The organism is Natrinema halophilum (assembly GCF_013402815.2).
Lineage (GTDB): Archaea > Halobacteriota > Halobacteria > Halobacteriales > Natrialbaceae > Natrinema > Natrinema halophilum.
Genome location: NZ_CP058601.1, coordinates 3,369,840 through 3,424,108, shown reverse-complemented (window position 1 = coordinate 3,424,108; position 54,269 = coordinate 3,369,840). Strand labels below are relative to the sequence as shown.

At 59.5% G+C, this 54,269-nt stretch carries 62 protein-coding genes and 4 pseudogenes (1 of these 66 only partly in view); 25 read left to right on the top strand and 41 right to left on the bottom strand.

The features are described 5' to 3' along the window. The 9 genes and pseudogenes from HYG82_RS37205 to dapA all read right to left on the bottom strand — a co-directional run. Window positions 1-302 carry the beginning of a M20 family metallopeptidase gene (locus HYG82_RS37205; RefSeq protein WP_179262641.1) on the bottom strand. 838 nt of this gene lie to the left of the window's left edge, so only the first 302 of its 1,140 coding nucleotides appear in the window; its start codon is at window positions 300-302; its stop codon lies off the left edge, out of view. After that, complete coding sequence (dapF, locus tag HYG82_RS37200; RefSeq protein WP_179262639.1) at window positions 299-1,132, bottom strand: diaminopimelate epimerase; 834 nt, start codon at window positions 1,130-1,132, stop codon at window positions 299-301. Before dapF ends, HYG82_RS37205 begins: the two co-directional genes overlap by 4 nt. Before the next feature lie 7 nt (window positions 1,133-1,139). Continuing rightward, entirely contained in the window at window positions 1,140-1,268 is a 129-nt protein-coding gene (locus HYG82_RS44355) for a hypothetical protein (RefSeq protein ID WP_284145004.1), read from the bottom strand. A gap of 258 nt (window positions 1,269-1,526) precedes the next feature. Further along, window positions 1,527-2,858, bottom strand: coding sequence for a diaminopimelate decarboxylase (lysA, locus tag HYG82_RS37195; RefSeq protein WP_179262637.1), 1,332 nt, complete (start codon window positions 2,856-2,858; stop codon window positions 1,527-1,529). Window positions 2,859-2,908: 50 nt separating this feature from the next. Further along, on the bottom strand, window positions 2,909-3,289 hold the full coding sequence (locus HYG82_RS37190; RefSeq protein ID WP_179262636.1) for a type II toxin-antitoxin system VapC family toxin: 381 nt from the start codon (window positions 3,287-3,289) through the stop codon (window positions 2,909-2,911). 6 nt (window positions 3,290-3,295) lie between these two features. Beyond that, a pseudogene (locus tag HYG82_RS37185) lies at window positions 3,296-3,552 on the bottom strand (AbrB/MazE/SpoVT family DNA-binding domain-containing protein). 104 nt (window positions 3,553-3,656) lie between these two features. After that, window positions 3,657-4,493 (bottom strand): 2,3,4,5-tetrahydropyridine-2,6-dicarboxylate N-succinyltransferase, encoded by an 837-nt coding sequence (locus HYG82_RS37180; RefSeq protein ID WP_179262634.1) that lies wholly within the window; start codon window positions 4,491-4,493, stop codon window positions 3,657-3,659. After that, window positions 4,490-5,257 (bottom strand): 4-hydroxy-tetrahydrodipicolinate reductase, encoded by a 768-nt coding sequence (gene dapB / locus HYG82_RS37175; protein WP_179262632.1) that lies wholly within the window; start codon window positions 5,255-5,257, stop codon window positions 4,490-4,492. Before dapB ends, HYG82_RS37180 begins: the two co-directional genes overlap by 4 nt. Further along, a complete protein-coding gene (gene dapA / locus HYG82_RS37170) occupies window positions 5,254-6,177 on the bottom strand; it encodes a 4-hydroxy-tetrahydrodipicolinate synthase (RefSeq protein ID WP_179262630.1) in 924 nt (307 codons plus the stop codon). The genes dapB and dapA overlap by 4 nt, the downstream gene beginning before the upstream one ends. 411 nt (window positions 6,178-6,588) lie before the next feature. On the opposite strand from dapA, the gene HYG82_RS37165 reads away from it, so the two are divergent. Both HYG82_RS37165 and HYG82_RS37160 read left to right on the top strand, forming a co-directional pair. Beyond that, entirely contained in the window at window positions 6,589-7,422 is an 834-nt protein-coding gene (locus HYG82_RS37165) for a M48 family metallopeptidase (protein WP_179262628.1), read from the top strand. An 86-nt stretch (window positions 7,423-7,508) separates the two neighbouring features. Further along, complete coding sequence (locus tag HYG82_RS37160) at window positions 7,509-8,006, top strand: LabA-like NYN domain-containing protein (RefSeq protein ID WP_179262626.1); 498 nt, start codon at window positions 7,509-7,511, stop codon at window positions 8,004-8,006. Between the two features lie 73 nt (window positions 8,007-8,079). Here the strand turns inward: HYG82_RS37160 and HYG82_RS37155 are convergent, their stop codons facing one another. Next, the gene (locus HYG82_RS37155; protein ID WP_179262624.1) at window positions 8,080-8,256 is read right to left on the bottom strand and encodes a hypothetical protein; all 177 of its coding nucleotides are present in this window, start codon (window positions 8,254-8,256) and stop codon (window positions 8,080-8,082) included. A gap of 192 nt (window positions 8,257-8,448) precedes the next feature. Here HYG82_RS37155 and HYG82_RS37150 point away from each other — a divergent pair, with 192 nt between their 5' ends. After that, a complete protein-coding gene (locus HYG82_RS37150; RefSeq protein ID WP_179262622.1) occupies window positions 8,449-8,937 on the top strand; it encodes a PUA domain-containing protein in 489 nt (162 codons plus the stop codon). Window positions 8,938-8,981: 44 nt separating this feature from the next. Here the strand turns inward: HYG82_RS37150 and HYG82_RS37145 are convergent, their stop codons facing one another. Further along, complete coding sequence (locus HYG82_RS37145) at window positions 8,982-9,602, bottom strand: HD domain-containing protein (protein ID WP_179264600.1); 621 nt, start codon at window positions 9,600-9,602, stop codon at window positions 8,982-8,984. A gap of 132 nt (window positions 9,603-9,734) precedes the next feature. On the opposite strand from HYG82_RS37145, the gene HYG82_RS37140 reads away from it, so the two are divergent. Continuing rightward, window positions 9,735-10,112 (top strand): nascent polypeptide-associated complex protein, encoded by a 378-nt coding sequence (locus tag HYG82_RS37140; protein WP_179262620.1) that lies wholly within the window; start codon window positions 9,735-9,737, stop codon window positions 10,110-10,112. Continuing rightward, window positions 10,109-10,900 (top strand): methyltransferase domain-containing protein, encoded by a 792-nt coding sequence (locus tag HYG82_RS37135; RefSeq protein WP_179262618.1) that lies wholly within the window; start codon window positions 10,109-10,111, stop codon window positions 10,898-10,900. The genes HYG82_RS37140 and HYG82_RS37135 overlap by 4 nt, the downstream gene beginning before the upstream one ends. A gap of 13 nt (window positions 10,901-10,913) precedes the next feature. Here the strand turns inward: HYG82_RS37135 and HYG82_RS37130 are convergent, their stop codons facing one another. The 4 genes from HYG82_RS37130 to HYG82_RS37115 all read right to left on the bottom strand — a co-directional run bounded on the left by HYG82_RS37130 (window position 10,914) and on the right by HYG82_RS37115 (window position 12,777). After that, window positions 10,914-11,129, bottom strand: coding sequence for a hypothetical protein (locus HYG82_RS37130; protein ID WP_179262616.1), 216 nt, complete (start codon window positions 11,127-11,129; stop codon window positions 10,914-10,916). A gap of 53 nt (window positions 11,130-11,182) precedes the next feature. Then, window positions 11,183-11,926 (bottom strand): hypothetical protein, encoded by a 744-nt coding sequence (locus HYG82_RS37125; protein ID WP_179262614.1) that lies wholly within the window; start codon window positions 11,924-11,926, stop codon window positions 11,183-11,185. Window positions 11,927-12,138: 212 nt separating this feature from the next. Further along, on the bottom strand, window positions 12,139-12,447 hold the full coding sequence (locus HYG82_RS37120) for a transcription factor S (protein WP_179262612.1): 309 nt from the start codon (window positions 12,445-12,447) through the stop codon (window positions 12,139-12,141). A 75-nt stretch (window positions 12,448-12,522) separates the two neighbouring features. Then, window positions 12,523-12,777 carry a DUF5789 family protein gene (locus tag HYG82_RS37115; RefSeq protein WP_179262610.1) on the bottom strand — a complete coding sequence of 85 codons (255 nt, stop codon included), beginning with the start codon at window positions 12,775-12,777 and terminating at the stop codon, window positions 12,523-12,525. A gap of 114 nt (window positions 12,778-12,891) precedes the next feature. Between HYG82_RS37115 and HYG82_RS37110 the strand changes: the two genes are divergently transcribed. From HYG82_RS37110 to HYG82_RS37100, 3 genes are all read left to right on the top strand, one after another. Next, complete coding sequence (locus tag HYG82_RS37110) at window positions 12,892-14,181, top strand: MFS transporter (RefSeq protein WP_179262609.1); 1,290 nt, start codon at window positions 12,892-12,894, stop codon at window positions 14,179-14,181. 164 nt (window positions 14,182-14,345) lie between these two features. Further along, complete coding sequence (locus HYG82_RS37105) at window positions 14,346-15,509, top strand: epoxide hydrolase family protein (protein ID WP_179262607.1); 1,164 nt, start codon at window positions 14,346-14,348, stop codon at window positions 15,507-15,509. 96 nt (window positions 15,510-15,605) lie between these two features. Further along, window positions 15,606-16,106 (top strand): DUF5797 family protein, encoded by a 501-nt coding sequence (locus HYG82_RS37100; RefSeq protein WP_179264598.1) that lies wholly within the window; start codon window positions 15,606-15,608, stop codon window positions 16,104-16,106. Between the two features lie 39 nt (window positions 16,107-16,145). Here HYG82_RS37100 and HYG82_RS37095 read toward each other — a convergent pair whose 3' ends face one another. Further along, window positions 16,146-17,186 carry a DUF5787 family protein gene (locus tag HYG82_RS37095; RefSeq protein ID WP_179264596.1) on the bottom strand — a complete coding sequence of 347 codons (1,041 nt, stop codon included), beginning with the start codon at window positions 17,184-17,186 and terminating at the stop codon, window positions 16,146-16,148. A 252-nt stretch (window positions 17,187-17,438) separates the two neighbouring features. Between HYG82_RS37095 and HYG82_RS37090 the strand changes: the two are divergent. The 3 genes and pseudogenes from HYG82_RS37090 to HYG82_RS37085 form a co-directional block, all read left to right on the top strand. Then, window positions 17,439-17,558 (top strand): annotated as a pseudogene (locus HYG82_RS37090) (DUF7972 family membrane protein); the annotation flags it as partial. 99 nt (window positions 17,559-17,657) lie between these two features. Next, window positions 17,658-17,780, top strand: a complete 123-nt coding sequence (locus HYG82_RS44695) for a DUF7577 domain-containing protein (protein ID WP_425495360.1) — start codon at window positions 17,658-17,660, stop codon at window positions 17,778-17,780. 89 nt (window positions 17,781-17,869) lie between these two features. Then, window positions 17,870-18,307 carry an ATP-binding protein gene (locus HYG82_RS37085; RefSeq protein WP_179262605.1) on the top strand — a complete coding sequence of 146 codons (438 nt, stop codon included), beginning with the start codon at window positions 17,870-17,872 and terminating at the stop codon, window positions 18,305-18,307. Between the two features lie 1,079 nt (window positions 18,308-19,386). Here HYG82_RS37085 and HYG82_RS37080 read toward each other — a convergent pair. The 3 genes from HYG82_RS37080 to pyrG are packed head-to-tail and all read right to left on the bottom strand — an operon-like array spanning window position 19,387 to window position 22,312. Then, window positions 19,387-19,719 carry a DUF7126 family protein gene (locus HYG82_RS37080; RefSeq protein ID WP_179262604.1) on the bottom strand — a complete coding sequence of 111 codons (333 nt, stop codon included), beginning with the start codon at window positions 19,717-19,719 and terminating at the stop codon, window positions 19,387-19,389. Beyond that, window positions 19,716-20,633 carry a glutamine-hydrolyzing GMP synthase gene (guaA, locus tag HYG82_RS37075; RefSeq protein ID WP_179262602.1) on the bottom strand — a complete coding sequence of 306 codons (918 nt, stop codon included), beginning with the start codon at window positions 20,631-20,633 and terminating at the stop codon, window positions 19,716-19,718. Before guaA ends, HYG82_RS37080 begins: the two co-directional genes overlap by 4 nt. Continuing rightward, on the bottom strand, window positions 20,633-22,312 hold the full coding sequence (gene pyrG / locus HYG82_RS37070) for a glutamine hydrolyzing CTP synthase (RefSeq protein WP_179262600.1): 1,680 nt from the start codon (window positions 22,310-22,312) through the stop codon (window positions 20,633-20,635). Before pyrG ends, guaA begins: the two co-directional genes overlap by 1 nt. Before the next feature lie 180 nt (window positions 22,313-22,492). On the opposite strand from pyrG, the gene HYG82_RS44350 reads away from it, so the two are divergent. After that, window positions 22,493-22,615 carry a hypothetical protein gene (locus tag HYG82_RS44350; protein ID WP_284145003.1) on the top strand — a complete coding sequence of 41 codons (123 nt, stop codon included), beginning with the start codon at window positions 22,493-22,495 and terminating at the stop codon, window positions 22,613-22,615. Between the two features lie 126 nt (window positions 22,616-22,741). Here the strand turns inward: HYG82_RS44350 and HYG82_RS37065 are convergent, their stop codons facing one another. From HYG82_RS37065 to infB, 3 genes are all read right to left on the bottom strand, one after another. Beyond that, complete coding sequence (locus HYG82_RS37065; protein WP_179262598.1) at window positions 22,742-23,167, bottom strand: hypothetical protein; 426 nt, start codon at window positions 23,165-23,167, stop codon at window positions 22,742-22,744. Between the two features lie 206 nt (window positions 23,168-23,373). Next, window positions 23,374-25,110: a sensor histidine kinase gene (locus HYG82_RS37060; RefSeq protein WP_179262596.1), complete on the bottom strand. Its 1,737-nt coding sequence runs from the start codon at window positions 25,108-25,110 to the stop codon at window positions 23,374-23,376. A 297-nt stretch (window positions 25,111-25,407) separates the two neighbouring features. Beyond that, the gene (gene infB, locus HYG82_RS37055) at window positions 25,408-27,207 is read right to left on the bottom strand and encodes a translation initiation factor IF-2 (RefSeq protein ID WP_179262594.1); all 1,800 of its coding nucleotides are present in this window, start codon (window positions 27,205-27,207) and stop codon (window positions 25,408-25,410) included. 294 nt (window positions 27,208-27,501) lie between these two features. On the opposite strand from infB, the gene HYG82_RS37050 reads away from it, so the two are divergent. Beyond that, on the top strand, window positions 27,502-27,747 hold the full coding sequence (locus HYG82_RS37050; protein WP_179262592.1) for a PRC-barrel domain-containing protein: 246 nt from the start codon (window positions 27,502-27,504) through the stop codon (window positions 27,745-27,747). Between the two features lie 4 nt (window positions 27,748-27,751). Continuing rightward, a complete protein-coding gene (locus HYG82_RS37045) occupies window positions 27,752-28,210 on the top strand; it encodes an NOB1 family endonuclease (RefSeq protein ID WP_179262590.1) in 459 nt (152 codons plus the stop codon). A gap of 21 nt (window positions 28,211-28,231) precedes the next feature. On the opposite strand, the gene HYG82_RS37040 is transcribed toward HYG82_RS37045, so the two are convergent. Next, a complete protein-coding gene (locus tag HYG82_RS37040) occupies window positions 28,232-29,365 on the bottom strand; it encodes a CPBP family intramembrane glutamic endopeptidase (protein ID WP_179262588.1) in 1,134 nt (377 codons plus the stop codon). Between the two features lie 72 nt (window positions 29,366-29,437). Then, window positions 29,438-30,733: a glucose-6-phosphate isomerase gene (locus HYG82_RS37035; RefSeq protein ID WP_179262586.1), complete on the bottom strand. Its 1,296-nt coding sequence runs from the start codon at window positions 30,731-30,733 to the stop codon at window positions 29,438-29,440. Window positions 30,734-30,955: 222 nt separating this feature from the next. Here HYG82_RS37035 and HYG82_RS37030 point away from each other — a divergent pair, with 222 nt between their 5' ends. The 3 genes from HYG82_RS37030 (at window position 30,956) to HYG82_RS37020 (ending at window position 34,064) form a co-directional block, all read left to right on the top strand. Beyond that, window positions 30,956-31,429, top strand: a complete 474-nt coding sequence (locus HYG82_RS37030) for a DUF5812 family protein (protein WP_179262584.1) — start codon at window positions 30,956-30,958, stop codon at window positions 31,427-31,429. A gap of 116 nt (window positions 31,430-31,545) precedes the next feature. Continuing rightward, window positions 31,546-32,418 (top strand): protein translocase subunit SecF, encoded by an 873-nt coding sequence (gene secF / locus HYG82_RS37025; protein ID WP_179262582.1) that lies wholly within the window; start codon window positions 31,546-31,548, stop codon window positions 32,416-32,418. Beyond that, the gene (locus tag HYG82_RS37020) at window positions 32,415-34,064 is read left to right on the top strand and encodes a preprotein translocase subunit SecD (RefSeq protein ID WP_179262580.1); all 1,650 of its coding nucleotides are present in this window, start codon (window positions 32,415-32,417) and stop codon (window positions 34,062-34,064) included. The genes secF and HYG82_RS37020 overlap by 4 nt, the downstream gene beginning before the upstream one ends. Window positions 34,065-34,245: 181 nt before the next feature. Here the strand turns inward: HYG82_RS37020 and HYG82_RS37015 are convergent, their stop codons facing one another. Next, entirely contained in the window at window positions 34,246-34,590 is a 345-nt protein-coding gene (locus HYG82_RS37015; protein WP_179262578.1) for a P-loop NTPase family protein, read from the bottom strand. A 248-nt stretch (window positions 34,591-34,838) separates the two neighbouring features. Between HYG82_RS37015 and HYG82_RS37010 the strand changes: the two genes are divergently transcribed. The 3 genes from HYG82_RS37010 to HYG82_RS37000 all read left to right on the top strand — a co-directional run bounded on the left by HYG82_RS37010 (window position 34,839) and on the right by HYG82_RS37000 (window position 37,440). Beyond that, entirely contained in the window at window positions 34,839-35,078 is a 240-nt protein-coding gene (locus tag HYG82_RS37010) for an ArsR family transcriptional regulator (protein WP_179264594.1), read from the top strand. Between the two features lie 589 nt (window positions 35,079-35,667). Next, window positions 35,668-36,003, top strand: a complete 336-nt coding sequence (locus HYG82_RS37005; RefSeq protein ID WP_235217730.1) for a bacteriophage holin — start codon at window positions 35,668-35,670, stop codon at window positions 36,001-36,003. Between the two features lie 105 nt (window positions 36,004-36,108). Continuing rightward, window positions 36,109-37,440, top strand: a complete 1,332-nt coding sequence (locus HYG82_RS37000) for a TIGR00341 family protein (RefSeq protein WP_179262576.1) — start codon at window positions 36,109-36,111, stop codon at window positions 37,438-37,440. Between the two features lie 67 nt (window positions 37,441-37,507). Here the strand turns inward: HYG82_RS37000 and asnB are convergent, their stop codons facing one another. The 6 genes from asnB to HYG82_RS36970 all read right to left on the bottom strand — a co-directional run bounded on the left by asnB (window position 37,508) and on the right by HYG82_RS36970 (window position 42,200). Beyond that, window positions 37,508-39,418, bottom strand: a complete 1,911-nt coding sequence (gene asnB / locus HYG82_RS36995) for an asparagine synthase (glutamine-hydrolyzing) (protein WP_179262574.1) — start codon at window positions 39,416-39,418, stop codon at window positions 37,508-37,510. Window positions 39,419-40,010: 592 nt separating this feature from the next. After that, window positions 40,011-40,865 carry a DUF8008 family protein gene (locus HYG82_RS36990; protein ID WP_179262572.1) on the bottom strand — a complete coding sequence of 285 codons (855 nt, stop codon included), beginning with the start codon at window positions 40,863-40,865 and terminating at the stop codon, window positions 40,011-40,013. Window positions 40,866-41,060: 195 nt separating this feature from the next. Then, window positions 41,061-41,459, bottom strand: a complete 399-nt coding sequence (locus HYG82_RS36985; protein WP_179262570.1) for a DUF8112 family protein — start codon at window positions 41,457-41,459, stop codon at window positions 41,061-41,063. Beyond that, on the bottom strand, window positions 41,456-41,644 hold the full coding sequence (locus tag HYG82_RS36980) for a hypothetical protein (protein WP_179262568.1): 189 nt from the start codon (window positions 41,642-41,644) through the stop codon (window positions 41,456-41,458). The genes HYG82_RS36985 and HYG82_RS36980 overlap by 4 nt, the downstream gene beginning before the upstream one ends. After that, window positions 41,641-41,817 carry a hypothetical protein gene (locus tag HYG82_RS36975; RefSeq protein ID WP_179262566.1) on the bottom strand — a complete coding sequence of 59 codons (177 nt, stop codon included), beginning with the start codon at window positions 41,815-41,817 and terminating at the stop codon, window positions 41,641-41,643. Before HYG82_RS36975 ends, HYG82_RS36980 begins: the two co-directional genes overlap by 4 nt. A 2-nt stretch (window positions 41,818-41,819) precedes the next feature. Continuing rightward, window positions 41,820-42,200: a hypothetical protein gene (locus HYG82_RS36970; protein ID WP_179262564.1), complete on the bottom strand. Its 381-nt coding sequence runs from the start codon at window positions 42,198-42,200 to the stop codon at window positions 41,820-41,822. A 227-nt stretch (window positions 42,201-42,427) separates the two neighbouring features. Between HYG82_RS36970 and HYG82_RS36965 the strand changes: the two genes are divergently transcribed. Then, complete coding sequence (locus HYG82_RS36965; protein ID WP_179262561.1) at window positions 42,428-42,637, top strand: hypothetical protein; 210 nt, start codon at window positions 42,428-42,430, stop codon at window positions 42,635-42,637. A gap of 3 nt (window positions 42,638-42,640) precedes the next feature. Here the strand turns inward: HYG82_RS36965 and HYG82_RS36960 are convergent, their stop codons facing one another. Further along, entirely contained in the window at window positions 42,641-42,991 is a 351-nt protein-coding gene (locus tag HYG82_RS36960) for an HVO_A0114 family putative DNA-binding protein (protein WP_235217728.1), read from the bottom strand. Between the two features lie 175 nt (window positions 42,992-43,166). Between HYG82_RS36960 and HYG82_RS36955 the strand changes: the two genes are divergently transcribed. Beyond that, on the top strand, window positions 43,167-43,520 hold the full coding sequence (locus HYG82_RS36955) for a DUF7718 family protein (RefSeq protein WP_179262559.1): 354 nt from the start codon (window positions 43,167-43,169) through the stop codon (window positions 43,518-43,520). A 1,001-nt stretch (window positions 43,521-44,521) separates the two neighbouring features. After that, a pseudogene (locus HYG82_RS44690) lies at window positions 44,522-44,733 on the top strand (tyrosine-type recombinase/integrase); the annotation flags it as partial. Between the two features lie 14 nt (window positions 44,734-44,747). Here HYG82_RS44690 and HYG82_RS36950 read toward each other — a convergent pair. The 3 genes and pseudogenes from HYG82_RS36950 to HYG82_RS36940 form a co-directional block, all read right to left on the bottom strand. Then, window positions 44,748-45,035, bottom strand: a complete 288-nt coding sequence (locus HYG82_RS36950; protein ID WP_179262558.1) for an SHOCT domain-containing protein — start codon at window positions 45,033-45,035, stop codon at window positions 44,748-44,750. Window positions 45,036-45,766: 731 nt separating this feature from the next. After that, entirely contained in the window at window positions 45,767-46,276 is a 510-nt protein-coding gene (locus tag HYG82_RS36945) for a hypothetical protein (RefSeq protein WP_179262556.1), read from the bottom strand. 454 nt (window positions 46,277-46,730) lie between these two features. Then, window positions 46,731-46,958, bottom strand: a pseudogene (locus HYG82_RS36940) (IS701 family transposase); the annotation flags it as partial. 585 nt (window positions 46,959-47,543) lie between these two features. On the opposite strand from HYG82_RS36940, the gene HYG82_RS36935 reads away from it, so the two are divergent. Both HYG82_RS36935 and HYG82_RS36930 read left to right on the top strand, forming a co-directional pair. After that, window positions 47,544-48,656 (top strand): glycosyltransferase family 4 protein, encoded by a 1,113-nt coding sequence (locus HYG82_RS36935; protein ID WP_179262552.1) that lies wholly within the window; start codon window positions 47,544-47,546, stop codon window positions 48,654-48,656. Continuing rightward, complete coding sequence (locus HYG82_RS36930; protein ID WP_179262550.1) at window positions 48,649-49,353, top strand: class I SAM-dependent methyltransferase; 705 nt, start codon at window positions 48,649-48,651, stop codon at window positions 49,351-49,353. Before HYG82_RS36935 ends, HYG82_RS36930 begins: the two co-directional genes overlap by 8 nt. A gap of 869 nt (window positions 49,354-50,222) precedes the next feature. On the opposite strand, the gene HYG82_RS36925 is transcribed toward HYG82_RS36930, so the two are convergent. The 6 genes from HYG82_RS36925 to HYG82_RS36900 all read right to left on the bottom strand — a co-directional run bounded on the left by HYG82_RS36925 (window position 50,223) and on the right by HYG82_RS36900 (window position 53,866). Further along, a complete protein-coding gene (locus HYG82_RS36925; RefSeq protein ID WP_235217727.1) occupies window positions 50,223-50,531 on the bottom strand; it encodes a DUF6166 domain-containing protein in 309 nt (102 codons plus the stop codon). Window positions 50,532-50,537: 6 nt separating this feature from the next. Next, window positions 50,538-50,921, bottom strand: coding sequence for a hypothetical protein (locus HYG82_RS36920; RefSeq protein ID WP_179262548.1), 384 nt, complete (start codon window positions 50,919-50,921; stop codon window positions 50,538-50,540). Continuing rightward, window positions 50,918-51,088 carry a hypothetical protein gene (locus HYG82_RS36915; protein WP_179262546.1) on the bottom strand — a complete coding sequence of 57 codons (171 nt, stop codon included), beginning with the start codon at window positions 51,086-51,088 and terminating at the stop codon, window positions 50,918-50,920. Before HYG82_RS36915 ends, HYG82_RS36920 begins: the two co-directional genes overlap by 4 nt. Beyond that, complete coding sequence (locus HYG82_RS36910; RefSeq protein WP_179262544.1) at window positions 51,088-51,471, bottom strand: hypothetical protein; 384 nt, start codon at window positions 51,469-51,471, stop codon at window positions 51,088-51,090. Before HYG82_RS36910 ends, HYG82_RS36915 begins: the two co-directional genes overlap by 1 nt. Window positions 51,472-51,553: 82 nt before the next feature. Further along, the gene (locus tag HYG82_RS36905; protein WP_179262542.1) at window positions 51,554-51,796 is read right to left on the bottom strand and encodes a hypothetical protein; all 243 of its coding nucleotides are present in this window, start codon (window positions 51,794-51,796) and stop codon (window positions 51,554-51,556) included. Window positions 51,797-52,300: 504 nt separating this feature from the next. Further along, on the bottom strand, window positions 52,301-53,866 hold the full coding sequence (locus HYG82_RS36900; protein ID WP_179262540.1) for a hypothetical protein: 1,566 nt from the start codon (window positions 53,864-53,866) through the stop codon (window positions 52,301-52,303). Between the last annotated feature and the right edge of the window lie 403 nt (window positions 53,867-54,269).

Genomic DNA, 54,269 nt, shown 5'->3' with positions numbered 1-54,269 from the left:
GATCCCCGTCCCCGAACGGCGTCAGTACCACTGTCGTCGGTGGTGCGCTCGAACGGAACGTGCGGCGACACCGTATCGATGTGCGTGTTCAACACGACGTGGGTTTCGGCATCAGCTTCCGGCGGGCCACGAGCAGCCAAAACGTTTCCACCATCGTCGATTTGTGCCTCCAATCCCCGGTCTGTGAGTGTTTCGTGCAGAAACTCCCGCATCGGTCCGACGTCCTCGTGAGAGGGGTACTGAACGGCCTCCTCGAGAAATGCGATCGAATCGAACGTGTCGTCCCGTCTCTCCCCTGTCACGGCTCGATCGGTGACTCGACGGCGACTTCGCCGTCGAACTCGTGTTCGACGGGACCGGTAAGCGTCGCGTTTCCGCGTTCGTTGAAGCTCACACGCAAGACGCCACCGGGTGGGGAGACCTCGACCGGGTCGGAATCCGTCCGCCCCAGTCGGCGCGCGACGACGGCGATGGCAACCGCGCCGGTACCACAAGACTCGGTCTCCGCCTCGACGCCGCGTTCGTAGGTTCGCTGATGGAAGCCGCCCGATCCGTTGGGACTCGCGATGGAGACGTTCGTTCCCTTCGGGAAGACGTCAGCGTAACGAATGGGCGGCGCGATCGCCTCGAGATCGACGTCGTCCACATCGTCGACGAACGCGACGGCATGGGGAACACCGGTGTTTACCATCGTCACCTCGAGCCCCTCGATCTCCTCTTCGAACACCTGGTTGTCGGCGTCGACTGGGATCTTTTCCGGGTCGAACGTGGCCGTACCCATCTCGATGGTGATGTCGCCATCGTCGGTCCGATCGGCCCGTAGCGTTCCCGCCTGCGTATCGATCATTACGCTGTCGGTTCCCGTACGGTCCATCGCCCACTCGGCGGCGCAGCGGGCGCCGTTGCCGCACATCGGCGCAACCGAACCGTCGGGTTGGACGAGCGTCATGACGACGCGGGGCGGGTTGAATTTCGGCTCCAAAGCGAGATAGAGGATGCCATCGGCACCGACGCCGGTGTCGCGGTCGCACGCGCGTTCGGCGAGTGCGCCGCGGTCGGGGACGTATTCGTCCGCATGGATGATTAGAAAGTCGTTGCCGGTGCCGTGGTACTTCTGGAATGGAACGGTCATCGTGCGATCACTGGGGTGGTGTCTCGTCGTCGAGGTCGCCGCCAACGGTTTTCACGGCGACCGCGATGTCGTGTACCCCTTTCGGTTCGGTTCCACCTTCAATCCGTCGCTCGCCGACTGGGTTCTCGGTGACCATCGCGCACCGACTGGGTTCTCGGTGACCATCGCGCACCGACTGGGCTCTCGGTGACCATCGCGCACCGACTGGGCTCTCGGTGACCATCGCGCACCGACTGGGCTCTCGGTGACCATCGCGCACCGACTGGGCTCTCGGTGACCATCGCTCGCCGACTGAGTTCTCGGTGACCATCGCTCGCCGACTGAGTTCTCGGTGACCAACGCGCGCCGACTGGGCTCTCGATGACCGTCACTCGTTTTATCGCACCGCACAACCTCACTTCGTCCGGTCCTCGCGCTCCAACCGAGTGATGTCGTCGACGGTCTCCCGACGACGTGAGAGTCGAACCGCGTCGCCGTCGACGACGACCGACGCGGGACGCGGCCGGGAATTGTAGTGGCTCGCCATCTCGTAGCCGTAGGCACCCGCGTTGCCGATAGCGAGGACGTCCCCGCGCTCGCTCGCCGGAAGATCGCGATCCGAACAGAAGAGGTCGCCACTCTCGCAAATCGGCCCGGCGACGGTCTGTGGAATCGTCTCGCGGCCGCTGCCGTCGATCGAGCGGACGTCACTCGAATCCAGATCCGCAGCGCCGTCCCCGTTCGCGACCGTGCCCGCGTCCGCCTGCAGGTTCCGAATTGGGTGATAAGCGTCGTACATCGCCGGGCGAAGCAAGGTCGTCATCCCCGCATCGACGCCGGTGACGGTCGTCTCTCGAGCCTGCTTGACCGTGTTTACCTCGGTGAGGAGGACGCCCGCGTCGGCGACGAAGTAGCGACCCGGCTCGATCGTGAGCCGAGCATCGACCTCGCCGAGGGCCGCCCGCGTCGCATCCGCGACCGACTCGAGGTCTAACGGCTCCTCGTCCTCGCGATATGGCACGCCGAAGCCACCGCCGACATCGACGAACTCGAGTGTTCCGACCGCATCGCTGACGTCCCGTGCCAGGTCGCCCATCCGCGCGACGAACTCACGGTGGGCCTCGAGTTGGTCCCTCGAGACGCCGGAACCGACGTGTGCGTGGATTCCAACGACGTCGAAACCGCGACCTGTGGCGTCTTCGAGGATTTCGATGGCTCGTTCTGCCGGGACGCCGAACTTCGCGGCCGCACCCGTCTGTACCTTTTCGTGATGGCCCGCGCCGATTCCGGGGTTGACCCGGAGACAGAGGCGGCCGTCGTAGCCGCGGTCGGCCAGGCGGGAAATCGTGTCCTCGGAACCGGCCGTGACCGTCAACCCCGGCTGATCCGACCAGGCCTCGACGATCCAGTCGAGGTCTCGTGCGGGCGGGTTGACTGCCGTGTAGTGGACGTGGGTACCCGACGCACCTGCCTCGAGCGCCCGCCTGGCTTCGCCGGCGGAGGCACACTCGAGACCGGCACCCTCGTCGTGAAGCGCCGTGAGAACAGCCCCGAGCGCGTTCGCCTTCACCGCATAGAGGATGTCGGCATCGGGAAAGGCTGCGTCGACCCGCCGGTAGTTCTCCCGGACCCGTTCGAGATCGAGGACGTACAGTGGCGTTCCGTACTCGCTGGCGAGGGACTCGAGTTTGGCCGCGTCCCAGTCTGAAAGACGACGGACGGGGGGCGAAACCGCAGCGTCAGTCATTATCGACTCCAAGTCGCCGCGAGGATTCAAGCGTTTGGGTTCCGTCTCGGCTACTCGACTTCGTTCTCTTCGATTGCGATCCGGTTGTCCGTTGCATCGTCGAACAATTCGTCCGACGAGACGAGGGGATCTTCGTCCGCGTAGGCGACGTGGTACGCGTCGAACGCAGTGAGTTCGTTCTGCTCCATGTAGTCCGCCGCCTGCAACAGGACGTCTTCGTCTTCGGGAACCGCTGCGATCTCGAGCGCGTAGGTAAGCGCTTCCATCCGATCGAATTCGAACCTGTCCGAGATCACGAGCAACTCGAGTAGCGTCGCCCGCGAGGGGTAGATCTCCCCCTCGTTCTCGAGGGCGATCTCGGCCGCCCGATCCCGGAGCCAATCGTCGTCTTTCACAAGTGCGATGAAAAAATCCGTATCGGCGTAGGTCATCGAATACTACTCTTGCCCGTCGTCTATCGCGTCTTCTCGTGCGGCCTCGCGCGCCGCTCGCTTGATTTCGTCGACGATTTGTCGTCGAAGGCGTCACCAACGGCGTCCCGAAGGCCCTCGATCGGGTCGTCTTTCAGCGGGATCAGTTCGACCCGATCGTCGAGTTCCACGACGCGGTATCGATCTCCGTGTTTCTCACGGATCTCGTGCGGGATGACGATTCGTCCTCGATCGTCGGCTTCAGCCCGTTTACTCGTCCAGATCCCACTACGTGGGGAACAGACAAAATCCTCCCGCAGAAATCGTCACCTTCCCCACACCGACTGCGAGCCCCAGTTCGCTCGGGCTCCGACCGCCAGTGGCACGCCTACTCCCGCAGCGCGTCCTCGCGTTCAGTTGCCTCGAGGGTCTCCGTCTCCAGATCCGTCGCGACGACGGCGGGTTTGTACGCGCCGCCGTCGAAGAGGTCGTGGTCGCCGATCGACGATTCGACGAAGCGGGTGAACGCGCGTCGATCGGCGGGCAGTTCGCCGTACAGCACCTCCTCCTCGACGAGGTCGTAAACCGGAATGCGGGGGGTCAGAAGGGTGTTCTCGCCGACCACGCTGTTCTCGCCGACGATGAACCCGCTCGTGACGCGACAGCCGGCACCGAGCGAGACGTTGTCCTCGACGATGACCGGCGCGTTCTCGACGGGCTCTAAGATGCCACCGATGAGAAGGTTCGCGCCGAGTTTGACGTTGTCGCCGATCTGGGCACAGGAGCCGACCGTGTCACAGGAGTCGATGAGGGTGCCGTCGCCGACGCGAGCCCCGATGTTGACGAACGCGGGGCTCATCAGAATGCAGTCCGACCCGACGTTCGCGCCGCGGCGGACGACCGTGCCATCCGGCGTGTTCCGGCTTCCGCGGTCGCCGTAGTCGCTCGAATCCGCGAGCGGGAGCACGTCGTTGTACGTGACGCCGCCGTACTCGCTGGGCTCGATCGACCGCAGGCCGAAATTGAGCAGGATGCCCTTTTTGACCCACTCGTTTGCCTCCCACTCCCCGCCGCGCTTTTCCGCGGCGCGGATCTCGCCGTCCTCGAGGGCGTCGAGGAAGGCATCCAGCGTCGCGTATTCGGCTTCGCCAGCGGTATCGGCACTGACGTCGTCGTTCTGTTTGCGTTCCCACAGCTCGTCGATTTCGGTCTCGAGTGCGCTCATTCTGCGATCACATCCGCAAAGTCGTAGCTGCCTGCCTTCTGTCCAGCGATCCAGATCGCCGCGTCGACCGCGCCCGCTGCGAAGACCCCGCGGTCCTCGGCGCGATGGGTGAGGCGGACTTCCTCGTGGTTGCCCGCAAGAAGGATCTCGTGCTCGCCGGTGATATCGCCGGCACGCAACGCGTGGACTCCGATCTCGCCTTCTTCGCGCGGAGCCTCGCCATCGCGACCGTGCGTTCGCTCGGTGAAGTTTCCGTTCGCTTCGATCTCGGAGAGGAGCCGATTCGCGGTGCCACTCGGCGCGTCTCGCTTCGCGTTGTGGTGAGTCTCGACGAGTTCCACGTCGTAGCCGGGCAGATTCCGTACCGCTTCGCCGACGACGTTCAGTAGCGCCTGTACTCCACGGGCGAAGTTCGGCGCGTGAAGGACGGCCACGTCCTCGCTTGCGGCCTCGAGAGCCTCGCGGCCGTCGTCGTCGAAGCCGGTCGTACCGGTGACGAACGCGACTCCGGCGTCGGCACAGCCCTCGGCGTACTCGACGGCCGATTCAGGGCCGGTAAAGTCGATCACGACGGTCGGCTCGCGGTCGACGAGCAGCGAGTCGAACTCGGACGCGGACTCGATTTCGATGCCGTCGACTGCTTCGTCGGTCGGATTGCGGTTGACGGCGAAGACGACTTCGCAGTCCACGTGGCTCGTCGCGGCCGCGATCACTTCCCGTCCCATCCGGCCAGTCGCGCCGGTGACGCCGAGCCGAACCGTCATCGATCACCCTCCGACGCATCGACGACCGCGGTCGCGTCGCGCTCTACGTCCGCGAGCACTGCCTCGAGTTCGTCGCGGTACTCCTCGGAGAGCCGAGTTAGCGGCGACCGCATTCGAGCGGGTCCGTAGCCGCGGATTTCCATCGCCTCCTTGACCGGAATCGGGTTGGTCTCGACGAAGAGCTCGCGGAACAGCGGGCCGAGCTCGTGGTGGAGTTGCCGGGCGCGCTCGTAGTCGCCGTCCAGCGCCGCGCCGACCATCGCGCACGTCAGTTCGGGTTCGATGTTGGCGGCGACGCTGATCGTTCCGGTCCCGCCGACCGAGATGACGGGCAGGGTGAGCGCGTCGTCGCCCGAGAGGACGGCGAAGTCCTCGTCGGTCGTTCGCTCGGCGATCTCGCCGATCTGGCCCAGATCCCCGCTTGCGGCCTTGAATCCCGCGATGTTCTCGTGGCTCGAGAGTTCGACGGCGGTGTCTGGCTCGATGTTGCGACCCGTCCGCGAGGGGACGTTGTAGACGATCTGCGGGAGGTCAACAGCGTCAGCGATCGTTCGGAAGTGCTCGACCAGTCCGCGCTGTTCGGGCTTGTTATAGTACGGTGAAATGAGCAGGAGGCCGTCCGCGCCCGCTTCGGCGGCGCGCTCGGAGAGCTCGAGTGCTTCGCGGGTGTTGTTCGAACCGGTCCCCGCGATGACGGGCACGTCGTCGACGGCCTCGATGACCGCCTCGACGACGCGAACGTGTTCGTCGTGGGACAGGGTCGCGGACTCGCCGGTCGAGCCGACGGGGACGAGCCCGTCGACGCCCGCGGCCTCGAGCCGCTGAGCGTCGGTCTGAAGCGTTTCGAAGTCGATCCGTTCGTTCTCGTCGAAGGGCGTACACATCGCCGGAAAGACGCCCGAAAGGTCGATTGCTGTCATGGTGAGTGTGATGTCGTTGGGTCGTGTGTTGGCCCCCAATCGGTAGGATGTATCGGTTCCGATCGGTGGGTAGTCGGAGATCGGTCGAACGCAGTCGAGCGCGATCGAACCGCGCCCGAGACGGGTTTGCCAGACCCGCCACGAGCGCTCTCACGCGCGTTTACGTTTCTGAAAACGAGGGCGGCCGCCGCTCACGACGGAATCGACAGTCGAGTGAGCGACGCGGCGCATATGCCGTAGACTCGACTGAACTGACTTATCAGTTGTGACTTCGGTCCAATTCGCACAGAACGCCGAGTACGCGGTCGGAAACGGAGTCCGTGACCCCGTGCGTTCCGTTCCCGATACAGGCCGATTCTACTTACGGTCTATTCCAACGAACTTTAAACGACAGGGGACTTACTGCCGGGTATGAATAAGCTCGGACTACAACTGCGGATGGCAGTCGTCGGAAGCGTCCTCTTCGGCCTGTATCTGGCCACAGCACTGTTCATCTCCGCGGCGTTTAACGTTTCACTGATACCGATACTCCTGTTGAGTATCGTCCTCTTGCCGGCCGGTCAGTACAAACTCGGCAAGTGGCTCGCGGTTCGAAGCGCGGGCGCACAGGACATGCCCGAAGACCCGCAGTTCGACCATGTTCATCGAATGACGGAATCGCTCTGTGAGGATATGGGCATGGAGAAACCGCGGTTGATGGTCGCCGAGATGGGAGTTCCAAATGCCTTCGCGACTGGTCGCAAAGGCGCTGGTATCGTCGTCGTTTCGGTCGAACTCCTCAATCTGCTCGACGACGACGAACTCGAGGGCGTAATCGCCCACGAACTCGCCCACCTGAAGAACCGTGATACGATCACGATGGTGCTCGGCCAGTCGATCGGCACGGTCGTCAGCTACGCCGTGTTCTTCATCGTTGCCTTCCTCGGCGACGATAATCCGGGAGGATTCATCGTCGCGTACGTCGCTTCGATTCTGGCGAACCTCCTCGTCATGCTGTTCGTCATGGCCATCTCGCGGTACCGCGAGTACGTCGCCGACGACGATGCACGCCAGTACATCGGGAGCGGCGATCCGCTCGCCCGCGCACTCGAGAAGATCTCCGCTGGGGCCGAGGGCCGTGAATCCGCCGTCGACGACAGCGGTGTCAACGCACTCTGTATCTTCAATGCCGATCGAAGTCTCATCCAGCGGGTCATGTCGACCCATCCGCCGACCGAAAAGCGAATCGAGAAACTTCGAGAGTAACGCGGATCGAGCGAGAGTTGACGAACGCCGGTGATGGCACGATCAACCGACGCGATTTTTTACGTTCGCGCCTAACGTTCTCGTACGTGACAGAAATCCATCCCGATCAGCGCGTCGCCGTCCTCGTCGACGCCCAGAATCTCTATCATACCGCACAGAGCATCCATAGCCGCAATATCGACTACTCGTCTCTGCTCGAGAAGGCCGTCCAGGATCGACAGCTCACCCGCGCGATCGCGTACGTGATCCGCGCTGAGGCACCGGAAGAGGAGAGTTTCTTCGAGGCCCTGGTCGACATCGGCTTCGAAGCGAAGATCAAGGACATCAAGCGATTTTCGGACGGGACGAAGAAGGCGGACTGGGACGTCGGAATGAGCCTGGATGCAGTGACGCTTGCAAACCACGTCGACACGGTCGTACTCTGTACAGGCGACGGCGATTTTTCGCGGCTGTGTTCCCATCTGCGTCACGAAGGCGTCCGCGTCGAGGTGATGGCGTTCGAATCCTCGACGGCAGAGGAACTGATCGCCGAAGCCGATTCGTTCCTCGACCTCGGCGATCGCCACGAAACGTTCCTCCTCTAGGCGGACTGTCTCTTACGACCGCGCTCGACCGAGCCAGCGACCGAAATGGAACCGCTACCTCCACCGGTCGTCACTACTTCGATCGTCGGTTCTGCCAGAGACCGATCACGAGCGCATATCCTGTAACGAGCAACGTCGCACCCGACAGGAGATAGACGAACGGTCCCGTGACGAAAGTAGCTGGGCCGGCGATCGTTAGGGTGCCAAGAACGAGCAAGGCGGCCCCGAGACCGATTTGCGTGACGTCCATCGCTGACGGTAATTGCGAGTCAACTAGTATAACAGTCACTATCTCTGGATAATCACCACATTAATGCCCGGACGATGTGGCAGTTCCGTCGATCCGGCCGCGGTGGGCCCGTAACGCAGGACCCACGACGAGAGCGACGTCTATCGCGGTCAGGTCGAAGGGCTTTCGACCCACCGGGGCTAATCTCGGCCGATGAGCGATCCAACGGACGGGAGTGCGGGGCTGCCGGAACTTCGGATTATCGCGGATTACCAGTTCGGTACAGGCGCGGGAGAAGCGCTGTTCCCGCCGACGGAATCACTGACGATCAAACGGACGACCTCCGGTCGGCCACAACAGATTCACGCCGAAACGGGCCGGATCGTCTCCTTCGGCACCGATGGGCGATTCACCCTCGGTCTCGAGGGGGGGTGCCGTCTCGAGGCCGGCCTCCCGTCCCCGGCTTATCGCGTCGTCGTTGACGACGAGAGCGAGCCGTTCGTCCGCGACGAAAAGAACGTCTTCGCGAAGTTCGTCCTCGAAGCCGGCGAGGAGATCCGACCGGGTGACGAGGTACTGGTGATCCACGAACGCGGCGAGTTGCTCGCGGTCGGGACGGCACAACTCGCGGCCGATGCGATCCTGGATTTCGAGACGGGAATGGCGGTGAACGTCCGCGAGGGCGCACCGGCGAACTCGTAACGAAACGGGGCCGGAGCAGGGTTGAAACGGCGATGACGAGACGGCTACAACTGACAGTCCCGACCGATCGCCCGCTCGTACCGCGCTTTGATCGTCCCGAACAGGGCGTTTCCGGTGGCCGTCCGGAGGCGGGGAGCGCTCGTGGCGAAAAACTCGTCGAGGTTCTCGAACCGCGAATCCGCATCGCTCGTCTCGGTCTCGTCGTAGCGATGCTCCAGTTCGTATTTCAGCGCCTGGAGGCAGTTATCGAGCAGGTCCATGACTTTGACGAACTGAGCGGTGGCCGTTTCTCCGGCCTCGTACTCCGCCCAGAGCGACTGGGGTGCACACTCGTGACTTTCGAACGGGCTGAGGAGGTCGGTGATCGCGTCCCGCTCGAGGACTGCTTTCTCCTCGGCGGACACCCGCTGTGACGCCTCGTCTGCACGAGTCGCGAAATCTCCCGTACGGGCTTCGGCGAGATCGTGGACGAGCGCCATCGAAACGGCCCGGTCGCGGTCGACGGCCCCCTCGGCCCGATTCGCATAGAAGAGACACAGCGTCGCGGTCCCCCACGTGTGTGCCGCCACCGACTCCGAGTTCTCGATCCCGCGACAGACCCAGCCCGTCCGTCGCTCATCTTTCAGTTCGAGCCACTCGAGTCGCACGTCGAGGTCATCGGCAATGATAGCACGCTACACGAACGCGAAGGTTGTACTCGTCGGTCATCGAATCCGTTCGGCCGTCCCTTCTGTTCAGTAACGGGTCGCGTCGGCCGAACGACAAAGTAAAAGGGTGCCGGTGGCGACGTGGCGAGTATGTTCGGAGGAGGTGGCGGACTCAACCCGCGCAAGATGGAACAGATGATGGAACAGATGGGGATCGACGTCGAGGACATCGACGCCGAAGAGGTCATCATTCGCACCGAAGAGTACGACCTCGTGTTCAACAACGCAGAAGTCACCAAAATGGACGCCCGCGGTCAGGAAACCTACCAGGTCATCGGCTCGCCGGAAGAAGTCGAGGCCGGTTCGGTCGGCGGGAGTGACGCTGCTGGCAGCGACGCCGAATCGTCGATCCCCGACGACGACGTCGAAATCGTCGCCATGCGAGCCGACGTCAGCGAGGAGGAGGCCCGCACGGCCCTGGAAGACAACGACGGCGACCTCGCCGCTGCCGTCGAATCCCTCGAGTGAGCGACCCCGACGACGCCGACGACGAAGTCACCGCGGAAACCGCCGGCGAGGGCGACCGCAGTCCAGTTCTGCTCGTCCGCGGCGACCGCGAGTACCTCGTCGAACCCGGCGACGAAATGGGAACGGACCTCGGGGTCCTCGACGTCCCCGAGGATGTCCGGCCGGGCGATGCTCTCGAGACGCATCTCGGCGACGAGTTTCGCGTCCGCCGCCTGCGAGGACCGGACCTCTTCCATCACTTCGAGCGAACGGGGGCGCCGATGGTCCCCCGCGACATCGGACTGGTGATCGGCGAAACGGGAATCGCTCGCGGCGACCGCGTACTCGACGCCGGGACCGGGACGGGCGTCCTCGCCGCGTCGATGGCCCGCGCGGGTGCATCGGTGGTGACCTACGAGCGCGACCCCGAGTTCGCCGACGTCGCCCGCGAGAACATGGCCCTCGGCGGCGTCGCCGACGCCGTCGACGTTCGAACCGGCGACGTACTCGAGGACCTCGACGGCCTCGAGCCCTCGTCGTTCGACGTGTGCACGCTCGACACCGGCGACGCGCCGTCGATCGTCGACTACGCACCGACGTTGCTCGTCGACGGTGGCTTCGTCGCTGTCTACAGTCCATTCATCGAGTCGACCCGCGAAGTCGTGACAGCGGCCCGGGAGGCCGGCCTCTCGAACGTCACCACTCGCGAAACGATCCAGCGCGAGATGCAATTCGACGACCGGGGCTCGAGGCCCTCGACGGCCCCTGTGGGGCACACGGGGTATCTGACGATCGCCCGCAACGAGTAAGCGTGATTCGGGTTTAGGCGCTGTTTTTCCCGCGAATCGTCTTCACTACGGACGGTATGATCTCATGAAGTGAAACAGAGATAATAACTGCCAAGACGACCATCTGGATCACGGATAGGTTTACGACAGTAGAATTTATGTAAACAAGTACCACCGCTATAAAAGGGGCACCCATAAGTGGTTTTAATCGGTCCCAGAAATCTTTTCCGTTGTCATCTACCTTGCTCATGAAATTAGTTTCATTTTTAGTATTTTATTTCTCTATCGTAGTCACCTTATTCATCAACAGCCAGCATGTGAGGGGTAGGCAAAATATGTTGTTAATGCAGCGGCATTCCGAGATGGCTTCCACGAAGTCATGCCAAATTTCTGTGACGTCATCTTTTGATCACGGACAAACGGTACTTTTTGATCCCATCGGAGTATACCAAACGTGACAACATTACCCGCAGCAGCGCTGATCACTGCACCTAGTGCATCTGCCACAGAATCATCTTTCAGCATTTTCGATATTGATTTGGGAGCTTTTTTTAACATTGCCTTTATCACTTGTCCAACAAGGACTGCTTTTGAGACTGTGGATGCAAACTTGTTCAATTCGACGCATAAAACACTCCATGTATGTCGCATGCAACCTAATGCACAGGAGCCAAGATATGTTTTTTCGAAACCAACTCTTTCTATTACGGTAGGTGCATTCGCTGCTATAGTGACTCGTTTTGGATATTTTTTAGATTGGTGTAATTCTCCTCTGTTTGGATTATAGCCGAATACCTCATCACCAGTTGATTGGTCTATGACTCGTACCTTTCCTGTTTCCCTATCTACTATATTTAATTTCGTTCCGCGGCTTTGGTTTAAGCGGAAGTACAACTCTTTCTGAGTGAGCCCAAGGAATTCCACATCATGATCACCAGCAGCATCACCATTGTGGTAGTCTTCCTTTGATTGCGCCGCACTGTTGGAAGAAAAACTTCCAATCCCCGTGAGTGCAATCCCGTTTGAGATTAATTTTCTTCTTTTCATATGTGACCTACTGTTCGACAATAACTAATCGCTATTTGAATAGGTAATATTTGATGTGGGGCGAACTGTTATATTATTTTATCTCTCTATAGTAAATATAGGGGCTTGGAGCGAAAGCGGGAATAAATATCCAGTTGAATTTTCAAGTTGCAGTCTCACGGTAGTAGTGCCAGAATCTCGGCGCACTTCTCACTGAAATCAGGAAAATTTCGTTAGTTGTCGTCCTCGCGCCACTTGTACTCGCACTCGCTGCAAATAAAGAAGCGCGTCTCGGACTCGTCGGCCGAGCGGATCTGTTGCATGTACCAGTAGGCGCGGTCGTTGCCACACTCCGGGCAGATGGCGTCGGTCTCGGGCAGCGACGTCTCCTCGGAGGACTCGATGATCTCACCGGCTTCCTGATCTTCGGTGAGAGTGTACTTCGAAACATCGCCTTTGGGCTTCGTAAAGCCGCAACTTCCACACTCCCAGATGCCGTCGTCGGCTTTCATCATCGAACCGCACTCGTCGCAAAATTCCATTAGTATCGGGGTTACGGAGGTCGAACGACTTAAGGGACCCGTTTAGGATCGTTGATCGGTCACCGGACGAAACAGTCAGCCCTCTCCCTCCGACTGATACGGTTCACCGACGGCTTCTCGCGGGAGTACGTTGTGCAGTTCCGTCACGAGATCGTCAGTCGACTCGAACCGATCGCTCTCGCTCTGTTCGATCAGCGTGCTCAGATTTCGCTGGCCGTCAGCGAGCAAGAGAGTGACGTCCTCGAGATCTGCGGCGGCCTGTTCGTTCGTGACGGGATACTCGAGGTCGGCGAGGACGTTGTTGATGTGGCTGAGTGTGATTTCTCTCACGAGCGAGAAACGGTGCCGAACTGCTTCAAGTTCTTCGACCCCGCTACGGACTATCATCCCCGACAGTATTTCGATTCAAAACTATAATCGGACGGGCCCACGGACCTTTGGTAGATGCGGAGAGTCGTGGATCGGCTTGTCGCCCCGTTCGCCGTCGATCGACGAGTACTCGCGCTGGCAGGGGCACGAATGGCTGACGGGATCGGCAACTCGTTTCTGATCATCGTGATCCCGCTGTACGTGACAAGCGGCACCGTCGGTGGGACTGCGTTCGGCCTCGGAGATTCGACGATTATCGGCCTCATTCTCTCGCTATTTGGCTTTCTCAACAGCAGTTTTCAGCCGTTTACCGGCCGACTGTCCGACCGACTCGGCCGACGGAAGCCGTTTATTCTGGTCGGGCTCGCCGGACTCGCACTAACGAACGCCGCCTACGTCTTCGCGGAAACGTACGTCTCGCTGCTCGTCGTCCGCGGGTTGCAAGGCGTCAGCGTCGCGTTCATCATCCCGACGTCGGTCGCGCTCGTAAACGAACTCGCGACGGCGGGAGACCGCGGCGGAAACATGGGGGTTTACAACACGTTTCGCCTGATCGGGTTCGGTGCCGGGCCGGCGGTCGCTGGCGCGGTCGTCAACCTCGGGCCATACGCCCTCCCCGGTAAAGTGACAATCTCGGGCTTCGACGCCGCCTTCTACATCGCCACGATCACGGCGACGACGAGCTACGTTCTGGTGACGGTGCTCGTCTCCGACTCCGAGTCGACGGTCGCAAACGCCGGTGCTGATCTCTCGATTCCGATCCGCGATCGATCGGGGACGAACCTGCTCGATCCGGTTTTCACGCTCGGCGTCGCGTCGCTGTTCATGGCGACGTCGATCGCGCTCTTTGCAACCATTCAACCGGAGGTCAACGCTCGACTCGAACAGGGCGCAACCTGGTTCGGGCTCCAGTTCGCCGCGTTCATCATCGCCCAGGTCACGCTCCAGACGCCGATCGGTCGAGCCTGCGACCTGTACGGACGTCGGCCGTTCATCGTCGCAGGAATGGTGTTTCTGATCCCGACGACCCTCATTCAGGGGTTCATCACGTCCTCGGTGGTGATGTTTCTCGCCCGGTTGTTCCAGGGTATCGCCGCCGCGATGGTATTCGCTCCGTCGCTGGCACTGGCCGGTGATCTCGCCGGCGAGGGCGAATCCGGCTCGAAGCTGGCGGTCCTTACGATGGCCTTCGGGTACGGAATCGCCGCCGGTCCGCTTTCCTCGGGCGTGCTGGTCAGATTCGGCTTCGCGGTACCGTTCGTTTTCGGCACCGTCCTCGCCGCCCTGGGGTCGATCCTGGTCTATACGCAGGTCGAAGAGACGCTCGAGCCGACGGCTGCAGTGCCGGTCTTCGGGAGCGATTGAGGCGATAGTAGTCGTAGTAAACGATTTACGCCCCGCTCGTATTGCTGCGGCCAACGAGGGGGCGCTGGCCGCGACAGTATTTTGGGACGCGGCCGAGTCGAGGCCGATATGCGAGTCGTTTTCAGTATTACCCGGGTCGTCGGGATAGTAGCCGAGGTGCCGTCATGACGCCGGACCGCGAAGAGACGATTCAACCGTTCGAAGTGTCGGTCGATCGAGCGGAGATCGAAGACCTCAGGACACGGCTCGAGCGGACGCGCTGGCCCGATCAGCTTCCCGATTCGGGCTGGGAGTACGGCACCGATCTGAACACCCTTCGAACGCTCTGTGAGTACTGGCGCGAGGACTTCGACTGGTCGGGGTTCGAAACCCGACTCAACCGGTTCGATCAGTACGTTACGACGATCGACGAGCAGCGGCTCCACTTCTACCACGTCCGGTCGCCGGAGCCGGACGCGACACCGCTGCTCCTGAGCCACGGCTGGCCGGGCTCTATCGCGGAATTTCTCGATGTCCTCGGACCGCTCGCAGATCCGGCCGCCCACGGCGGCGATCCGTCGGACGCGTTCCACGTCGTAGCCCCGTCACTCCCGGGATTCGGGTTCTCGGGCCCGACGCACAGACGCGGGTACGACGTTCCAGCGATGACGGACGCCGTCGCCGAACTGATGGACCGACTCGGCTACGACCGCTACGTCGCCCAGGGCGGCGACTGGGGCGCGCTGGTCACAGCCCTGCTGGGTGCGAACTATCCCGATCGCGTGGACGCGATCCACACGAACATGCTCTTTCTGAATCCCGGATCGATCGAGGCCGAAGACCCGATGGAACTGCTCGACGAACGGGGACGAGCCGATTATCGGGAGACGGCAGCGTTCCGCGACGAAAGGGCCGCGTACCACGACATTCAGGAGACCAAACCACAGAGCCTGGCCTACGGACTGACCGATTCGCCGGCCGGGCTCGCGGGCTGGATCGTCGAGAAGTTCCGGGCCTGGAGCGATTGCGACGGCGATCTCGAGTCGCACTTCCAGCGCGACCGCCTGCTCGATACCGTAAGCGTCTACTGGCTCACAGGCACGATCAACTCCTCGATGCGGATTTACTTCGAGACTGACGTGGAAGCGGCGACGCCGAACTCCGTCGACGTGCCCGCGGGCCACGCCCGCTATCCCGCCGAGATCTACAAGACCCCGCGTGGCTGGGCCGAGGAGGTGTACGATATCGTCCACTGGAACGAACTGTCGGAGGGCGGCCACTTCGCTGCGATGGAAGTGCCAGACCTGTTCGTCGACGATCTGCGGAGATTCGTCGGAAGGGTCGAGTAGTAGCCCGTGTTCGGAGTTACGACGCTCGGTTCGTACTTCCAGGCGAACACCGGTGGGACGCAACGCAAAAGTAATGGATACGCATACAGTTCGACGATGACGCTCTCCGAGGAAGCGACCGATCGATTGGCAGACGTGGTGGAGCTCCAGCCGACGAAAAATTCCGAGCTCCAGGACCGATGGGGGATGGAAAGCGGGAGCGAGGTACACCAGTACCTCGAAACCCAACTCGGGGACTACTACTTCCGCGACGACAACAGCCTGATTCGAGCGACCGCAGATGCGGCGGAGCTGGTCGACGTGGAGCCGGGTGTCGAAAGCGACGAGGACGACGGCATCCCCTCCCGGATTCGCGTCCCCGAATTACAGGCCCAGATCGTCGAGGTGCTCGCAAGCCCGGACGAGGAATCCGAGAGCGTCGTTTCCGTGCTACACAAACTCCGCGACGCCTACGACGTCGATCCTGAGGCCGAAGAAGTCCGCTCCGGGCTCCAGAGTCTGCGTCGAAAGGGAGTCGTCGAAGTCGAATACCGCACCGTCCCGACGTTCCGACTGGCCGTCGAGCGCGACGACCTCGACGTCAACGTCTCCGACTGAGCGCGGCCTGGTGACGCTCGACGGGGCAGTCCCAGTCGTTTACAGGTCGGGACGTCGTCGACGTCGGCGCTTCTCGAGTATTTTCCGCACCCGCTTTCCCGGCCCGCCTTCGATCGGCCAGCCGCTGGTGCGCCAGACGGGCGGTTCGGGCTCGAAGTCGGCACAGCTGCCGGAACATTCGGCTGCCGACTGAGAGCGATCGTTGGCTGCGCAGTATGGTAACGCCTGGCGCGAGTCCGGCGCCCGTAACTGGAAGTGTCGGCAGTCATGACGCATTGTATCGACGAACGAGCGCCAGCCGCGTTCGTACGCGCGCTCGGCGATCGCGAGCCGCTTGTCGACTTTCGTCTCTGGATCGACGTATTCGAATCTGGCAGCCGATCCGTCCCGCGTTCCGCCGTCGGGCCGTTCGAGAATTCGCGTCCCCCGATCGTCGACCGCGAGCGTGCGGGGATGCCAGGCGATCTCTCCAGTCAGCGCCTCGGGATCGAGCGCGAGGATTCCGACCTCGACCGGGAGGTCCTCGAAGAGGACCGGTTCGACGCGCTCCCCGGTCGCTCGGGTTGCAACCCAGACCTCGTCAGCCAGCCCCATCGCCACGTCGTACTCGAGCTGTGAGGCCAGCGCGCGAGCGGCGCTTTTGTCGAGGTCGGGTTTGTTCTCGATCGCGACGATTCGCTCGAGCCAGTCGGGGTATTCCCACGTGCGTCGAATCTCGATCCGGTTGCCGTTCCGTCTGGTCTCGACGACTCCGCGGTCGTCGGCGCGGTGGATCGTCTCGCGGACGTACCGCCACGGGTAGCCGGGATGTGGAAGCGCATCGCGGTAGTACGCCCATTCGGCAGGGGCGTTCCGGACGACGTGAAGCAAATCGCCATCGAGCCGCTCGGGGCCGAATTTCGCCCGCTGTCGGAGCCCGTCCGGGTCGCACTCGAGGACGATGGTATCCCAGCGGCGGCGTTTCGTTCCGAGTTGACGGGCGACGATGATCGGACAGTCGGACGCGGCCGGCCGCCACTCCCGTTCGACCCACCGGCACGTCCGTAGTTCGAACGAAAACTCGGTCTCTGCCCGTGGAATCACGTCACTAGGGTGCCGGCCCAGGACTATATCCCCTGCGGTTAGTCGTGTTCGGGCCGGACCGTGCAGTTCTGCCGGAGATATATCCCAGCGGCCGTTGTACCGTCGAGATCGGACGATGAGCGGTGACGGTTCTCAGCCGAGCGATACGATGGCCCGGCGGAGCGACGCTCCGACGGTAAAACACAGGCTGTTGCTGGACGCGAGCCGGTGGGTGATCACCGGATCGCTGATGGTGTTCGGTTTCGTCGGCCCTTCCTCCTGTTGATCGCGTTTATATTACGGATCGCGACGATCGCAAAGCGAACGCTGGCGATCGGCCCGTTTATTCTCCGGGAGTCGAGCCGCGGCGAGGAGATAGACCGGGACTGACGACCCGTGGGATGTAAATACGGTATTGAGTCGCACGAACGCCGACACCTTGCAGGCGTCAGCCCCGCATCTTTTCCGCTATAGTTCGAATCGGCGTCCATGTCGACATCCGCCGATACTGCGGATCAGCAGAGGTGCTCGGTCTGTGAGACCGAAAACGACTCCTTTTACACGTATTGTCGGCAATGTCTCGCAGAGCTTCCCACCGGTGTATCGAATTAGTCAATCGTGTGAGACGTCGACTGATCGCGGCTTCGACCGCTGAATCGATCAATTGGTGTTCCCGGAGCCATTACCCGGCACCCACTACCGTGATCGTCGTCATTTGCGGACCTCCGGGAGCGGGGAAGACCACCATCGCAACGCGACTCCGCGGGCGACTCGAGGCGCAGGGAAGCCCCGTTCGACTGTTCCATTCGGACGAGTTCTCGAGTCGTACCTACGACCGATTGGCCGAGCGCGTCACTGACGCGCCGTCGGCCGGGATCACGCTGGTCGACGGCACGTTCTACCGACGAGAGTGGCAACGACGGTTTCGGACACTTGGCGACGTTCGATTCGTCCTCGCGACCGCGAGCCTCGAGACCTGTCTGGCTCGAAACAGTCATCGTGCGGACTCGATCGACGAACAGGGTGTACACGTCGTTTATCGGGAATTCGACGAGCCAAACGTCGACCTCGCCATCGATACCGAGGAATGCGGCCCTGACGACGCGGTCGATCGGATCCTGGCCGCACTCGAAATGTGAAATGTGGGTCGTCTGCGTATCGAGAAGGGGTGCAGACCCTCGCAGTCGGTGAACGTCGACGCACGCCTCGCTCGCGAATTCACGGCCAGCGAACCCTCGTCGGCCGCAGCAATACGAGCGGGACGTAAATCGTGTCACCGATTACGCCATCCGCAGCGGAGATGCCGGTAGTGAAGATCCGCCGGTCGAATTCCGAAACTGGCGGTGATCCCACCCCGGCCGCCGTCGAAAGATTCGGTTTCCCGGCGAAACTATCGCAAACGAGGGCACGACCGGTCATCCGCGGCTCGTCAGGTGCCGGGCTCGAAGCGGTAGTGACGATGTCGCCGCCGGCTTCCTGGACGATTTTGCTTTCCGTCAGCAGACGAACGATGTGGAACGATATGAGTGGGGATGATCGGAGTGCTCGTCACCAGTCGGTTGGACGGCGATAGCGAGCCAACTCTCGAGGAGCGATCGATATCGGGGTCGGAACGAAATCGCTGTCGGATCTCGACAAAACGGCTACCAGCGGAGAGCGCGGACAGCCGAGTGAGTCGTTCGATGACGAGCGAAGGGCGCTCGTTCGGTCTACTCCGAAGGTGATGCTGATCACGGCGTTCGCCATATGGTCCGATAACTGGCGGTTCGTATCGGTCGAACCACGGAACAATCAGAACGGTCCATCCCCGGGACGCAGCGAAACCGCCGCGTCCCGATTGCCAGAATTGCAGGGTATGACGCGAGCCGGTGGGGAAGGCCCGCGTCAACGAGAATCGGTTGGCAGTAGTGGGGGAAGGGTGCTGTGGTGGGGTTGCTGGAAGTCGCGGGAACAGGTGGTGGGTGCCATCGGTGGGGTCTGCCCGTCGACCTCCATCCTCTGCTATTGGCGACTGCTACTTGAACGGCGGTGATGGTATACCGATCTTATACCGAATTCCGCCGAGTTTAACGCGAATTAATCCCACCGAAACCGAACTCGAGACAGTTTATACGCTTACTATAGCGACTCGGGCGCCGATCGGTTCCAGACCGTTGTCTGGAACCGTCTCCCTCGATACTGGGGAGACTCGCGACTGGAGAGCGACCGGCCGTCGGCGTCAGTCGACGAGTTCGTCGGCGACGACGGACGCAGTTATGAGTCGGGGATCGATCGCGAGGTCGAGTTGCCCCTTGACGAACTCGGGTGCCGTTTTGGGGGTGTAGACGATGGTACGGACGTCGTCGTTCAGGTCACAGACGATCGGAATCGTCGTTGCCTGTCCGATGTCGGTCAAGACGTACAGGTCCGCGCCGACGATTCCTGCCTCCTCGAGCTGGGGCCGAGAGATGATCCCGTCGAGGCGAGTTACGTCGACGCCTTCGTTCTCGAGTGCCGCTGCGATGCCGTTCTCGTCGGGACCGGCGACGACTGCGGTCGAGGTCTGGCTCATTCGTACTCGATAGTCGCGGGCGGTTTGTGGGTCACGTCGTAGACGACGCGAGCGACGTTTTCATTTGCGCCGGTGATCCGCGACTGGATACGCTGGAGCGTCTCCCAGTCGATTTCCTGGGCGCGGGCGGTCATTCCATCTCGCGAGTCGACCGAGCGCACGGAGACGACCCAGCCGTGGACTCGATTGTCACCTTTGACACCCGTCGCTTTGCCGATGACGGCCGCCAGCGCTTGCCATGGCTCGTACTCCTCGAGTTCGTCTTCGACGACGTAACAGGCGTGGCGAGCGACCTCGAGTTTCTCCTCGGTAACCTCTCCGATGACCCGAACTGCCAGCCCCGGACCCGGGAACGGCATTCGTTCGGCGACGATTTCATCGAGTCCGAGGTGGCGGGCGACCTCGCGAACCTCGTCCTTGTAGAGGTCCCGGACCGGTTCGACGATTCCCTCGAAGTCCACCACGTCAGGGAGGCCGCCGACGTTGTGATGGGATTTGATCCCGCCTTCGCTTTCGATGCGGTCGGGGTAGATCGTCCCCTGGACGAGGTAGTCCGCGTCCGCGTCTTTCGCTTCGCGCTCGAACTCGCGGATGAACTGCTCGCCGATAACCTCGCGTTTCTCCTCGGGGTCTGTGACGCCGGACAGCGCCTCGAGGAATCGATCCTTCGCGTCGACGATTCGGAGCGATTCCATGTAGTCGAACGTCTCGCGGATCTGGTCGGTCTCGCCTTTCCGCATCAACCCGGTATCGACGTACACCGGATTCAGGCGGTCGCCGATGGCCTCGTAGGCCAAGGCGGCGGCGACCGAGGAGTCGACGCCACCCGAAAGAGCGATGACGGCGTTGGCGTCGCCGATTTCCTCGTCGATCTCTGCAACTGCGTCGGGAACGAACGTTTCGGTGTTTACCATCAGTGAGTTACCTCGGTTTCGGTATCCGCGTCGGATTCGTCGGTTACGCCGTCTACGTCGGTCTGCTCGAGGATGGCTTCGATCAGGCCGAGAAACGGCGGGCTCGGCTGACCGGGACGGGACGTGTACTCGGGATGGAACTGCGTCCCGAGGAAAAACGGGTGCGTCTCGAGTTCGAGGATCTCCATCCGGTTGCCGGCGGTGCCCGAGAATATCAGGGGTTCGTCCTCGAAATGGTCGAAGTACTCGGGGTTGACCTCGTAACGGTGGCGGTGGCGCTCGGAACAGGACGTATCGCTATAGAGTTCGTAAGCCAGCGTCTCGGGTTCGATAACTGTCGTGTGCTCGCCCAGACGCATCGTCCCGCCGAGATCCTCGACTTCGTACTGCTCGGGCAAGATGTCGATAACCGGATGCGGCGTTTCGTCTTTCATTTCGGCCGAATGTGCGCCCTCGAGGCCCAGTACGTTTCGTGCGTACTCGACGACTGCCATCTGGAAGCCCAGACAGAGCCCGAGGAAGGGGACGTCGTTCTCGCGGGCGTATCGGACCGCTTCGATCTTGCCTTCGGAGCCCCGCATGCCGAACCCGCCGGGAACGATGATCCCGTCGACCCCCTCGAGTTGGTCGTCGTGACCGTCGCTCAGTTCGTCGGCGGCCACCCAGTGGACGTCGACGTCGACGCCGACCTCGAAGCCGGCGTGTTTCAGCGATTCGTGGATCGACATGTACGCGTCCTCGAGGTCGTACTTGCCGACCAGCGCGACGTCGACCGTTCCGGTTTTGTCGGTCGTGACGATCTCGCGCCAGTCGTTCGTTCGCTCTGCGGGCGGCAGGGCCTCGTCGGCCAGCCCGAAGTGTTCCAGGACGTACTGGTCGAGTCCTTCTTCTTCGACCATCAGCGGAACGTGGTAGACGTCGTCGACGTCCGGATTCGAGAACACGGCCTCGGTGGGAATGTCACAGAACAGCGCGATCTTCTCCTTGGTCTCGGGCTCGAGCCGGTCGTCACACCGGCCGACGATGACGTCCGGCTGGAGGCCGATCGAGCGAACCTCCTTGACCGAGTGCTGTGTCGGCTTCGTTTTCTGCTCGCCGTTCTTCGAATACGGGACGAGGGTGACGTGGGTGAAGAGGACGTTCTCTTCTGGTTCTTCGTGGGCGAACTGCCGAAGCGCCTCGAGGTAGGGCATCCCCTCGATGTCGCCGACGGTACCGCCGACCTCGATGATGCAGACGTCGGTGCCGTCGGCGGCCTCGCGAATGCGGCGTTTGATGTCGTCGGTGATGTGCGGGATGATCTGGACGGTCTTCCCGAGATAGTCGCCGGCTCGTTCCTTCTCGATGACGTGCTGGTAGGTCTTGCCCGTCGTGATGTTGTGATCGGAGGTCATGTCGATGTCCAGAAACCGTTCGTAGTTTCCCAGATCGAGGTCGACCTCGCCACCGTCTTCCAGGACGTAGACTTCCCCGTGTTGGTACGGATTCATCGTCCCGGCGTCGACGTTCAGATACGGATCGATCTTCACCGCGGTGACGTCGAACCCGGCGTTTTTGAGGAGTCGGCCGGTGCTCGCGGCCGTGATCCCCTTGCCGAGCCCCGACATGACGCCGCCGGTGACGAAGATGAACTTGTTCCCCAGCGAGGGGTCATAATGAGTGTCCGATTCCGTCGGCATACCGAGTGTGCGCGCGACCGATTGAAAACGATTTCGGGAACGCACTGCCCCGACAGGCGTTGTCACTCTCGGTTGGCGGTCGTTCTGTCCCCAGCCACCGCACGCTGGATCGAAAGACGGGTGAAGGTATCTCGCACTCGAGCCCTGCATTGTTTCATGTGGCATGACAGCAATTTCCCGATGGTCCACGAGCACAAATCGGTCGCGGAGCCCTCCCTGCAACCCCTCGACGACGACCCCGAAAGCATTCTCGAGGGAATCGAACGCGCACGCGGCGCAACTGAACGCGAACGAGTAGCGTGACGAACCGCCGGTTCGTCGTGGCTTAATACAGGGGAGGAATCCGTCCAGAAGCGACGGAGACGGATCACTCACCGATCGACGACTTCGTGAGCACGATCGGATTTCAGGAACCGACAGCTGCGGTGCCTAGGGCTCGTCGTCCATCGATTCCTTGCCGGAGGATTCGTCGTCCTGAGACGCCGTCCCCTCGGCAGCCCCTTCTTCGACCTCGAGGTCCTGCACCTCGACGATCTCGGCCTGTGCGATGTTTTCGATCCCCCCGCCCATGCGCAACTGAATCGTCTGCCCGGGGAGGTCCGGATCGTCCGCGTCGGTCGGCTCCTTCGGGACGGAGACGGCGGTGACCCCGTCGATCGTGAGCGAGCGGCGCTGGATCGGATCGCCTTCGTGCTCGATGGTATCCCACGTCTCGACGTCGAGTTCGTCGACGTCCGTGCCGAAGTACTGCTCCGAGTCCGGGTTCACCGCGTCTTCGGTCTGGGATTCACCGGTCGTCCGATTGTCGTCGAACTGCACCTCCTCGTGCTTGTACTGGCGTACGTGTACGAGCATGGCTGCGCTCACCACGAGCGTCGTGTTAATGCTTACAGGGTAGTTCTCGGAAGTCCCAGACCGTCTCGGGCCGGGCGACGATGGCACGATAGCTCGTCGATTCCCGCCCGCGACGACGCTCGCCGCGATATCGCCCCTCTCCGAATCCGCCGTGTGCCCCAATCCGCTGGTGTCCCGGTCGAGTCACCGCCGAAGCGATGACACCGTCACGAACTCGTCTCTGCTTCGCGGCCATCGGCGCTGGCCCGGGGGAGCGTCATCTCCACTGTCGACCCGTATTCTCCGCCGGAGATATCGATGTCGCCACCGGTTTCCCGAACGATCCACGTGACGAGCCAGAGCCCGACCCCGGTGCTGTGCATCAACTGCGTTTCCGCGCCCTGTACGATCGGTTCGAGTTCGTCGTCGGGGATTCCGGGCCCGTTATCGGCGACCCGAACGCGCACGACATCGCGGCCGTCCTCCTGACCGACCGTGACGGTGACCGAGATCTCGAGATCAGGACGATCCGCATGCTCGATCGCGTTCGTGACGAGTTCCTCGAGTGCGGTCGTGATGACCGGTCCGGCGGTCGTCCAGGCCTCATCGGGATTCGTTAGCGTGATCCGGACGTCGGGGTACGCCTGGCGCGTGGTTTCGACGAGCGTCGCAACGTCCGCAGCGAGATCGACCGGTTTGGAGCGGTCGGCGTCCAACCGCCTGGCGACGCGAGCGAACTTCTCGCTTCGTTCGATGATAGTGGAAACGGCGGTATCGATACGGTCAGTATGTTCCCGGAGGGTCGAATCCGTGAGTTCGTCGGCCAGCAACGAGGTGTGGCCCTCGATGACGTTCAGTTCGGTCCGGAGATCGTGGCGAAGGAGTCGGTTGAGAACGTTCAGGCGCTGTTCGTGCTGGCGCTGTTCGGAGACGTCTCGCAGACTGATCAGCATTCCGGTCACGAGTCCGTACCCCCGCGTCAGATTCGACACGCGGACGTCGTAGTAGCGGCGTTTGTCGTCGTCAATCAGCGAGAGTTCCGTCTGTGCCGCCTCGGGGTCGTCAGGAATCGGCGTTTCGACGGCGTCTGCCAGCGGCGGGCAAACGGCGTCGAGCTGTCGGCCGATTACGGCCGAACTGTCAGATCCGAGAATCGACCGTGCGGCCGGGTTCACATCCACGACTCGTTCTCGGCCGTCGACGACGAGAACCGCATCGCTCATGGTATCGATGAGTTCGTCGCGCGCGACCTCTTTCGCAGCGGGGACGAGTTCCAGGAGTCGGTGACGCGAGACGAGTCCCAGAAAAATCAGTCCGGTGGCGGAAAACGAGACGATCGTCGGATCGAAACCATCGGGTATGACCTCGGCGAGAAAGAGCCCGTTGCCGATCCAGGGCACGAACACGGCGATTAGCAATCCGATCGCCTGTCCGTAGTACTGGTAGTCGGACATCAGTATCAACTGGACGATCACCCACGACCCGACGAACAACAGCAGATAGGAATAGCCGGTGTGAAGCCAGAACACCGGTCCGGGTGTCGTGTTGGGAACCGATAGCGAACCGTATCGATAGATGCCGTTGACCGTCCTGAAGAGGCCGTGGAAATCGTTCGTCCAGAGCAGCGAATAGACGAGCACCGGCACCACCATCAACGACCCCAGTGTCCACCTGTTCAGCCAGCCGTCGCGACCCGTATATCGAAACGCGAACACCAGCCACGCGACGGGAACGACGACGATTCCGGTGTACTGAACGTTCGCCCAGAAAATCGTCGCCGAGCGACCGGTGCTGAACAATTCGAGCAATTTTGCGAACCCCCAGACCGTCACGCCAGCCATGAGCACGGCGAGAGGGCGAGTGCCCGGAATATCCCTGTTTCGCCAGGAAATGAACCCGACCGCGGCCGATACGAGAGCCGACAGCGCGATCAAAGTGGCATAGAAAGGGAGGTGGATCGACATGTTACCCCGATGAATAGTCGGGCCTTCCATTTCAAGAAAGGAGTAAGTTCGGGCCGCAGTATTGTCACCGTAGTTGAAATGTGGTCGGCGCTTCCGGGAGCCGCGGGTGCGCGAAGTGTATCGTATCTACTGCGTACGGCCGCGTTCGATCCGTGGGGCAAGCCCGATCCCCCGACGATGGGCAGCCGCCGTCCGATCGCGTCCCGACGAGCGCCCGGAGGCGAGAGCAAACCCCCAAGCGATTGACCGGAGCCACAGCGGGAGAACAGATTGGCCCGGCGAATCCGCCGACGGTAGCTACTTGCCCCAGAAAGGATCCCGACTGCGCTGTTTGTCGAGGTACATGTTCAGCGACTCGAGTTCGTCACCCGGAATTTCGCTCGCAAGTTCCTGCTCTAAGATCTTCGCGTGTTTCTCGGGGATTTCGGCCCAGAGTTCGTCGTCCTCCTCGATCTGGCGGCCGACGGTCGGACCGTCGATCGCGACGGAGACCCGATTGCCTGCGCGGGCCTCGTCGACGTCCTCGCCCTGTTCTTGAATTCCCTTTATCTGGCCGACTCGCTCGGGTTCGTTGCCCTCGAATTTGACGACGTTCGTGTTGTTTCGGATCGTCCCCGAATTTACTTCGACGCCGACGACCGCGGGATCGTTCTGGCGGAACGTGTGATCGGGCAAAATGCGAAATCGAGCGGGGCGGGTGATGTTCTCGAGGATGGTATCCTGCTGGGCTCGTTCGATCCCCTCGACGTACTCCTCGTATTCCTCGATCAATTGATAGATGACCTCGTCCGTAAAGATCGTCACGTCCTCGATTTCCGCTCGGTCTTCCGCATCGTCGAGAACGTCCACGTTGAATCCCAGAATTACCTTCTGTTTCGAGTCGTCGGCCGTCGAGGCGACCGAGACGTCCCGCGGCGCGACGTCGCCGACCTCCGCGCGGACGATCGGGACCTCCGCGTCGCCCAGCGCGTCGGCCATTGCCTCGAGACTGCCCAACGTGTCGGCTTTGACGACGACGCCCTCCTCGGCGGTGTCGACGGCGATGTCCGCGAGTTCGGCCTGGACTTCCTCGATGACGTCGTCCAGGTCACGGTCGCGGACGACCCGGACTGGTGCACCAGCCATCGCGTTTGCGAGTTCGGGCGCGGCGACCTTGATCCCGGCTGCGGCCGACACCTCGTCGACTTTTTCGAAGCGACTTTCGGTGCGAATTTCGGCGAGCGGACGGGGCTGGAGCAGCGCGCGAACGTCGGTGACGATCGGCTCGTTCATCCCGCCAACGACGAGTTGATCGTCGGCCCTGATCGTCCCGTCGTAGAGGACCGTGTCGATCGTCGTCCCGAAGCCCTTCTCCTCTTTGACTTCGAGGACGGTGCCGACGCCGGGGCCGGTGACGTCGATTTCCATCTCCTCTTTCATGTAACGCTGGGAGAGTCCCATCATGACGGTCAGGAGATCTGGAACCCCTTCACCGGTCATCGCAGAGACGGGGACGACGCCGACGTTGCGCTGGAAGTTCTGCACTCGCCAGTACAGATCCGCGGAGAAGCCCTCGTCGGAGAGGTTGCCGATGATCTCGTAGAGACGCTCGTCTAAGCGCTGGCGTACCCGATCGGACTGAGACTCGTACGTGTCGTTGATCGGCGAGTCCTCCGATGCGTTCCAGCCCGGAACGGTGTCGATTTTGTTCGCCGCGACGATGAACGGCGTCTGAGAGCGACGAAGGATGTCGAGGGCCTCGAGCGTCTGGGGCTGAAAACCATCGTTGACGTCGACGACGAGGATGGCGATGTCGGCCAGCGCGCCGCCGCGGGAACGAAGCGTCGTAAAGGAGTGGTGACCGGGCGTGTCGATAAAGAGGAGACCGGGGAGGTCGAAATCGTCAGGATCGACGAGGTCGCCGGCGATCGAGGAGATGATGTCCAGCGGGACGGCGGTAGCACCGATATGCTGGGTGATCGCACCTGCTTCGCCCTCGATGACCGCGGAGCCGCGGATTTTGTCGAGGAGACTTGTCTTGCCGTGATCGACGTGTCCGAGGACGGCGACGATCGGCGTTCTGAGAGATGTGGGGTCGCGTGTGTCCGTGTCCGACATGATGAACCACCCGAGAAGGTCTTACCTAAATCGTCCGTAGCGCCGTAGTTAAACCCATCGTCATCGGAGTTCCCGGCGCCGCGCTCGAAACGGCGAGTCGCGACCGTCGTCAGACGGCCCAGTCGCAGGTCGAAGGGGTGGTCGCTTTGGCGCCGGCGGGTCGTTCGCGTCACCCGATCGGGGTCGGATCGTGTCACTCGTTCTAACCGCTGGCTCGTTGGCGACGGCCGGACTCCGACGGCGTTTCACGCGGTCCCCGTGGTCTTTAATACCGATTAGTAAGTACGGGGATGCATGAGCGATATACTCGCTGAAAACCTCTCGGGGAAGTCCGTCATGGGGTCAGACGGCACCGAGCTCGGACTGCTCTACAACATTACGATGGATCTCAAATCGGGGACGCTTCACGACCTCGTCATCGAACCAGACGAAGCGATATCGCGCCGCGGCGTCGACCTCGAACTCAACGACGCCGGCCGCTTCCTCGTTCCCGTCAACCGCGTCCAAGCGGTGAAAGATTACATCGTCGTCCAGCGCTAACGGTATGTACGTTCTCGACTCCTCGGCTTTTATCCACGACTTCCATACGACAGAACAGACTGCAACTATCCCGCTCGTCCGCGAAGAACTCGAGGACGAAAGCGCCTATCGCTACGACGCGATGGAGGGATCCGGGATGCACATTCACATTCCCAACGGAGACACCACGGAAAAGGTCCAGCGCGCGGCCCGCGAATCCGGAGATCTCGACGTCCTCTCTAACACCGACGTTCGCCTCGTCGCGGCGAGTTTCGAACTCGACGGCGTCCTCGTCACCGACGACTACGCGATGCAAAACGTCGCTGAGAAGTTAAACGTCGACGTCAAAGTAATCGCACGTGACGGCATCGACGAACAGCGCCACTGGTCGTTCCAGTGTCAGGGCTGTGGCCGCGAGTTCGACGAACAGAAGGATCGGTGTCCGATCTGCGGAACGGAACTAGCCAGAAAGAACCCGTCGTAGTAGGCCGTCGAAGGCACGTTTTCAGGCGTATACGAAATAGAGGTTTCCAAATACGAGCGCGTTATACAGGCCGTGTATTAGCGCCGGCACGAACAGGTTCCTGGTCCGCTCGTATATCGTCCCGAGAACGATCGAGAGGCCGAAGACGGTGCCGAGACTTGCGATCACCGCTCCCAATCCGGCAGTTGCGTACGCGAGCGCGTGAACGCCCGCGAAGATGACGCTTCCAACCGCTACGGCACCGAACCGCGAAAACACACCGTACAGCGATTTCTGGATCACGTTCCGGTAGAGCAGTTCCTCGAACGGGCCGATAATCAGGATGGCAATCGGGACCAGTACCAGTAACAGTTCGGGGTTATTCTCGGCCTGCTGGGCCGTCGCGTGCTCCGAACTTTCGACGCCAGCCGATTGCATGAGAACGGTGATCGCATACAGCGTCACGAGGAGGACGATCAACCCGACGACAGTCCAGCCGATCTCGCGCAGCGTCGGCCATCGAAGGTCGATAAACGACAGGTCGTGATCGGTCATCCGGAGAAAGCTGCCGACGACGATTGTCGTTCCGATGACGACGCCGAGTTGACTAATGATCTGCGTTGCGACGAGCCGTTCGATCCCCGAAAGCGTCCCGACCATCGGAGAAACCGGAATCAAAAGGACGACCATTACGAGTTGCGGGACGATCAGTCCCGCGAGCCCGACGACCGTGAGGTTGAGCGTCCGTCGACTCCGCCGTTTGAGGCCACCGGGGCCGATCCCGTAGTAATCCGCGACGCCGATGCCAGCAGTCAGCCCAGCCGTAACGAATCCGACGAAGACGATCGGTATCGAAAACGGGATCGATGGCACGGCAAGCGGTGCCATTACGCCCTGATTCAGGGAATATCCAGCGAGCAAGACGACTACGACGCTCGAGACGGCCGCGACCGGTGCGGCGATCCGGGGCTTTATGTATCCGTGACGTCGGGCCAAGAAGGCGAGAACGGCGGTGACGGAGAAAGCCATCCCCGCCAGGACGACGGGATCGTCGACGCCGCGGCGGACGGGAACGAGCATGGCGACCATCGTGATTCCCGCGAGGGTGGTCCCGATCCCGGGCACCACTTCGGACGCGATCGGACCGGCGTCGTCGGCCCGTGCAGTCTCGGTCATACCTCAGTGTTCGTGCGAGGACTCATAGGCGCACCGCTACAGGTTGATGCCGGGAGCCGGTCCGACAGAGAACTACCGTTCGATTCGAAGTTCCGTCTTTTCGGCGACGGCCGCAGTTTCCGCGAACTCGCCCCCGCCGAGCAAGCCGCGAGTCGCCTTTTTCGCCCACTCAACGGCCGGTTGCTCGAACGTGTTGACGCCGTAGAGTTCCCCTGCGAGAACGCATGCAGCTTCCAGTCCGTACAGCAGTCCGCCGAGTTCGTACTCGTCTACGCGGTCGATTTCCACGCGGACGTTCGGCCGACCGGCGGCAGCAAGACTCGCCTCCGTCGCTTCGAACTCCGCCTCGAGTAGCGTCCCGAGGGTCGAATCGCCGAGATACGCCAGCTCCTCGACGTCGGTGTCCGGGATCGGCCGGTCGCCGCCGTTTCGCGGCGTGACGAACGTGACGAGTTTGTCCCGCGGGCCGGCTCGGTACAGTTGTAGTTGCGAGTGCTGATCCGTCGCGCCAAGCGCCCGGACCGGGGTCTGGCCAAGATCGTCCTTTCCAAGGCTCTCGGCCCACAGCTGGGCGAACCACTCGGCAACAGTCTCGAGGGACTCCGCGTACGGCATCATCGCGTTCACGCCGGCCCCGCGTCCGTCCAGGGCGTAGGTCGTCGCACCGTACGCGTACGCCGGGCAGTCGAACAGCGATTCAGAGAGGGTATCGGCTTCGGCGGCTGCCCCCTCGAGCAGTGCCTCGAGGTCGTGACCGCAGACGGCTGCGGCGACCATGCCGACCGCCGAGAGCGCAGAGAACCGCCCCGGAACGCCGTCGGGGACCGTCAGCGAGGGGAGATCGTGGCGGTCCGCGAGGTCGCAAAGCGGACCGGACTCGCCGGTCGTGACGATCGTCCGCTCGGTCCAGTCGACGCCGGCCGACTCGAAGGCGTCGCGGACGACCAGAAAGTTCGCAAGCGTTTCGGCCGTCGTCCCCGATCGCGACACGACGTTGATCGCCGCGTTTTCGAAGGACACGCGATCGAGGTGATACGAGACCCACTCGGGATCGACGTTGTCGAGGAAGACGGCCTCGGTGTCCGAATCCAGGGCGTTCGTAATCGTCGCCGCGCCGAGTGAACTTCCACCGATGCCGACGGTGATCATCGTCTCGGCGTCGGCAATCGGCTCGACCGCGGTCAGGATTTCGTCCGGATCGACCCGCTCCGGGAGATTCAATGCTTCATAGCCGTGTTCCGCGTTCGCCATCCCGCGCTCGATTCGAGCGTGGGCGTCCGCAACCTGCTCGTCCAGACGCTCGAGGGAGTCCCGCGAGACGCCCGGCGACGCGACAGTGGCGAGCGCGTTACCGATGTCGACGTTCATAACTCAGCACGCGACCGCCTGTGATAAAGGCGTTCCGTGACGAACCGCTCATTTCCCGTCTCCGACGTTGCGGTCGGCTACCGTGTATCAGCCGTCGCACCGAACCACCGCGAGACGGACCGAATGCGGCGTTCCTCGCGTCCGCAGCATCGCCAGTAGCAACGGATTGCGCCCCGGAGAAAAGCCGAAACCCGGAAACCGGTTCCCGATCTATGGCCGACCATGTCCGAAAAAACGGGAACCTTCGTCGTCACGCACGCCGAAACCGAATCGGCCATCGTCCGCGACGTCGACACCGCACAGGTCCACACCCTCGCGTCGAACCCCGGCCTCGAGGTCCACGACGTCCTCGAGGCGACCGTCGCGCCGGAGCCGCCCCTGGAAGTCGCCTGGGAGGTGATCGACGTCGCGGAACGACGGTCGATCGAGCTGGTCGACAGCGACCTCGAGCCGACCCAACACGCAACGGAACTGGCTGCCGAGGCCGAAATCGGCGACCTCGTTCGAGAAGAACGGGCTGGGACCGGCGAGATCCACGTTTTTTGCGTTCCCGAGGAAGAGGTCGTATCCGCGGCGCAAGACGTCCTCGAAGACGATGAGACGGTCGCTCGAGCGGCCCGACTCGAAGCGGTGCGCGTTGAAGTCCGGCATTCGGCCGACGACGAGGCGGTGAGCGTTCGGTATCTGCCGGACTGAACGCTGCAGAATCGGCCGGGCGTCGACTCCGCTCCGTTCCAGTCGCCGCGCGGCCGGCGTCAGATGCTGTCGGAATTGAGAAAACTTACTTCGGGGGGGTTCGAGTGATCGGGTATATGGCGTATTTCGACGTACCGGAGATCGATTATCCCCGGTACAGTAACCGCCAACTCGCGGCGGTTCCGCTCGCGGTTCTCGCGGTGGCACTGCTCGTCCTCAGCGGCTCGTTTCTCGTCTACGGCACGCCGGTCCCGCTCGGGATGGACTTCGCCGGTGGGACGGAATTGACGGTCCAGACGACGACGCCGGAGGGCCAGATCCCGGCGGCGTTCGAGGAGCAGCCCGAATCGGTGACCGGGGCCGGGGGGAACGAGTACATCGTCCGATTCTCCGAGACGGACTCACAGACCCTGAGCGAACAGGCCAGGGAGAACCTCGAGCAAGACGGCAACAGCGAACTCGTCCAGTCGGTTTCGTCGACGTCGGCGAGTTTCGGCCAGCAGAGCCAGCAAACGGCCCTCCTTGGGCTCGTCGTCGCGTTCCTCGGCATGAGCGCCGTCGCCTTCCTGCTCTTTCGGACGTTTGTCCCGTCGATCGCGATCGTCATCTCCGCGTTTTCCGATCTGGTGATCCCGCTCGCATTCATGCGCCTTACCGGCATTCCCCTCTCGCTGGGGACGGTCGCCGGCCTCCTGATGTTGATCGGTTACTCGGTCGACTCCGACATCCTGTTGAACAATCACATCCTGCGCCGCAGCGGTGAGTTCTACGAAAGCACGTTCCGCGCGATGCAGACTGGGGTCACGATGACGATCACGTCCATGGCGGCGATGCTCGTCATGGCCGTCACCGCCTTCGTCTTCAACATCGACCTCCTGCAATCGATCGGGACCATCCTCTTCGTCGGCCTCGCAGCCGATCTGATGAACACCTACATGCTAAACCTGAGTCTCCTGCGCTGGTACAAATTCGAGGGGATCCGATCATGAGCGCGCTCGACGCGATCAAAGGGAACTGGCGTGTCCTCATGCTCGTCCTGTTTCTCACCTTCGCCGTCGTCGCCCTGTTCGTTCCCGGCGGCATCGTCGCCGACGACAGCCTCGCCGAGGAAAGCATCGAAAGCGGTCCGACCAATCTCGAGTTCGGCCTCAGCTTAGACGGCGGAACGAGGATCAGAGTTCCGGTCACAGGGATGACCGCCGAGAACGTCGCGCCCGATGCGGTCAGTGACAACGGAGAGGTCGATCAGCAGCGACTCGATAGTATCGAATCGACGCTGTACCAGGAACTCGGCGTCGACCAGGCGGATGCCACCGTCGACGTGCAAGACGACGGGACCGTTACTGCCGAGGTATTCGTCGAGAACGTGACCGAAGCGGAGTTCGCCGCCGCACTGCAGAAAGCGAACGCCGATGCGTCCGAAGACGACATTCGCGACGGCGTCACCGAACAGACCCGCGATCAAATGATTTCGACGATACAGACGAAGATCAACGAAGCGGGGCTCTCCGGCGGCACGGTCTACGAGGCGTCGACGCTCAACGATGAACACTACATCGTCGTCGAAGTGCCGAACATGGACTCGAACGAACTTCGAACGCTGCTCTCCGAGCGCGGGGTCGTCCAGGTCGTCGCCTATTACCCGGGCGAGGACGGAAATCAGACCAAAAAACCGGTGCTGACTAACGAGGACATCGCAAGCGTTGATGCACCCGAACTCCGTGGTGAGGATACCCCTGGCGAACCGTATTACGTCGTCCCGGTACAGGTACGCGACAGTTCGGCCAGCGAATTCCAGCAGCAAATGAACGACCTTGGGTTTACCAGCGAGGGCGTCGGTAAATGTGACCTGCCTGAAGAAAATGGGAACTTTCAGTTCGGCGAAGGTAGCGGGAGCTACTGTCTATTGACAGAAGTCGACAACGAGACCGTCGCTGCCCACAGTATGGGTGACACCAGTTCGGGTGGCGGATCGGGCCTCGCAACGAACATGAGACGTGGCAACTGGGCGAACGATCCGTCGTTCTTCATGGGCGCACAGAACCAGCAGGACGCCCAGTCGCTGTCGGTTAACCTCCGGGCTGGCAGTCTGCGCGCCCCGCTCGACTTCGAAAACAGTCAGATCTACTCGATCGAGCCGTCCCACGCCGAGCAGTTCAAGCAGTACTCGCTGCTGATCGGACTGCTCTCCGTGATCACCGTCAGCGGCGTCGTCTACGCTCGCTACACGGACACCCGCGTTGCGCTCCCGATGATCGTCACCGCGATGGCGGAGGTGGTGATCCTGCTCGGCTTTGCCGCGCTGATACGCATGCCGCTCGATCTCTCGCACGTCGCCGGGTTCATCGCCGTCGTCGGGACCGGGGTCGACGACCTCGTGATCATCGCCGACGAGGTGATGGACGAAGGCGACGTCAACTCCGCTCGAGTCTTCCAGTCGCGATTCCGCAAAGCGTTCTGGGTCATCGGCGGGGCCGCCGCGACGACCGTTGTCGCTCTCTCGCCGCTGGCCGTGTTGAGCCTCGGTGACCTCCGCGGGTTCGCCATCATCACCATCCTCGGCGTGTTCATCGGGGTTATCATCACCCGACCCGCCTATGGTGACATCCTGCGTCGCCTGCTGACCAATCAGTAGCCGCATTCGTCACTCGGTCACCGTTTTCCCGATTACCTCGAGCAGCCGCGCGATTACGTCACACCGTCGTCTCGAGCAGCTTCACAGTAGCGTCGTCCGTCGGCGCAGATAGCAGCGAGCGACGACGGTCGCGGCCTCCGAATCAGCCATCGGCCTGCACTGATCGTGCGCGTCGCGTGAGTCAGGTATCGTCGTCGGACGGCACATCGCGTTCCAGAAGGTGATCCACGGCCGCAATCTCGAATCGAATCGTCTCGAGATAGCTCTCGACGGCGCGTCTGGCGGTCGCCTCGAGATCCCGTTCATCGACGGTCTCGAGGACGATTTCGGCCTGTTTGTCGATCTCCTCGAGACGGGACTCGATGGATCCGGGCTCGCGCCCGCCGTCCGCGAGTACCTCGTCGGGACGTGAGGAGGTCGGCGACGGCTGGTGGTCTGGTGAATCGTCGCGGACGCGAGATCGGGCGGCGATACGACTGTTAGTGGGGAAACGTGCGTCTTCAGGGTTGGATCGTTCGGGTTGCATGGGCGGTCTCTCCTGTGATGGTGACCCGACTCCGGCGTGCAGGGGTACGTCGGACTGTCAGAATCCGATGGAGCCGACTCACTCGAGTGGTCGGCCTCCGTTCGTTTATATTTTTCTAACGATTTACAATCAGAATGTAACGGTTCGGTATCGATTTATGACGTTTCATTACCAATTTCATACAAGTCGGTAAACCTATGGTTACGAACCGGCCCACCATAGACGTGGCACGACAACGGGCCGACTGGATGCGTCCGGTCGACGAGCACATCTTGGAAACGATGCGAGATGAGGGTAATTTGACACCACAGGCCGTCGAGAACTTCGACGTCTGTTCCCGGAGTCACGCCAGCGTGCGGCTTTCGAAACTCGCGGAGTACGGTCTGGTCAGTCGGATCGCCCAGGGACTCTACCGCCTCACGGACGAGGGGCGAGCATTTCTCAACGAAGAACTCGACGCCGCAGAACTCGAGCCGAAAACGGAGTGATGACGCGGAAAACGGATCCGCGGGAGTTCTTCGACGCGGCTTCAACACGGTGCCTATCGCCGGGCCTCGGCGTCCCGCGTGGCCCCGGGGGGCTTTCTGAGTGACAGTCCAGCGACCGAAACCTGTCGGCTACCGGTTTCGGCTCGGACGGTCGCCCGGCAGCGGCCGTGTCCTCGGCCGCACCGAGTTCGTCGTGTGCCTTCGGCCAGTAGCCTTCGGTGAGGGCCACTACGGTCTGTCATTTTATTCCGCCGGGGGCAGGGCGTCACCCCAAAATTCGATACGCATACCTTCGGTGTTAATATTTCCCATTTCGGATCAATATCAGTAGAGTTGTTGCGTACGAGTGTCCCGGTTTCGAGCGGGCGGTAAGTCGCCAACTCGTGGATTCGACCGCCGTGTCGGAGATAGCTGGCCACGACTGGTTGACCCCGGCGGTGAGGGGGCGATTCGATCAGCGATCGGACCGGTTCGTCGTCGGTACTGTCCGCGGGAATATCGGTACCAGTTTATAACGAGGTCCATAGTACGTCCGCGTGAGTCCGTCGGCGCGGTTCTGTCGGACGATACTCGAATGGAGGGAGACCCTATGAGCGAAGAGAGGGAACACACAACGACGGAATCGATGTCCGAGCCGATACACACCACGCGATCCGCCACCGGCTCGGAGCCATCTCGACTCGAGCCCACGGCGTTCGGGTTGGCCTGCGGGATTCTCTGGGCCGGCGGAGTCGCAGTCCTCGGGCTTACCGCCCGAATAGGATGGGGTAGACGATGGGAACGGCTACTCGCCGACGTGTATCGCGGCTACAGCGAAACCGTACCCGGACTCGCTATCGGGGCTGCATGGGCGTTCGTCGACGCGTTTACCGGCGGATACATCTTCGCCTGGTTGTACAATCGTCTCAGTCAACAGCTGGGATGACGACCCGGATGCGGGCGATCCGGTCGCATTCGGTTGCTACTCGGTTCGTACGGTAAGCAGTGATGCCCCGTCAACTATCGGTCACGGCGTCGACGTACCGTCCACATGCGCCTCGTACAGGTGTTGGTTCCCGACGGGAATCGCGAATCGGTGATAGCTGCGCTGGACGAGCAGGGGATCGATTACGCCGTGTTCGAGGAGACCGGCCGGGGCGAGTTCGAGGCGATGGTCCAGTTTCCGGTGCCTCCGACCGGCGTCGAACCCGTACTCGAGAACCTGCGAAGCGCCGGTATCAGCGAGAGCGCGTACACCATCGTGTTACCGACCGAAACCGTCGTCTCCGAGCGGATCGAGTCGCTACAGGCGCTGTACCCGGGAAATCGGGTTTCGCGGGAGGTGTTAAAGGCGAACGCACAGAGTCTCGCACCGGCGCGGTCGACGTATTTCGCGTTCATCGTGCTGAGCACCATCATCGCCACAGGGGGGCTGTTACTCGACTCCGCGGCGACGATCATCGGCGCGATGGTCGTTGCACCGCTGATGGGACCGGCGATCACCGCCAGCGCCGGCAGCGTGCTCGCCGACCGCGAGCTGGCGACCCGGGGCATCACGCTGCAGGTCGTCGGCCTCATGCTGGCGATCGCCGTGGCCGCCGCACTCGGGGCGCTACTCCGGGGAACGGTGATCGTCCCGCCTGGGACCGACATTCGAACGATCCCGCAGGTCGCCGAACGGACGAGCCCCGACTTCCTCTCGCTGTTTATCGCCTTCGGATCGGGGATCGCCGGCGCGATCAGCGTCTCACGCGGTTCCGGATCGACGCTCGTCGGCGTCGCGATCGCAGTCGCACTCATTCCACCCGCGGCGACTGCGGGGCTGGGAATCGCCTGGGGGTTCCCAGAAGTGGCCGCGAGCGCCACCGTGCTGGTGCTGGTAAACCTTCTGTCGATTAACCTCTCCGCGCTGGCGATCTTCTGGCTCAGCGGGTACCGACCCGAACTGACTGACCAACGAGCATCCGTCCGAACGGCGGTGCTCAGACGTGGCGCGGTACTCGTCATCGCGCTCGTCGTGCTGTCGGTCGTGCTCGGACTGGTCACGTTCGCGTCCTATCAGACGACGACGTTCGAACACCGGGCGACCGCCGAAACGGAGCGGTTTTTCGACGAATCCTCGCTTTCGGAATACGAACTCGAATCCGTGGCGGTTGCCTACGACTCCCAGGACATCGTCCTCGAGAACGATCCGACCGTCACGGTCATCGTCGGCCGGTCGAACGCCACGGCTGTTCGGCCGAACCTCGCGGATCGCCTCGATCGCCATCTCGAGGAGACGACCGGCGAGAACGTGGGCGTGCGAGTCGGGTTCGTCGTCGCCCAGGAGTCCGAACCGATTCCCGTGACGACCGAATCTCGATGGCACTCACCGCTCGCGTGACGGGTAGTCGGCACTAACTTCTCCACACGGGACCAGTAGCAGTTGACGTGACACCGCGTGCAGTTGATCAGGAACTAGAAATTGGCGTGTGGGTGTCTTTCGCAGTGGCACCGATGATCGAGGTGTGCTCGTCGATAAACGTATGATACCACGCAACGTACGTGAGAATCATCCAGAGCGTTCGCCCCACCGACTCGTCACCGCGCCGGTGTGCGGCCCGTAACGCCGTTGCCCTGTCCGCGTTGACGTACGGCGCGTTCTCGAGTTTCTCCCTGGCGAACCACGTCTCGATCGCCGCGTGTTCCTCCCGGAACCAGTCCGTGACGGGCGGTCGCATCCCCATCTTCTTGCGCTCTATGATCTCGTCAGGAAGCAGGTCGTCGACTGCGCGTTTGAGCACCCGCTTGGCGTTCCCCTCTGTGACCTTGTACTCGATCGGAAGGGAGTGGGCGAACTCCGCGATGTCGGCCGACAGGAACGGGACTCGGAGCTCCAGCGACTGCGCCATGCTCGTGTGGTCCGCTTTGAAGAGGTGGAAGTTGGGCAGGGTGTAGTTCGCCTCGAAGGCCGACATGTGCTGCTCGGGGGCCGGATCATCGATTTGCTCGGTCAATTCGCTCACGTGCGCTCGGAGTCCCGCCGTCTCGGCGGTTTCCCCTGTGTCGAGAAACTCGTCGGGTTCCGGTCGAAACGGCATGAACCCACACGTGTGGTGCAGCGTTACCTCGGTATTGTCTCTCAACCACGAGTAGTACCTGAGGTACTTGCCGCCCACCGGCGAAATCGGGGCGATGGAGCCTGCGATGTCGTGGGTGAACTGCGGGAGGAAATCGACGTTTCGTTTGTACTCCGACACCTGTCGATACCGGGGATAGCCCGCGAACAGCTCGTCGGCGCCTTCGCCCGCGAGGGCGACTTTTACGTCTTCGCTGGCGCGTTCTGAGAGGAGAAAGAGGGGGAGCATCTGCAGGTGGCCCGTCGGCTCGCCGAGATACCGGATCATCTCGTCGAACAGTTCCATCGAGGAGAGGTCGACGTTGACCTCGTGGTGGTTCGTTCCGAAGTGGTCGGCAACGAGACGGGCCTCTTCGCTCTCGTCGAACCGCGGATTATCGAAGGAGACGGCGTAGGTATCGAGCGGATCGTCCCTGTATTTTGAAGCGATGCCGACGATAGCCGACGAGTCGAGCCCCCCGGAGAGAAACGCTCCGACGGGTACGTCCGCCATGAGGCGGTTCTCGACCGACCGTTCCAACATGCTCCGCAATCGATCGGCCGCCGCTTCGAAACTCAGCGTCGAGCCGCCCGTTTCGACGTCCAGAACGTTCCAGTACTCCCGCTCCCGAGCGCCGTCGGGCCCGATCGTTACCGTGTGACCAGGTTTTACCTTTCGGACGTCCCGCAACAGCGTCTGCGAACCGGGCGTGTACTCGAGCGAGAAGTGATTGAAGACGGCCGCGGGGTCGATCGTTCGATCGACGCCTCCGATCAGCACCGCGGGAAGCTCGCTTCCCCACACGTAGCCGCCACCCGCTCGTCCGTAGTACAGTGGTTTGATTCCGAGACGGTCACGGGCGAGAAAGACCGTATTCGTCGCTTCGTCCCAGATCGAAACGGCGAACATCCCGTCGAGATGGTCGACCATCGCTTCGCCGTACTCCTCCCAGAGATGGACCAGGACCTCGGTGTCGGACTCGCTCTCGAACCGATGCCCGTCCCGCTCGAGCGACTCCCGGAGGGTCTCGTGATTGTATATCTCCCCGTTGAAGACGACGCTGATCGTCCCATCTTCGTTACACTTCGGCTGTGACCCCCCGGCTAGATCAACAATCGAGAGGCGGCGTGCCCCCATCATTATCTCCGCGTCCCGGTCGAGATATCTCCCCTCTTCGTCCGGTCCGCGATGCTCGATCCAGTCTAGCATAGACGAGAGTGTAGGCTCGTCCGTCCACCCGTATGCGCCGACAATACCGCACATTAGTGGAAAAGTACAACCGACATCACATTGTTAGGTCCCGAATTATATCTGTTTGGATGGAATTAATCGTCTATGATATAACAGCATCCGAGTTCTCCCGATATCAAGTACTCAGTCGTTCACACATGGTATCTCGGCAAACATCTGAAAGTATCCCATAATCTATGTCTGAAATATACAGTAACTTCAAGATTATATTCGGATGAATACTATAGAAGCCCGCGTCGTCTCGAGCGTCACCGACGTCGTGTGCCACTGCAAGACGAAACGCCACCGGGCCACTACTGCTACTGCTATCATCACCGATATCCACTTGCAGTGGTCCATTTCTGGGAATACGTAGTGTCTTGAGGGGGTTGTAGCGTCCTTGCCAGCGTTGGAATACTTGAAGTGGACGTAATCAGGTTGTTACCCGAGACACACCTGCTGTCCGCGGGGAACACGCCAGATCTCGTCTCGAGCAGGGACCGACGTCGACCGATCGAACGAGAGACTACCAAGTAACGAGATCATACGTACAGCCGCGATCGCGGTGGGTCAGATGTTTCGTGGACCCAAGTTTGCCCGGTTGGGCGGTGGTCACTCCCTGTGGTCAGTCGTATCCGTGGACACCAGCCGTCTCCGGTGATCCAGTCGATGCAGCAGTTGCCCCCGGAATCGAGGCATCCGCCTTCAGCAGCACCCGCCGTTCCGTGTACGGTAGTCCATTCTTGCGTTCGGTCCGCTTCCGAATCGCCAAGCGGTTCTCGGAGAGTTCGAGCAAGGCATCGATCATCCTCGAGACGAGCTTCTTCGCGTAGGCGTCACTCACACCCGTTTCCTGCCGGCGGATCCAGTGTTTCATATCACTGGCTTTGACGTACTCACGAACACCCTTGCAGCCCTCTTGCCACGGATCGTCGCCGACGCTGGGGTCACTCCGAGCTCGCCAGAGTTTTACCGCGAGTCGAGACGGCAAGGAGTTCGTCGACGACCGGAGCATATCGTCGTCCATCTGGACCAGTTGCTGGATCGGCAGGAGATCGCCGTGGGATAGCGTGACCGATCCACCCCGATCGAGAGGATCGTCGGAGTCGGGAATCCGCATGTACGTATCGTCCTCTTTGGTGAATCGCTCGAGGCGTTCGACGCCGTCCGCAAGTGCGTCAGGATCAACGTGATCGGCGAGGAGATGCGCGCCTTTCTCGAGTTCTCGCGTCTGGAGTTCGGCGATTCGGTCCTTGTTCGCGCCGGCTTTCTTCAGGGCCGCCTGTGCGACTGCGTCCAGCCGTGCGTTCTCTTCTTGGAGGGCTTCGATCTGTTGCTGTTGGTCTTCGATCTGGTCGCTCTGCTCGGAAACTGTCTCTCGAAGAGCGTCGTTCTCGCTCTCGAGATCGTCGATCCGTGCCTCGAGCTGCTGGAGGTGGTCTCGGATCGATACGTCACTGTCGGGAGTGATGGGTGTCATCGGGGGAATGGAGGAAATCGAAGGTCGTTCGCCAGAACGGAGCTCGAAGGTCGGCCAGAAGTCAGAACACTGCCGCTATCGAGACGGATGGGTTGCCCGTCTCGAGGATAAGGCGACTGCTGGCGTCGTGGCCATTGGAGACTGGCCGGTCGTGAGGAGAGCACCGTTCAGGGAGGCTATGCGGGGGAGTGGTGCTCAGGCAGTGGCCACGATCGTGGGCTCGACGAGTATCGTCCAGTGCGTCTGACCCGCCATCGCGAGTCCGAGATCAGCGTCGAGGAGGACGTCCTCGCGACCGTTCGCGGTCTCCGTCAGCTTGGTGGGAGCGCAGCCGGCACAGTAGACGGCCGCAATCGTGTAGGTCGGCTCGTCGGAGTACCGACAGGCTCGACCGCTTACTGGATGCCCTTCGTGGAGGTGGTCGCTGCAGTCTTTGCAGGGAACGATCTCGCCTGCCGTGATCCGTGCGCCCTCGAATTGCTGCTCGAGGAGACATGGATGGTGGATCTCAGTCCGCGTCGGCTGTGGTTGGCCGTCGGGCGACTCGAGGTCGCTCTCACAGACCGACGCCAGCCAGACGGAGGAGTCCGTCATCGGTCCTCCTCCGTGGAGTAAGAGTCGTCTGCCTCGATGCGCTTGTACACCTCGATCGTCTCCTCGAGGTTTTGGATTGCCGGCTCGAGCGACAGCGGCTGGATGATCTCGCCGTCGAGAATCCACACGTCCGCGAGGACTTCCTCGAGACGGACTCGGATCGGATGATCGGGTCCGTTGGTCATGCTTCGACCTCCGGGTTTGAGTCAGTGGCTTGGGTGTCAGTCGTCGTGAAAGTGGAGTCGTCGAAATCTGGTCCGGCGAACGCCTTCGCTTCTGCGAGGAGTCGGGTTTGGCGTTTGGCCTCGCGCTCGAGTTGCTCACTGCGGAGGCTCTGGTGTCGGTCTCTGGCGGACATCGTTAGAGGATCTCCTCGAGGACGTCCTGTGCCTGATTAGCTGCGGAGACCGGTCGGTCGGCCCAGCCACCACACTCCTGATCGATGAACTGGATCCAACGCCGGAGGTCCTCGCCACCGTCGCCTATCGGGCCAAGTTCGATGGCTTCTGTGCGTAGAATCGGACCCTCGAGTGAGAATACGGGAACTGCGCCGGAATCACCATGGTTGGATCTGGATTCTGTGACGACGATACGCCCTCGTTTGTACTCGACGTGGTGATGTCGGCCTTCAGTGTCTTCGCCGACGTAGTCATCGTTCCACGAGCGACACTCGAGGACTGGGTTGTTGGACTGTGCTGCTCTATCCGAAACTTCTTCCGTTGGAGAGGTTGTAATCGACATTGTCCTTACCACGGGACACAGGTCGGGTGTCTTCAGCACCCGGCCGAGAATCGGTTTTCCCAGCCACCCTGTGTCTCTACTTTCTGGTCTGTCGCCCACCCACTTAATTATTACTAAATAAAGTATATACCTAATACAGTAAATACCGGAAATAGTAAGCGGGTGGTGAGTGTCGTATAACTTACGACATGTGGTAATTTATGGGTGCGGCGAATACACAACGATCGATGGCAGAAGAAGGTCGGGCGCTCATGACCGAGCGTGAGCGCGAGATTATCACCGGAGAGGCCGAAGTTACGGACAACTATAGGTACAAAGTCGAGTCACTAGTTCGAAACCGGGTGAAAAAGAAATTTGCTACCGACATTGCTGTCCTCAAAGGGCACCTCCCCGAAGCATACGAGATAATCGAGGAGGAGGTCTGTGACAATGAGTAGTGCCTAGATTGGTTCGACAATGATGTGTTCCTGGACAAGACAGGGGCGCTTCATACGACCCGCTTCTTCATATCGAATGATGCTGTGTTCGGCCAGTAAACCGAGGTCACGGCTCACCTGTGCTTTGTCACGCCCAACACGCCGAGCGAGATCCCGAACAGATTCCACATCTTCCGATCGGAGCGTTTCGATGAGCTCCCGACGCTTTGGTGTGAGTACTGTTTCAGCGCTCTCGAGGCTGAGAACCTGCACACCCTCCATTCCGCCACGGGCAAGCGCTTGAGCTAACTCACTACGCCGTGCTGCTCGCTCAGCATCGTCACGGCTCGTCTGGGACCAGTCGACCTGTGACATCTGTTCTAATCACCTACCGTTGTGTACGGACCACAACTGTATAACTGTTGCCACAAGTGTTTAGTAAAGCAGTGGAGAGATTGTTTGTAATCAGCATATAGAAAAATATAATTATAAACTGCATCGATATAGATACGAAAGATAGGAGTCGACGAACTCTGATCTTGGTGAGTCTATGGCGAAATCGGATTTTACATACGTCTACGAGGTAGGCAGGATCAGGGACGTTGTTTTCCACATTGGCGCTCGGCATACCCCCAGCAGTACGAACGTCGAGTCTTTTGCGGTCATCCTCTTTTTCGAACTCTGTGACAGTACCAGAGTAGAGGTTGCGAAGGTCGACAACAGCGAGCACCACGAAGGTGATATCCACATTGATCGCTACTATAGGGAGCTTGGATCCGACTTCAAGGATTTCGATATTGACATTGACGACTGTTGGGAAGCCGAAGAGAAATTGAAGCAGAACTGGACCCACTACGCCCAGACTTACCTCAGAAATCACGGCAAGAGGCCACGAAGCGACTAACACTCGCAGTATATCGCACACGTTTTCTGTCACGGTCTGGTTGGAGCGAAGACATCGAATTGAATTCGGCAATCAACGTCAGCGATATCTCCTTCAGGGACCACAATTCCCAAATCAGGCTCTGATAACCGTTGCGGTGATGTCCGACGGTAGCGATCATCTCGCAGGTTCTTGCTGGCCGCTGTACAGCAAGTGGTGAGTAAATCGTTTCCACGACTAGTGGCTACCAATAATTTCATTTACTTAGCCAAAGTTCGTTTCGGATAGCAGCAGACATATATGAACAGTCAACTCGTGGCAATCGTGGGCGCTTCAGGTTTTGCTATTGGAATGTTCCTCGAAGGAGTGAGTATGGCAGTTCAGGGAAGTCGGTTGATGGGTGCAGTCTTAATACTCCTCACGCTGATATTTAGCCTAGTTATCATATGGCGAAGTAGAAATCCCAAGGAGGCAAATAAAAACGGATATTTCAGACGTGCTGGATCTGCTCGCGCCTATATTCTACTCACTTTAGGAGCAATTATATTTATACTCGGTGTCCAATCTGTGAAATTGTCACTGTCTATGGCATAAAGGAAGAAATAAAACACCCTCGGGCACCTCTGTTCCAAAGGTTCTCTGGACGAATCAAAGGCGTCCGCATCTCTTAGACCACCCGCACATAATCTCTTTCATGGCCAAACGGTAGCGGCGATTAGGGCGGAAACGGACCCACCATTTCTTCAGGTGCCTATTCTTCTACTATAGTCATCCGACTCGATCAAATGGAAATAATCCACGTGAACCGCAGCCTGGTCGTCGACCCAGAGACTGAAGGGCGCATTGTTTGGGACGGGGACTGACCTACTCGTTAGACCCACCGCATGGACTGACCGCAGTCACCTCCCAAGAATGGTCGTGAGAGTCTTACGTATCTTGCAGGTGCCGTTGCACTACTCAGTGTTCCGCCCTGAGCCACCATCGGACGCGCCGTTTACGCAGGCTGTACCCAGACAGCCTATATGTCTTGCAACGCTTCGTGTAAGTGTCCCGGCTCGGTCAGCCCGCACGCCTTGCGACGGGGTACGTGACGGCGGCACGGAACGCAGGACAACCAAAGGACGTGACCGGCGAGAGAGTGAATATGAGCGGGAAGGTTCTTGACAAGCACTACGACAAGGGTTCAAGCGCGGAGAAGGCAAAGAGACGGCGAGACTATATCAGGGATATATAGGTAAGAGGATGGGATTACATCTCGTCTAACAGTTCCTGTTTCTTATCTTCAAATTCAGAATTAGTTATTAACCCCTCTTCGTTGAGTTGCTTGAGCTCTCGTATTAATTCGGTAGGACCTGCTGAATCGGCCTCCTTCACTCGGATGTTTTGCTCATCATCTGTTCGCAGTACGATCCGCTCTTTGTTCTTCTTTTTAGACAGTTTATTATAGGCTACGTTGCCCATCCCAAAGGACCACAGACCGGTGAGGACACCGGTTAAAGCGTGTCCACCAATAGCCCCACCTTTTGTAGTAGACATTACTACTCGGTTCCAGAGTCTGTAATTTCCTCAATCTCCCATCCCTCATCCTGTCTGTCCTTAACCTGTTGTCGGAGTTCAGAGTTAGCGATATCATCAATTTTCTCATATTGAAATCTTTGGTTAATTCGGTGAAGGAATCCCCTCCGTGTTCGCCATCTATTTTCTCGTCCAATTCCCTTTCCCGATCTCCTTTCGCCTCTTTGTAGAAGTCTCTGAGCGACTTTTTGACTTCGCTCTTCTCAGCCTCATACCCACAATGATTACAGAGATATTTCTGCCCGCTTAGAATCCCCTCAGATTGGGAATATATTTCGTCCTGTCCACATTTAGGGCAGTCTCGAAAGGCGTCGGAGCCCGGTTCGGAAATCCCACCAAGAGGGGCCATATTGGATGGACTCCACTAGAAGATGTAATTCTTTCTAGCATTCGACTCTACCACCGCAGTCCTTCGTAGGCACTTTAGAGCGGCGCTGACTGCGAATCACAGTCTGCGCCGCAGGCGCAAGCCTAGGCCGGGATTTGAACCCGGGCTCTCGTCCTTACCAAGGACTTTCTCGAGATCGACGAATATCGGCCGATTCACGGCCACTATTGCCAGTTCTCGACTGAGATCGAACCTACTCATCCCGAAATAACTGCACGATCCTATAAATAAACGATGGTACACTCTCGGGAGTCACAGGAGCACGTTCCAGATAACACCACACCGAACCAGCAATCACCCACCACTACAGACCCACAATCGATTCGCTATCCGGCACCGGATTCAGCGAGGAAACAGGCACCAAATAATTGTAGTGGTCAAACCTTGACTGCCTTCGCTTCCCATTGAGTACCATCTCCTTCGTAGCTGTCCCCAAGAACGTCACAGCCCGACCCTCCAGATGCCCAAGTACGTAGTAATCAGCATTAACGCGATACTCCTTCACCGGTAGAGCGTGGGGGTCCTTCTGGCTGGTCTTCACATCAATCGTCCGCTCAACACCCTCAATAGAGGCCTCAAAATCAACACCTCCGTCTGACCACGCTACCACTTCAGTATCGACCTGTAGATTGGCATAGATAGCGAACGCAATCTCACCCAGAGCCCCAACGGTTTGGCGTTCCTCAGGATCTACTCTCCACGTATCTGATTCATTATTCCAGCCATCGTTTTCTTCGAACGACTGGTTCCGTTCCTTTGCTATCTTAGAGGCAAGCCGAGCGTATCGGGGCGGTACTTCGACAGAGACAGTCATTCGCGTATCTTACCCTCCGTCGGAGAGCTGGTGAGGTCGTCGAGAAGCCTGTGCCACGAGACGCTGAAAGCCATATTTGATTTGTCACTGGGAACAGCCAAAATCGTGTGGGGTCAATTCAAATCGGCGCGTGCTGTCAGGACCGTATACAGAGAACCACCAGACAACGGCTACGTCAAAATAGGCGTTATTAGAATCATAATGACGGGTGTTTCAAAGTGCGATTGCCGGTTAGCTGAGCCGACCCTGGTGGATGATTCGGAACACGGGCCGACGAGGCTGACAGCACCCCGGTGCGATCCAGATATTCCTTAAGAAGCCTTCGCACACGGAGCTGAGGCGTTCCTGCTCTCCGGCCTTGTTGAATTCCTAATATAGAGGCATATCTCTCATATACTCAGCTATTTAATATTATTTTGATTCTCAGCTACGTAACTCAGACCAACTAAATAAATCAGCTTTGCACATTAGCGTCAGCTGTTGAGTGAACGAAGAGGTGGTCGGTCTCTTCCATGAGGTCATCGATGCCTCGGTCATTGTTGTCCTGAACCCACAAGAGAAGGTTGTACACAGTTTCTTTCAGGGAGTGTTCAAGATTCGCTCGAAGCGATGACGCCTTCGAGCGAACTATCCCCAAGGCGCTCGAGTCAGGATCAAGACGAATGAGACAGTAGGCAGCCATCGAGGGTGTCATAGAAGAGTTCTCATGGTTTACTGAATCAGCTCTAACGAATTGACCTACCCTGTACACTTAGTGCACGCTGTTCCTAGCTTGTCATGAGCGTGTCATAGAAGAGTTCATATAGTTCGCTGAATCAACATAAACGAATCGAAACCGTCGTGCACTTAGTGCACGTTGTCTTAAACTTGTCTGAACTATGGCGGAAGAGAGGTTCGGCGTCGCTGTTGACGAGGAAATCGAGCGAGAAGTAGATGAATTGGTCGCTGAGTGTGACGATCTCGGAGCCAGCCGCTCCGAGATCGTTGAAGCCATCCTCACAGCGTTCGTTAAATCCGAGACGAACCACGTTGAACGGGTGCGAGAAATCATTATTCGAAACGTCAGGGCACTCTCTAACCGGTTTTGAACGTTGTGCACCTAGTGCAAGTAATCCGCTACAGTGATAATTAAATTGATTGTAGTATGAGAAGAGTTCTATAACACACTCTCCGTCTTTGCTACTGCCTACGTCACGCTCCTACTTCATCGTACAAAACTGAATAGATAACATAAAGCCTAACTATATACAGCTGAAAATCAGATAAGATGAAAATAGGCATATTTGTCACCGAAGCGCTTTATGATCAAAGACGAAAAAATACAATTTCTGGACATGTCCAAGTTCCTATTCAGACAGCAAATATTCTATGTCAGAACGGTCATAATGTTACTATAATAACGAATGAAGCCCCTGAGGGATATGGAGTTCCAGAATTCACCGATGACGATATCGACCTCAGTACAGTTTCAAGTATTCACGGCCACTGGAAAGATGATAATATAGATAAGATAAATTCTTTAAAAATGATTTCTAATTTAAAAAATATTATTAATTCAGGCAACTTTGATAAAATCCATTTCTTTGGTAGCCATCGGGTTGCCTATTTATTATCCGTACTGGATCTATTGGGAGTCGACGCAGAGTCTCATATGACGTTCACAATTTATCCGGGGCGAACTAAACTCCCTTCTATGCTCGAAAAACAACTTTTGAAAAGAATAGATATAGTCTCTTCATTGACTGAATATACCGCTCAACAAGTTCCAAGGAATGCTATTGATATTATGCAACCAGGTATAATAAAGAATGTGAGGTCGGCAACCGCATCGCGTGCCCCGTTCGATAACTTCGTTCTATTCTGGCGAAATGCAGATTGGGTAAATGGAGGTGACATTTGCCGAACTGCGTATTCTGCTCTCGTAGAGGAGTATCCTGAAATTGATTTCGTCTATGCTACCCGTCCGAATGTAGAATTCGAACAAGAGATTAAGAAGGATGCCGAGAACCACTCGAATATTCATGTATTAACATACCCATATGAAGAGGCGTTGACTATTGAGGATTTGGTCGTCTCCGCGACTGTCGTGGTATTACCATTCCGTAGATTATCTATCAATCCTCAGTTTGCAGTGCTGGAGAGTATGGCGGCAGGAACCCCAGTCATCACCACCCCCGTCGAATCGAACGTAGATATTATTCAACATAAAGAAAACGGATATTTAGTTCCGCCTTCTGCCAACGATGTAACGGAAGCTATAACATGGGCACTAAACCATACAAAACAAATGATGGATATTGGAGAACAAGCCGAACAATCTATAAATAAACGATGGAACTGGGACACTTACGAGGAATCATTGATGACGCATTATGAGTGAAGAGAGTACGGATTTCACAGGATATCCTGAAGAAGAGGCCGTAATCTACGATCAAAAGCGATTTAAGTACCCGGCTGGGAAAGCCTTCGACAAGTTTGAGAAGAACCAGTTGTACAAACTATTCTCGGAACTTGAGGCCGGGGAGAAGATTCTGGAAGTTGGTTGTGGCACTGGCCGATTCATGGCGGACGGTCGAGAATTTGGTTTAGATATGACTGGCGGGGATATGTCGGCACACATGATAAACGAAGCAAGACAGAAACTCGACCGAGAGGCCTCTCTTTGTGTCTTAGACGGCACAGAACTCCCAATACAAGATAATATGTTTGATGGCGTCTATAGTATACGGACCCTCAATCAACTACCGACCCAAGACCATGCCCGATCAATGATACATGAAATGATTCGAGTATGTAAACCTGGCGGAGAAATATTGGTTGAGTTCGTGAATAGTGAGGCGTTATTCAACAGATATCGAGAGAACACCACTTACCTTACTAAAGAGGATGTTACCTCAATCTTCGAAAACAAGGATGTCACCGTGAACTGGACCTCGGGAATTCTATTTTTTACACAGACTGTTCTTGAGGCAGTTCCGTCATTCGGGTTACCCGCATTTGCAAGAATTGATGAAGCCTTCGCCAAGAAATTTCCACGAAGGGCGACGCGGTGCTATATCGGAGGGACTGTTCAATGAACGGAATTTCTACTAAGCGGTATGAGTGTGCCAATGGGACGTGCCGGAAGAGGTTTATATTGAAGCGGGATATTTGCCCGCGGTGTGGGAGTACTTCGCTTCACCGGTGTTGAATCATGAAAAGCATCTTTTTTACTCACCCTGAATGGAAGACTCACATGTGTATATGCGTTTTACCAGCCAGCTTAGACTCCAAAACGTGAATTAAACCCATTCAGCCTTGTTTAGACGCTCTAAAGGTGTCAGTTAGTGGCTATGTCGAGAGAGCAGAACCAAGCCATGAGAGCCTTTCAGCCCGATTTCGTTGTTCCGGTAGAGGCAGTAGCAACCTACGCCGCGTCTAAACAAGGCCAACCCATTCCATATGCTGACTGGGTATTTATATTCAGCAGGAGCTTCTTATCATCTGCTGTGGAGATAGGGGAGATCATCCGGCGAGTTTCGTGTGTCGGACACAGGCAGGATACACATGGCTGTACCGTTGTTCCTGAGCGTATTCATTGGGATTTTCCGGATGACATCGGTCACGGACACGGATACCAGCGAGTCGGTGGCAAAAACACTCCAACGAGGCTGGCCTCGTCAGCACCTTCGGTTCCTGGCTGGACTTGTATAGGCGTACCTCCTGACACTAGGCTCGTCTGGGTGTCCAGCCCTCCTATCGTACCACGTTACATACATTCCTGCCCTGCCACCGTAGTCAATGCGTCGGTTGCACGAATCGCAGATGTGTCTGGTTTCGACACCGTTGGTGGCCGCCGCTGGATCGGGACGGCTCATTCGATGTTCGCCTCCCGCCACTCGTCGAGATCACCAGTCGTGAGCGTCCAGCCCTCCTCGGGGAGCGTTGCGATGACCTCACGCTTGAACTACTGGTAGTGCTCGCACGCGAACTCATCATCGAAGGCGTGAGCCAGCATAACCACCGATAACTGCGCGGGTCCTGAGCCGCCGTACCCGAACTCAAAGCCAGAGGGACTGGCGCTGAGCGGATCATACCGACAATCCAGCGGCTCACCATCAGCCGTTACCTCAACCTCTTCACCGACCGGTGCGGCCGGATCACGATGGCTCCTGTAGACGGTGTCCTTCGCCGTTGGGGACCTGCCGCGACCACCCGTAATTGAGGGCCGTTCATCGAGTTTTTCTCCGCTCAATCCCTGTTTCGGTTGGAACATCACGGCTCATCGAGCGACCTCCTGAAGCCTATCGATCGCGGCCTCCAGCGATGAGGCTTCCTCGTTGAAATTCTGGGCTTTCTGTTCGAGTTGCTCTGCACTCATCTCGAGCTCGCTGGCAGTTCGTTCGAGTTCGGCGGTCAGCGTCTCGACATCCACCTGTCCGACCTCCATCCGGGTTCGACGCAAGTGCTTACAGCCACCCTCTGGCTCGCGATTACGGTAGTCGTGACAGGAGCAGACACCTTCACGAAGATCGACCGTGTACTCCGAGCCTGACTGAGTTGTAACACTAAACAGCGCAGGCGCTTCCTCGATCACGGTCATGTGCTCTGTCGCCGCCCGAACCGTCCGTGGTTCTACGTCGGGCTGGATCGATTCGGAGCTCACGGCTCGTCACCTCGGGTGGTCAGTACCTCGCTAACGTAGACCCGACCGCGAGCCTTCTCAGTGTGCTCTGTACAGGCGGGGTCTTCCGCATATCCACGGCCCGGCGCGTTGACGACGACTGTACGGGTGGCTTTGCGATTACACCCGAGTTCCCGACACGTCGCCATCAGATCTTACCTCCAGGACAGTAGCCGATCTCGACGCCGTCGTGCCTGACGACTACCTGGCCCTGTTGACGGTCGGGATCGACATCGACGACCTCCATCGCCTCGGGAAAGGCTTGTTCTGCCGCGATTACTGCCTCGAACCGCTCGTCGTCCGCTTGCTCCAGTCGGTCGATGTCGTGACATTTCAGCCGTCCCTCCTCGGTCTCGACGTATTCGAGTTCGAACCGGTAGTGACGTTCCGCCTCGCACTCTGCGCCTGTCTCGTAGTACGTCTCGTCTCGCCGATGATCGGTGTAGCTGTCCACGATTTCCTCGAAGCAACACCGCTCGTGGAAGATCGCGGCCATGTCTTCGAGGACTGGGTGCATCTCCTCGACCGGCATCCACTCGTGCTCGTGGTCCGTGATGGCATCGCCGTAGTGCCGGTCGATGTCCGCAGGTGTGACGCCGGAGAGAGATTCCCGCTCATCGTCGGCCCTCCGAGTCGCACGTCTCAGGAAGATCGTCCGTGTTCAGCACCTTAACACCACACTGGATACAGCGGAGGTACCGCTCCAAGTACTCGGTCTGACCCTCGTATCCATGGTGAGGTTCAGGGTGCTTTCCGGGCACCCACTCCGACTTGTCGATGACCAGATGCGGGCCGACTTGCTCCGCATCCGGGTGTCTGTTCGACAGTGTTTCCACTCTGGAACTCGTATCTGACATTGCTTCCTGGTCTCCATCGGGAAGCCCACGCCGGTGTCTCCACCACCGGTTCCGGACTAAATCCGGTAGCTGTTGCTCTGGGTTCCCGTGTTTAGAGATAGGTGTGGATGGTGGTTAGTGGTATCTGAAACGGTAGTTTACGCGTTTTTCACCCCTCTATCGCGACTTTTAGTCATTCGAGGATACCCTGCTGTCAGCTGCGAGGGCCAGCCCCATGCCAGTCGGGGTAGCCGCATGCCGGTCGGACGGCTCTGGCAGCAGGGGTGCCTCCTCTCGCGAGTCAATGCTCCCTGCTCTGGCCCGCGAAGCCGATACGACGTGATCGACTGCAGATGCTTTTGCGATTCTGTGACCTGTGGGGACCACCCCCCTACCCCCACCTTCCATCTTCGCGTACGCGTGGATAGAACTAAACCCCGATTAGGGCTAATCGTACTCATTCGTACACGTACCGCAGTAGGAGGGGGTGGGGGATCCCCTCACACCCTCTCGATCGCTAAAAGCTTAATTATCTGATGTGAATGGCCATGGAACAGTACCCTTCTCGAAGATTCCTCGAAGGCGCACATCCGCAAGGGACACGACTCCCGTTTGGTGTCCGCTCTGTCTCGACTCGTGCTCATAGGACCCGACGCCGATACGGCCTGCCCCCTTCATCCGATCGATGGCTGTTGATCGGGCAACCCCGAGTCGCTTCTCGACATCACCAGACTTGTAGGGCCCATCGTGGGCAGGATTACAGAGCATCTTCACGACGGGTTGTCGCCACTGCAGGATCGACGCGAACGCCACACGGGCCGCCATCTCCATATCCGCGTCATTGACAGCCGCGCGTTCGTACCCAAGGGCCCGAGCATACACCATCCGCTCAAGCATCTTGTAGGACCGAGTCTCCTGTTCGCTCATATCGACCCCGCTTTGGTCGTGGTCCCCACCGAAATCCACTGCTCGCCCGCGAGCGACGAGTCGAGCTAACAGCATCAGCGCAAATTGCTGATCCTCGGTCAGAGACGGCATTTGCTCGTCGGTGATCTCACCACTGTGCTTGTGGTAGAAGTAGCTCCACCACGCCGTGATCGCCTCTCTTGCTTTTGCTTTCTTCTCGGTGTATTTCTGGTCGTCATTCAGTGTGTCCATGAGTTGGCGCAGGTCGTCCACCTTCGGTATCGGATGGAACAGGAAGCGAGAGCCAGCGTTCCCCATCTCGATCCATGCCTGTTTGTTGGGGAACGTGGTTGCGCCGACGAGCCCGAACCGGTACTCACCGGGATAGTCCGACTCATAGCGAGTTGTACCGTGTGCGCCCGTCGTCTTGGCCATCCCACTTCCATCGGCGACCCGGGAGAGGACTCGCATATACTCCGCTACATCATCACCGGTGAACCACGGGCCCATCTCCGCGGCGATCATCACACGTTGCTTGATCCGCGGAAGCAGGTCGTACTCACCCTTGTCGCCATCGGCGTTGTGGCTGATCCACGCGCTCGAGATGACGATAGCATGCGATTGGCTGAGATGCAGGTCAGTAAACAACTCTGCCACCGTGGATTTCCCTGTCGAAGGTTGGCCGATCGCGATGACCATCGGACAGTCACTGACGGCGATGAACAGCATCCGGACGAATACTGTCATGTAGGCGTCGGCCAGGTGTCGCGACCGTGTGTCGAACGTGTCCTCTATCACCTCGGCCACAGCTGACCAAGCCATCGCCGTCGAATCGGGTTCAGGGGGGTCATCCGGAGTCGTCTCCTCGACGGCTTGTTCTTGGTCCTGATTCTCCTCTAATAGCTCTTCTTCGCGTCCTGCGATCATCGACCTGTACTCGTTGTACGATACTCCGTCAAGATCAGACAGAGCACTTGCGAATCGGGCCCAAAGCGGCTCATCGTTCTTCTTTGCTAAGGCCAGCGCATCGATGATCGGCTTCTCATATGCCTTGTCGGAGTCCTTTTCTATTGCCTCGATGATGCTGTCGTAATCGTGTTCTGCCGCAAGCCGCTCTGTAGGCGGTGGTAGTTCGGTCTCAACCTCCGAGGATTGTGACCTCTCCCTGTCGGTGGTCTCACTCACGGGATGACACCCCCGGATGCCGCAGGCACGGTTTCTGAGCGACACTGTCGGGCTTCCCGTAGTTCGGAGAACCCGTAACCTCTATCGGCTTGTGCGTGTAAATTTAACATGCTTCGTAACTCCATACGGAGCGAACCATCACCGACCACCGGGCTGACTGGCCTCTAATCAATCGGCCCGGTGACGTCGGTACTTGACCCGCTCTCTCGAGTGCTTAGTGACCCGCCTCCTCTGGGTCATACTGCTCAAGCATCTTGTCGAGCAGTTGATTATATGTCTCACCGCCTCGTTTCGCACCTCTGAGCCGGTTTCTGACCCGCTTTTCCAGCTTAATACTGGTTCGTTCACCAGTCATCTTGACACTTACTCCACGGATACACATTATCCGTGAAGCATATATATT

Excerpts from the sequence above, each read along its gene's own strand:
- dapF (WP_179262639.1), bottom strand. The coding sequence starts at position 1,132 with ATGACCGTTCCATTCCAGAAGTACCACGGCACCGGCAACGACTTTCTA.
- HYG82_RS44355 (WP_284145004.1), bottom strand. The coding sequence starts at position 1,268 with ATGGTCACCGAGAACCCAGTCGGCGAGCGACGGATTGAAGGTGGAACC.
- lysA (WP_179262637.1), bottom strand. The coding sequence starts at position 2,858 with ATGACTGACGCTGCGGTTTCGCCCCCCGTCCGTCGTCTTTCAGACTGG.
- HYG82_RS37190 (WP_179262636.1), bottom strand. The coding sequence starts at position 3,289 with ATGACCTACGCCGATACGGATTTTTTCATCGCACTTGTGAAAGACGAC.
- HYG82_RS37180 (WP_179262634.1), bottom strand. The coding sequence starts at position 4,493 with ATGAGCGCACTCGAGACCGAAATCGACGAGCTGTGGGAACGCAAACAG.
- dapB (WP_179262632.1), bottom strand. The coding sequence starts at position 5,257 with ATGACGGTTCGGCTCGGCGTCACCGGCGCGACTGGCCGGATGGGACGG.
- dapA (WP_179262630.1), bottom strand. The coding sequence starts at position 6,177 with ATGACAGCAATCGACCTTTCGGGCGTCTTTCCGGCGATGTGTACGCCC.
- HYG82_RS37165 (WP_179262628.1), top strand. The coding sequence starts at position 6,589 with ATGAATAAGCTCGGACTACAACTGCGGATGGCAGTCGTCGGAAGCGTC.
- HYG82_RS37155 (WP_179262624.1), bottom strand. The coding sequence starts at position 8,256 with ATGGACGTCACGCAAATCGGTCTCGGGGCCGCCTTGCTCGTTCTTGGC.
- HYG82_RS37150 (WP_179262622.1), top strand. The coding sequence starts at position 8,449 with ATGAGCGATCCAACGGACGGGAGTGCGGGGCTGCCGGAACTTCGGATT.
- HYG82_RS37140 (WP_179262620.1), top strand. The coding sequence starts at position 9,735 with ATGTTCGGAGGAGGTGGCGGACTCAACCCGCGCAAGATGGAACAGATG.
- HYG82_RS37130 (WP_179262616.1), bottom strand. The coding sequence starts at position 11,129 with ATGAGCAAGGTAGATGACAACGGAAAAGATTTCTGGGACCGATTAAAA.
- HYG82_RS37125 (WP_179262614.1), bottom strand. The coding sequence starts at position 11,926 with ATGAAAAGAAGAAAATTAATCTCAAACGGGATTGCACTCACGGGGATT.
- HYG82_RS37120 (WP_179262612.1), bottom strand. The coding sequence starts at position 12,447 with ATGGAATTTTGCGACGAGTGCGGTTCGATGATGAAAGCCGACGACGGC.
- HYG82_RS37110 (WP_179262609.1), top strand. The coding sequence starts at position 12,892 with ATGCGGAGAGTCGTGGATCGGCTTGTCGCCCCGTTCGCCGTCGATCGA.
- HYG82_RS37105 (WP_179262607.1), top strand. The coding sequence starts at position 14,346 with ATGACGCCGGACCGCGAAGAGACGATTCAACCGTTCGAAGTGTCGGTC.
- HYG82_RS37100 (WP_179264598.1), top strand. The coding sequence starts at position 15,606 with ATGACGCTCTCCGAGGAAGCGACCGATCGATTGGCAGACGTGGTGGAG.
- HYG82_RS44695 (WP_425495360.1), top strand. The coding sequence starts at position 17,658 with ATGTCGACATCCGCCGATACTGCGGATCAGCAGAGGTGCTCGGTCTGT.
- HYG82_RS37080 (WP_179262604.1), bottom strand. The coding sequence starts at position 19,719 with ATGAGCCAGACCTCGACCGCAGTCGTCGCCGGTCCCGACGAGAACGGC.
- guaA (WP_179262602.1), bottom strand. The coding sequence starts at position 20,633 with ATGGTAAACACCGAAACGTTCGTTCCCGACGCAGTTGCAGAGATCGAC.
- pyrG (WP_179262600.1), bottom strand. The coding sequence starts at position 22,312 with ATGCCGACGGAATCGGACACTCATTATGACCCCTCGCTGGGGAACAAG.
- HYG82_RS44350 (WP_284145003.1), top strand. The coding sequence starts at position 22,493 with ATGGTCCACGAGCACAAATCGGTCGCGGAGCCCTCCCTGCAACCCCTC.
- HYG82_RS37065 (WP_179262598.1), bottom strand. The coding sequence starts at position 23,167 with ATGCTCGTACACGTACGCCAGTACAAGCACGAGGAGGTGCAGTTCGAC.
- HYG82_RS37060 (WP_179262596.1), bottom strand. The coding sequence starts at position 25,110 with ATGTCGATCCACCTCCCTTTCTATGCCACTTTGATCGCGCTGTCGGCT.
- infB (WP_179262594.1), bottom strand. The coding sequence starts at position 27,207 with ATGTCGGACACGGACACACGCGACCCCACATCTCTCAGAACGCCGATC.
- HYG82_RS37050 (WP_179262592.1), top strand. The coding sequence starts at position 27,502 with ATGAGCGATATACTCGCTGAAAACCTCTCGGGGAAGTCCGTCATGGGG.
- HYG82_RS37045 (WP_179262590.1), top strand. The coding sequence starts at position 27,752 with ATGTACGTTCTCGACTCCTCGGCTTTTATCCACGACTTCCATACGACA.
- HYG82_RS37040 (WP_179262588.1), bottom strand. The coding sequence starts at position 29,365 with ATGACCGAGACTGCACGGGCCGACGACGCCGGTCCGATCGCGTCCGAA.
- HYG82_RS37035 (WP_179262586.1), bottom strand. The coding sequence starts at position 30,733 with ATGAACGTCGACATCGGTAACGCGCTCGCCACTGTCGCGTCGCCGGGC.
- HYG82_RS37030 (WP_179262584.1), top strand. The coding sequence starts at position 30,956 with ATGTCCGAAAAAACGGGAACCTTCGTCGTCACGCACGCCGAAACCGAA.
- secF (WP_179262582.1), top strand. The coding sequence starts at position 31,546 with ATGGCGTATTTCGACGTACCGGAGATCGATTATCCCCGGTACAGTAAC.
- HYG82_RS37020 (WP_179262580.1), top strand. The coding sequence starts at position 32,415 with ATGAGCGCGCTCGACGCGATCAAAGGGAACTGGCGTGTCCTCATGCTC.
- HYG82_RS37015 (WP_179262578.1), bottom strand. The coding sequence starts at position 34,590 with ATGCAACCCGAACGATCCAACCCTGAAGACGCACGTTTCCCCACTAAC.
- HYG82_RS37010 (WP_179264594.1), top strand. The coding sequence starts at position 34,839 with ATGCGTCCGGTCGACGAGCACATCTTGGAAACGATGCGAGATGAGGGT.
- HYG82_RS37005 (WP_235217730.1), top strand. The coding sequence starts at position 35,668 with ATGAGCGAAGAGAGGGAACACACAACGACGGAATCGATGTCCGAGCCG.
- HYG82_RS37000 (WP_179262576.1), top strand. The coding sequence starts at position 36,109 with ATGCGCCTCGTACAGGTGTTGGTTCCCGACGGGAATCGCGAATCGGTG.
- asnB (WP_179262574.1), bottom strand. The coding sequence starts at position 39,418 with ATGTGCGGTATTGTCGGCGCATACGGGTGGACGGACGAGCCTACACTC.
- HYG82_RS36990 (WP_179262572.1), bottom strand. The coding sequence starts at position 40,865 with ATGACACCCATCACTCCCGACAGTGACGTATCGATCCGAGACCACCTC.
- HYG82_RS36985 (WP_179262570.1), bottom strand. The coding sequence starts at position 41,459 with ATGACGGACTCCTCCGTCTGGCTGGCGTCGGTCTGTGAGAGCGACCTC.
- HYG82_RS36980 (WP_179262568.1), bottom strand. The coding sequence starts at position 41,644 with ATGACCAACGGACCCGATCATCCGATCCGAGTCCGTCTCGAGGAAGTC.
- HYG82_RS36975 (WP_179262566.1), bottom strand. The coding sequence starts at position 41,817 with ATGTCCGCCAGAGACCGACACCAGAGCCTCCGCAGTGAGCAACTCGAG.
- HYG82_RS36970 (WP_179262564.1), bottom strand. The coding sequence starts at position 42,200 with ATGTCGATTACAACCTCTCCAACGGAAGAAGTTTCGGATAGAGCAGCA.
- HYG82_RS36965 (WP_179262561.1), top strand. The coding sequence starts at position 42,428 with ATGGCAGAAGAAGGTCGGGCGCTCATGACCGAGCGTGAGCGCGAGATT.
- HYG82_RS36960 (WP_235217728.1), bottom strand. The coding sequence starts at position 42,991 with ATGTCACAGGTCGACTGGTCCCAGACGAGCCGTGACGATGCTGAGCGA.
- HYG82_RS36955 (WP_179262559.1), top strand. The coding sequence starts at position 43,167 with ATGGCGAAATCGGATTTTACATACGTCTACGAGGTAGGCAGGATCAGG.
- HYG82_RS36950 (WP_179262558.1), bottom strand. The coding sequence starts at position 45,035 with ATGTCTACTACAAAAGGTGGGGCTATTGGTGGACACGCTTTAACCGGT.
- HYG82_RS36945 (WP_179262556.1), bottom strand. The coding sequence starts at position 46,276 with ATGACTGTCTCTGTCGAAGTACCGCCCCGATACGCTCGGCTTGCCTCT.
- HYG82_RS36935 (WP_179262552.1), top strand. The coding sequence starts at position 47,544 with ATGAAAATAGGCATATTTGTCACCGAAGCGCTTTATGATCAAAGACGA.
- HYG82_RS36930 (WP_179262550.1), top strand. The coding sequence starts at position 48,649 with ATGAGTGAAGAGAGTACGGATTTCACAGGATATCCTGAAGAAGAGGCC.
- HYG82_RS36925 (WP_235217727.1), bottom strand. The coding sequence starts at position 50,531 with ATGTTCCAACCGAAACAGGGATTGAGCGGAGAAAAACTCGATGAACGG.
- HYG82_RS36915 (WP_179262546.1), bottom strand. The coding sequence starts at position 51,088 with ATGGCGACGTGTCGGGAACTCGGGTGTAATCGCAAAGCCACCCGTACA.
- HYG82_RS36910 (WP_179262544.1), bottom strand. The coding sequence starts at position 51,471 with ATGCCGGTCGAGGAGATGCACCCAGTCCTCGAAGACATGGCCGCGATC.
- HYG82_RS36905 (WP_179262542.1), bottom strand. The coding sequence starts at position 51,796 with ATGTCAGATACGAGTTCCAGAGTGGAAACACTGTCGAACAGACACCCG.